The 55,689-nt window shown below is 72.1% G+C and carries 52 protein-coding genes, 1 tRNA gene and 1 pseudogene (1 of these 54 running past the window's edge); 26 read left to right on the top strand and 28 right to left on the bottom strand.

Translation table 11 applies throughout. The features are described 5' to 3' along the window. Positions 1 to 727 carry the 3' portion of an EamA family transporter gene (locus ACIRS4_RS20375; RefSeq protein ID WP_404197646.1) on the top strand. The gene continues 119 nt to the left of window position 1, outside the view, so 727 of the gene's 846 nt are visible here — the last part of the coding sequence; its start codon lies off the left edge, out of view; its stop codon occupies positions 725 to 727. Between the two features lie 13 nt (positions 728 to 740). Here ACIRS4_RS20375 and ACIRS4_RS20370 read toward each other — a convergent pair whose 3' ends face one another. After that, on the bottom strand, positions 741 to 1,139 hold the full coding sequence (locus ACIRS4_RS20370) for a VOC family protein (RefSeq protein ID WP_404197644.1): 399 nt from the start codon (positions 1,137 to 1,139) through the stop codon (positions 741 to 743). 230 nt (positions 1,140 to 1,369) lie between these two features. Here ACIRS4_RS20370 and ACIRS4_RS20365 point away from each other — a divergent pair, with 230 nt between their 5' ends. Further along, complete coding sequence (locus ACIRS4_RS20365) at positions 1,370 to 1,645, top strand: DUF1876 domain-containing protein (protein ID WP_404197641.1); 276 nt, start codon at positions 1,370 to 1,372, stop codon at positions 1,643 to 1,645. A 22-nt stretch (positions 1,646 to 1,667) separates the two neighbouring features. Here ACIRS4_RS20365 and ACIRS4_RS20360 read toward each other — a convergent pair whose 3' ends face one another. Next, a complete protein-coding gene (locus ACIRS4_RS20360) occupies positions 1,668 to 2,834 on the bottom strand; it encodes a serine hydrolase domain-containing protein (protein ID WP_404197638.1) in 1,167 nt (388 codons plus the stop codon). Between the two features lie 126 nt (positions 2,835 to 2,960). Here ACIRS4_RS20360 and ACIRS4_RS20355 point away from each other — a divergent pair. Next, positions 2,961 to 3,422, top strand: a pseudogene (locus ACIRS4_RS20355) (IS200/IS605 family accessory protein TnpB-related protein); the annotation flags it as partial. An 8-nt stretch (positions 3,423 to 3,430) separates the two neighbouring features. On the opposite strand, the gene ACIRS4_RS20350 reads toward ACIRS4_RS20355, so the two are convergent. The 5 genes from ACIRS4_RS20350 to ACIRS4_RS20330 all read right to left on the bottom strand — a co-directional run bounded on the left by ACIRS4_RS20350 (position 3,431) and on the right by ACIRS4_RS20330 (position 7,136). Further along, positions 3,431 to 3,835 carry an organic hydroperoxide resistance protein gene (locus tag ACIRS4_RS20350; protein ID WP_404198126.1) on the bottom strand — a complete coding sequence of 135 codons (405 nt, stop codon included), beginning with the start codon at positions 3,833 to 3,835 and terminating at the stop codon, positions 3,431 to 3,433. Positions 3,836 to 4,004: 169 nt separating this feature from the next. After that, complete coding sequence (locus ACIRS4_RS20345; RefSeq protein WP_404198124.1) at positions 4,005 to 4,439, bottom strand: MarR family winged helix-turn-helix transcriptional regulator; 435 nt, start codon at positions 4,437 to 4,439, stop codon at positions 4,005 to 4,007. 95 nt (positions 4,440 to 4,534) lie between these two features. Then, entirely contained in the window at positions 4,535 to 5,329 is a 795-nt protein-coding gene (locus ACIRS4_RS20340; RefSeq protein WP_404197635.1) for an energy-coupling factor ABC transporter ATP-binding protein, read from the bottom strand. Then, positions 5,317 to 6,078 (bottom strand): cobalt ECF transporter T component CbiQ, encoded by a 762-nt coding sequence (gene cbiQ, locus ACIRS4_RS20335; protein WP_404197632.1) that lies wholly within the window; start codon positions 6,076 to 6,078, stop codon positions 5,317 to 5,319. The genes ACIRS4_RS20340 and cbiQ overlap by 13 nt, the downstream gene beginning before the upstream one ends. A 2-nt stretch (positions 6,079 to 6,080) precedes the next feature. Next, positions 6,081 to 7,136, bottom strand: coding sequence for an energy-coupling factor ABC transporter permease (locus ACIRS4_RS20330; protein ID WP_404197629.1), 1,056 nt, complete (start codon positions 7,134 to 7,136; stop codon positions 6,081 to 6,083). 182 nt (positions 7,137 to 7,318) lie between these two features. Here ACIRS4_RS20330 and ACIRS4_RS20325 point away from each other — a divergent pair, with 182 nt between their 5' ends. Further along, entirely contained in the window at positions 7,319 to 7,675 is a 357-nt protein-coding gene (locus ACIRS4_RS20325) for an SsgA family sporulation/cell division regulator (RefSeq protein ID WP_404197626.1), read from the top strand. Positions 7,676 to 7,715: 40 nt separating this feature from the next. On the opposite strand, the gene ACIRS4_RS20320 is transcribed toward ACIRS4_RS20325, so the two are convergent. The 3 genes from ACIRS4_RS20320 to ACIRS4_RS20310 all read right to left on the bottom strand — a co-directional run bounded on the left by ACIRS4_RS20320 (position 7,716) and on the right by ACIRS4_RS20310 (position 13,201). After that, positions 7,716 to 9,386: a penicillin-binding transpeptidase domain-containing protein gene (locus ACIRS4_RS20320; protein WP_404197623.1), complete on the bottom strand. Its 1,671-nt coding sequence runs from the start codon at positions 9,384 to 9,386 to the stop codon at positions 7,716 to 7,718. 197 nt (positions 9,387 to 9,583) lie between these two features. After that, complete coding sequence (locus ACIRS4_RS20315) at positions 9,584 to 11,221, bottom strand: penicillin-binding transpeptidase domain-containing protein (protein ID WP_404197620.1); 1,638 nt, start codon at positions 11,219 to 11,221, stop codon at positions 9,584 to 9,586. A gap of 219 nt (positions 11,222 to 11,440) precedes the next feature. Beyond that, a complete protein-coding gene (locus ACIRS4_RS20310) occupies positions 11,441 to 13,201 on the bottom strand; it encodes a dolichyl-phosphate-mannose--protein mannosyltransferase (RefSeq protein ID WP_404197617.1) in 1,761 nt (586 codons plus the stop codon). Positions 13,202 to 13,274: 73 nt separating this feature from the next. Between ACIRS4_RS20310 and rsmI the strand changes: the two genes are divergently transcribed. The 6 genes from rsmI to ACIRS4_RS20280 all read left to right on the top strand — a co-directional run bounded on the left by rsmI (position 13,275) and on the right by ACIRS4_RS20280 (position 19,053). Further along, positions 13,275 to 14,138 (top strand): 16S rRNA (cytidine(1402)-2'-O)-methyltransferase, encoded by an 864-nt coding sequence (rsmI, locus tag ACIRS4_RS20305; protein ID WP_404197615.1) that lies wholly within the window; start codon positions 13,275 to 13,277, stop codon positions 14,136 to 14,138. A gap of 166 nt (positions 14,139 to 14,304) precedes the next feature. Continuing rightward, positions 14,305 to 14,697, top strand: a complete 393-nt coding sequence (locus tag ACIRS4_RS20300; protein WP_404197612.1) for a hypothetical protein — start codon at positions 14,305 to 14,307, stop codon at positions 14,695 to 14,697. Positions 14,698 to 14,737: 40 nt separating this feature from the next. Next, a complete protein-coding gene (locus ACIRS4_RS20295; RefSeq protein WP_404197609.1) occupies positions 14,738 to 15,625 on the top strand; it encodes a TatD family hydrolase in 888 nt (295 codons plus the stop codon). 142 nt (positions 15,626 to 15,767) lie between these two features. Further along, on the top strand, positions 15,768 to 17,219 hold the full coding sequence (locus tag ACIRS4_RS20290; RefSeq protein ID WP_404197606.1) for a ubiquitin-like domain-containing protein: 1,452 nt from the start codon (positions 15,768 to 15,770) through the stop codon (positions 17,217 to 17,219). 71 nt (positions 17,220 to 17,290) lie between these two features. After that, complete coding sequence (rsmA, locus tag ACIRS4_RS20285; protein WP_404197603.1) at positions 17,291 to 18,163, top strand: 16S rRNA (adenine(1518)-N(6)/adenine(1519)-N(6))-dimethyltransferase RsmA; 873 nt, start codon at positions 17,291 to 17,293, stop codon at positions 18,161 to 18,163. After that, positions 18,160 to 19,053 carry a 4-(cytidine 5'-diphospho)-2-C-methyl-D-erythritol kinase gene (locus ACIRS4_RS20280; protein WP_404197601.1) on the top strand — a complete coding sequence of 298 codons (894 nt, stop codon included), beginning with the start codon at positions 18,160 to 18,162 and terminating at the stop codon, positions 19,051 to 19,053. Before rsmA ends, ACIRS4_RS20280 begins: the two co-directional genes overlap by 4 nt. Positions 19,054 to 19,060: 7 nt before the next feature. Here ACIRS4_RS20280 and ACIRS4_RS20275 read toward each other — a convergent pair whose 3' ends face one another. Then, positions 19,061 to 19,651: a Uma2 family endonuclease gene (locus ACIRS4_RS20275; protein ID WP_404197598.1), complete on the bottom strand. Its 591-nt coding sequence runs from the start codon at positions 19,649 to 19,651 to the stop codon at positions 19,061 to 19,063. Positions 19,652 to 19,808: 157 nt separating this feature from the next. On the opposite strand from ACIRS4_RS20275, the gene ACIRS4_RS20270 reads away from it, so the two are divergent. The 5 genes from ACIRS4_RS20270 (at position 19,809) to ACIRS4_RS20250 (ending at position 27,865) form a co-directional block, all read left to right on the top strand. Further along, entirely contained in the window at positions 19,809 to 21,614 is a 1,806-nt protein-coding gene (locus ACIRS4_RS20270) for an ABC-F family ATP-binding cassette domain-containing protein (protein ID WP_404197595.1), read from the top strand. A 309-nt stretch (positions 21,615 to 21,923) separates the two neighbouring features. Continuing rightward, the gene (locus tag ACIRS4_RS20265; RefSeq protein WP_404197592.1) at positions 21,924 to 23,816 is read left to right on the top strand and encodes a PQQ-binding-like beta-propeller repeat protein; all 1,893 of its coding nucleotides are present in this window, start codon (positions 21,924 to 21,926) and stop codon (positions 23,814 to 23,816) included. A gap of 276 nt (positions 23,817 to 24,092) precedes the next feature. Then, positions 24,093 to 26,426, top strand: coding sequence for a PQQ-binding-like beta-propeller repeat protein (locus ACIRS4_RS20260; protein ID WP_404197590.1), 2,334 nt, complete (start codon positions 24,093 to 24,095; stop codon positions 26,424 to 26,426). A gap of 228 nt (positions 26,427 to 26,654) precedes the next feature. Further along, entirely contained in the window at positions 26,655 to 27,362 is a 708-nt protein-coding gene (locus ACIRS4_RS20255) for a LuxR C-terminal-related transcriptional regulator (RefSeq protein ID WP_404197587.1), read from the top strand. A 182-nt stretch (positions 27,363 to 27,544) separates the two neighbouring features. Beyond that, positions 27,545 to 27,865, top strand: a complete 321-nt coding sequence (locus ACIRS4_RS20250; protein ID WP_130442380.1) for a hypothetical protein — start codon at positions 27,545 to 27,547, stop codon at positions 27,863 to 27,865. Between the two features lie 78 nt (positions 27,866 to 27,943). On the opposite strand, the gene ACIRS4_RS20245 is transcribed toward ACIRS4_RS20250, so the two are convergent. Further along, on the bottom strand, positions 27,944 to 28,342 hold the full coding sequence (locus ACIRS4_RS20245) for a hypothetical protein (RefSeq protein ID WP_404197584.1): 399 nt from the start codon (positions 28,340 to 28,342) through the stop codon (positions 27,944 to 27,946). A gap of 36 nt (positions 28,343 to 28,378) precedes the next feature. Beyond that, positions 28,379 to 30,073: a sodium:solute symporter family protein gene (locus ACIRS4_RS20240; protein WP_404197581.1), complete on the bottom strand. Its 1,695-nt coding sequence runs from the start codon at positions 30,071 to 30,073 to the stop codon at positions 28,379 to 28,381. 119 nt (positions 30,074 to 30,192) lie between these two features. On the opposite strand from ACIRS4_RS20240, the gene galT reads away from it, so the two are divergent. Genes galT through galK form a run of 3 tightly spaced genes read left to right on the top strand, consistent with a single transcriptional unit; the run spans position 30,193 to position 33,382 of the window. Further along, positions 30,193 to 31,254, top strand: coding sequence for a galactose-1-phosphate uridylyltransferase (gene galT, locus ACIRS4_RS20235; protein WP_404197578.1), 1,062 nt, complete (start codon positions 30,193 to 30,195; stop codon positions 31,252 to 31,254). Continuing rightward, positions 31,251 to 32,228: a UDP-glucose 4-epimerase GalE gene (galE, locus tag ACIRS4_RS20230; protein ID WP_404197576.1), complete on the top strand. Its 978-nt coding sequence runs from the start codon at positions 31,251 to 31,253 to the stop codon at positions 32,226 to 32,228. The genes galT and galE overlap by 4 nt, the downstream gene beginning before the upstream one ends. Next, positions 32,228 to 33,382, top strand: coding sequence for a galactokinase (gene galK / locus ACIRS4_RS20225; protein WP_404197573.1), 1,155 nt, complete (start codon positions 32,228 to 32,230; stop codon positions 33,380 to 33,382). Before galE ends, galK begins: the two co-directional genes overlap by 1 nt. A gap of 66 nt (positions 33,383 to 33,448) precedes the next feature. On the opposite strand, the gene ACIRS4_RS20220 is transcribed toward galK, so the two are convergent. Then, positions 33,449 to 33,904 (bottom strand): GNAT family N-acetyltransferase, encoded by a 456-nt coding sequence (locus tag ACIRS4_RS20220; RefSeq protein ID WP_404198121.1) that lies wholly within the window; start codon positions 33,902 to 33,904, stop codon positions 33,449 to 33,451. A 261-nt stretch (positions 33,905 to 34,165) separates the two neighbouring features. Here ACIRS4_RS20220 and ACIRS4_RS20215 point away from each other — a divergent pair, with 261 nt between their 5' ends. After that, the gene (locus ACIRS4_RS20215) at positions 34,166 to 34,939 is read left to right on the top strand and encodes a LuxR C-terminal-related transcriptional regulator (protein ID WP_404197570.1); all 774 of its coding nucleotides are present in this window, start codon (positions 34,166 to 34,168) and stop codon (positions 34,937 to 34,939) included. Between the two features lie 54 nt (positions 34,940 to 34,993). Here ACIRS4_RS20215 and ACIRS4_RS20210 read toward each other — a convergent pair whose 3' ends face one another. After that, positions 34,994 to 35,491, bottom strand: a complete 498-nt coding sequence (locus tag ACIRS4_RS20210; RefSeq protein WP_130442390.1) for a MarR family winged helix-turn-helix transcriptional regulator — start codon at positions 35,489 to 35,491, stop codon at positions 34,994 to 34,996. Between the two features lie 89 nt (positions 35,492 to 35,580). Here ACIRS4_RS20210 and ACIRS4_RS20205 point away from each other — a divergent pair, with 89 nt between their 5' ends. Beyond that, the gene (locus ACIRS4_RS20205; protein ID WP_404197567.1) at positions 35,581 to 36,384 is read left to right on the top strand and encodes a trans-aconitate 2-methyltransferase; all 804 of its coding nucleotides are present in this window, start codon (positions 35,581 to 35,583) and stop codon (positions 36,382 to 36,384) included. A gap of 3 nt (positions 36,385 to 36,387) precedes the next feature. Here the strand turns inward: ACIRS4_RS20205 and ACIRS4_RS20200 are convergent, their stop codons facing one another. After that, positions 36,388 to 36,636, bottom strand: a complete 249-nt coding sequence (locus tag ACIRS4_RS20200; RefSeq protein ID WP_404197565.1) for a type II toxin-antitoxin system RelE/ParE family toxin — start codon at positions 36,634 to 36,636, stop codon at positions 36,388 to 36,390. Further along, positions 36,633 to 36,884 (bottom strand): type II toxin-antitoxin system Phd/YefM family antitoxin, encoded by a 252-nt coding sequence (locus ACIRS4_RS20195; protein WP_033531977.1) that lies wholly within the window; start codon positions 36,882 to 36,884, stop codon positions 36,633 to 36,635. The genes ACIRS4_RS20200 and ACIRS4_RS20195 overlap by 4 nt, the downstream gene beginning before the upstream one ends. A 109-nt stretch (positions 36,885 to 36,993) precedes the next feature. On the opposite strand from ACIRS4_RS20195, the gene ACIRS4_RS20190 reads away from it, so the two are divergent. Beyond that, positions 36,994 to 37,167, top strand: coding sequence for a CsbD family protein (locus tag ACIRS4_RS20190; RefSeq protein WP_130442398.1), 174 nt, complete (start codon positions 36,994 to 36,996; stop codon positions 37,165 to 37,167). 63 nt (positions 37,168 to 37,230) lie between these two features. On the opposite strand, the gene ACIRS4_RS20185 is transcribed toward ACIRS4_RS20190, so the two are convergent. Continuing rightward, a complete protein-coding gene (locus ACIRS4_RS20185) occupies positions 37,231 to 37,911 on the bottom strand; it encodes a TetR family transcriptional regulator (protein ID WP_404197561.1) in 681 nt (226 codons plus the stop codon). Then, a complete protein-coding gene (locus tag ACIRS4_RS20180) occupies positions 37,908 to 38,918 on the bottom strand; it encodes an acyl-CoA desaturase (RefSeq protein WP_404197558.1) in 1,011 nt (336 codons plus the stop codon). The genes ACIRS4_RS20185 and ACIRS4_RS20180 overlap by 4 nt, the downstream gene beginning before the upstream one ends. Positions 38,919 to 39,212: 294 nt before the next feature. Between ACIRS4_RS20180 and ppc the strand changes: the two genes are divergently transcribed. Beyond that, on the top strand, positions 39,213 to 41,942 hold the full coding sequence (ppc, locus tag ACIRS4_RS20175) for a phosphoenolpyruvate carboxylase (RefSeq protein ID WP_404197556.1): 2,730 nt from the start codon (positions 39,213 to 39,215) through the stop codon (positions 41,940 to 41,942). Positions 41,943 to 42,024: 82 nt separating this feature from the next. On the opposite strand, the gene ACIRS4_RS20170 is transcribed toward ppc, so the two are convergent. From ACIRS4_RS20170 to ACIRS4_RS20140, 7 genes are all read right to left on the bottom strand, one after another. Next, entirely contained in the window at positions 42,025 to 42,573 is a 549-nt protein-coding gene (locus tag ACIRS4_RS20170; protein ID WP_404197553.1) for a hypothetical protein, read from the bottom strand. Between the two features lie 65 nt (positions 42,574 to 42,638). Then, positions 42,639 to 43,235 carry an aminoacyl-tRNA hydrolase gene (gene pth / locus ACIRS4_RS20165; RefSeq protein WP_404197550.1) on the bottom strand — a complete coding sequence of 199 codons (597 nt, stop codon included), beginning with the start codon at positions 43,233 to 43,235 and terminating at the stop codon, positions 42,639 to 42,641. 87 nt (positions 43,236 to 43,322) lie between these two features. Then, positions 43,323 to 43,922 (bottom strand): 50S ribosomal protein L25/general stress protein Ctc, encoded by a 600-nt coding sequence (locus tag ACIRS4_RS20160; RefSeq protein ID WP_404197547.1) that lies wholly within the window; start codon positions 43,920 to 43,922, stop codon positions 43,323 to 43,325. 185 nt (positions 43,923 to 44,107) lie between these two features. After that, on the bottom strand, positions 44,108 to 45,082 hold the full coding sequence (locus ACIRS4_RS20155; protein ID WP_404197545.1) for a ribose-phosphate diphosphokinase: 975 nt from the start codon (positions 45,080 to 45,082) through the stop codon (positions 44,108 to 44,110). Positions 45,083 to 45,217: 135 nt separating this feature from the next. Next, complete coding sequence (glmU, locus tag ACIRS4_RS20150) at positions 45,218 to 46,666, bottom strand: bifunctional UDP-N-acetylglucosamine diphosphorylase/glucosamine-1-phosphate N-acetyltransferase GlmU (protein ID WP_404197542.1); 1,449 nt, start codon at positions 46,664 to 46,666, stop codon at positions 45,218 to 45,220. 111 nt (positions 46,667 to 46,777) lie between these two features. Then, positions 46,778 to 46,849, bottom strand: a tRNA-Gln gene (locus ACIRS4_RS20145). Next, on the bottom strand, positions 46,835 to 47,725 hold the full coding sequence (locus ACIRS4_RS20140; RefSeq protein ID WP_404197539.1) for a hypothetical protein: 891 nt from the start codon (positions 47,723 to 47,725) through the stop codon (positions 46,835 to 46,837). The genes ACIRS4_RS20145 and ACIRS4_RS20140 overlap by 15 nt, the downstream gene beginning before the upstream one ends. 166 nt (positions 47,726 to 47,891) lie before the next feature. Here ACIRS4_RS20140 and ACIRS4_RS20135 point away from each other — a divergent pair, with 166 nt between their 5' ends. Beyond that, a complete protein-coding gene (locus ACIRS4_RS20135; protein WP_404197536.1) occupies positions 47,892 to 49,178 on the top strand; it encodes a sensor histidine kinase in 1,287 nt (428 codons plus the stop codon). 15 nt (positions 49,179 to 49,193) lie between these two features. Here ACIRS4_RS20135 and ACIRS4_RS20130 read toward each other — a convergent pair whose 3' ends face one another. Next, complete coding sequence (locus tag ACIRS4_RS20130; protein WP_404197533.1) at positions 49,194 to 49,691, bottom strand: SUKH-3 domain-containing protein; 498 nt, start codon at positions 49,689 to 49,691, stop codon at positions 49,194 to 49,196. 83 nt (positions 49,692 to 49,774) lie between these two features. Continuing rightward, positions 49,775 to 50,290: a YwqJ-related putative deaminase gene (locus ACIRS4_RS20125; protein ID WP_404197530.1), complete on the bottom strand. Its 516-nt coding sequence runs from the start codon at positions 50,288 to 50,290 to the stop codon at positions 49,775 to 49,777. A 306-nt stretch (positions 50,291 to 50,596) separates the two neighbouring features. Here ACIRS4_RS20125 and ACIRS4_RS20120 point away from each other — a divergent pair, with 306 nt between their 5' ends. The 3 genes from ACIRS4_RS20120 (at position 50,597) to ACIRS4_RS20110 (ending at position 55,298) form a co-directional block, all read left to right on the top strand. Further along, a complete protein-coding gene (locus ACIRS4_RS20120; protein WP_404197527.1) occupies positions 50,597 to 51,610 on the top strand; it encodes an SMI1/KNR4 family protein in 1,014 nt (337 codons plus the stop codon). Between the two features lie 7 nt (positions 51,611 to 51,617). Next, positions 51,618 to 54,200: an SUKH-4 family immunity protein gene (locus ACIRS4_RS20115; RefSeq protein WP_404197524.1), complete on the top strand. Its 2,583-nt coding sequence runs from the start codon at positions 51,618 to 51,620 to the stop codon at positions 54,198 to 54,200. A gap of 204 nt (positions 54,201 to 54,404) precedes the next feature. Next, on the top strand, positions 54,405 to 55,298 hold the full coding sequence (locus tag ACIRS4_RS20110; RefSeq protein WP_404197522.1) for a cellulose-binding protein: 894 nt from the start codon (positions 54,405 to 54,407) through the stop codon (positions 55,296 to 55,298). The last annotated feature ends 391 nt before the right edge of the window (positions 55,299 to 55,689 follow it).

The raw sequence follows: 55,689 nt of genomic DNA, 5'->3' as shown, positions 1-55,689 counted from the left end.
CCTGCTCATCGGGCTCGCGCTGACGCCGTTCGCGGCGTTCCCGGCGGCGGGGGCCTGGCCGTACCTGCTCGCCTCGGCCGCCGTCCACATCGCCTACTACGCGCTGCTGATGCGGTCCTTCCGGCTCGGCGACTTCGGCCAGGCCTACCCCATCGCGCGCGGCTCCGCCCCGCTCGTGGTCACCGTCCTGGCCGCCGTGTTCGCGCACGAGGTGCCCGACGGCTGGGCGGCCGCCGGCGTCGCGGTGTCCTGCGCCGGCCTGACCGGGGTCGCCCTCTGGGGCCTGCGCGGGCGGCGGCCCGACTGGGCGGCGATCGGCGCGGCGCTCGCGACAGGGCTGACCATCGCCGCGTACACGGTCATCGACGGCCTCGGCGTCCGCGCCGCCGGCTCCCCGCTCGGGTACATCGCCTGGCTGATGGCGGTCCAGGGCACGGTCCTGCCGCTGTACGCCATCACCCGCTGGCGCGGCCGGACCCCGGAGGTGCTGCGCCCCCACGCCGTCCTCGGCCTGCTGGGCGCGGCGCTGTCCGTCGCCGCCTACGCCCTCGTCCTGTGGGCGCAGACCCGCGCCGCCCTGGCCCCGATCGCCGCGCTGCGCGAGTCGTCGATCATCGTCGGCGCGGCGATCGGGGCCGTGTTCTTCAAGGAGCGGTTCGGTGCGCCCCGCATCGCCGCCGCGGGACTGCTCGTCCTCGGCATCGGGCTGATGCTGCACGCCGGTTGAGGGCGGGCGTGGCTCAGGGCCTGGCGTAGGGGCGGGTCATGATCTCCATGTTGTGGCCGTCCGGGTCGGCGAAGTACGCGCCGCGGCCGCCGAACAGGCCGTTCACACGGCCCGGTTCGGTGTGGCGCGGGTCGGCGTAGTACGTGACCCCGACGGCCTCCAGGCGGGCGATCATCGCGTCGAACTGCTCGTCCGGCACGAGGAAGGCGTAGTGCTGGGACTGGATCGGCTCGTCGCGCATCTCGTAGTAGTCGAGGGTGACGCCGTTGCCGAGGTCGACCGGCAGGAACGGGCCGAAGGGCGCGCCGACCGGGACGCCCAGGACCGCGGCGAGGAACTCGGCCGAGAGCCGGCGGTCAGATGCGTAGACGGCGGTGTGGTTCAGCTGGGGCAGCGATGTGCTGGCGGACATGTGAGGTGGTTTCTCCGGGTCGTTGACGGCGTGAAGGGCTGTCGAAGGACACGGAGGACGGGCGGGTCTCTCGCCCGCCCCGGGCTCACGCCGAGGCCGGGCGCCTCACTCGTGTGTGGCCCATGGCCGACCCGGCAGTCACCCGGGTGACGCTAGCGCCTCCTTCCGGCCCGGTGCAATCCCCGGCCCGGAGGCGCACCCTGGAAGCAGAAGTTCCGGAGGTGATCGTCATGATACGTACCGCTGTGGGATGGCATGTCGAGATGGAGTTCAAGGAGGACGACCAGCACACGCGGGCGGTGGCGATGGTCCGCTTGCCCGACGGGACCGAGGTCCGGGCCCACGGGCACGCGAGCCGTCACCGCGTCGACGCCAACCAGCCCAGGGTCGGCGAGGAGATCGCGGGCGCCCGCGCGCTGAACGAGATCGCCATGCAGCTCCTCACCAAGGCCCACATGGAGATCGACGACGCGTCGGGGCGCACGTCGCACCCGATCAACGTCTGAGCGGCGCGGCCACGAAGAAGCCCTATGCGTCCGGTGCGCTCTCCTGCAGCGCCCGGACCAGCGCCTGCGCCCGCGGGTCCGCCGTCACGCTCTTGCGGAAGCCGTTGGTGACGTAGCCGAAGGCGAGGCCGGACTCGGGGTCGGCGAAGCCGAGGGCGCCGCCGCGGCCGGGGTGACCGAACGAGGCGGGGGACAGCAGCGGGGACGCGGTGCCGTGCAGCATGTAGCCGAGGCCGAACCGGGTGTTCACCACCAGCACGCGGTCCGGCCCCGCCGCACGCTCACCGCGCGCCGCCCGCGCCGTCTCCGGGCGGAACAGCCGCGTCCCGCCCTCCACTTCGCCGATGAGCGAGGCGTAGAAACGGGCGAGTCCCTCCGCGGTGGCGATGCCGTTGGAGGCGGGGAGAGCGGCGGCCCGGTAGGCCGGGTCGTTCTCGTCGGGCAGCGGGGTGATCGCGGCGAAGGCGCGGCGGGTGAGGGAGGCGGGGTCGGCGTACGCCTCGGAGACGGCCCGCTTGGGCCGGGTCCTGAGGCCGCCGGCGGGTACGGGCGCCTCGACCGGCCCGACGCGCCCCACGCGCGCGCTCTCCCCGGCCGGCAGTCCGAGCCACAGGTCGGCGCCGAGCGGCCCGGCGACCTCCTCGGCGATCCACGCGCCGATCGTGCGCCCGGTGACCCGGCGCACCAGCTCGCCGGTCAGCCAGCTGTAGGTCTGCGCGTGGTAGCCGTGGTCCGTGCCCGGCTCCCACGCCGGCTCCTGGGCGGCGACGGCCGCCGCGCCGAGGTCGGGGTCGGCGGCCTCGGCGGGCGTCAGCGGCCGGTCCAGCACGGGCACGCCCGCGCGGTGCGCGAGCAGGTCCCGTACGAGGGTCCGCTCCTTGCCGGCCGCCTTGTACTCGGGCCAGTACGCCCCGACGGGCGCCTCCAGGTCCAGCTCCCCGCGCTGGTGCAGCATCAGGAGGACGGCGGCGGCGACGCCCTTGGTCGCCGAGCGCACGATCTGGGCGGTGCCCCGCTCCCACGGCGCCTCGCCGTCCACGTCCCGGACGCCGCCCCACAGGTCGACGACCTTGCGCCCGTCCCGGTAGACGGCCACCGCCGCGCCCCGGTCCCCGCGCGCCGTGAAGTTCCGTGCGAACGCCTCCCTGACCGGCTCGAAGCCCTCGGCCACCGCACCGCTCACGTCCACACCCGCACACCCTTTCGACTGCCTGTCGGCCGACCTTCGACTCCCATGGAACACCGGGCCGCCGCCTGCGATTCCTGGGGGGTTGCGGCTGTTGCTGCTGGTGTGCGCTCAAAAGTGTTCTGGTGCAGGCTCCGGGCCCGGCTGACGTCGATGGCCGACGCCACGGGCATCGCGGTCATCGCCGTCGACCCCGCCTACACCAGCCGCTGGGGCGCCCAGCACTGGCAGAGACCCCTCACCAGCACCACCCGCAAACCCACTCGCCACGATGCTGCCGCCGTGGCGATCGGAAGGCGCGCCCAGGGACACCCGATCCGGCTGGGGGTACCTCCCAGGCCCATGAGGCACTGGGGGAGGACGGCACCGCCCCCACACGACCGGAGTGATCGTGCGGGGCATCGGACCGTCCAGGCCCGACCAGGTGTTCCCGGGCGTGAGGAAACCCGCCCCCGCATCCCCGGACCACGGACACGATCCCTGCGCGCCGGACGCGGAGCGAACGCGGGCAACCAGAACGCCCAACACCGTCCGGGGCGTTCGGCCGAGCATGAGTCCTGGCAACAGGACTCACTCCCGCTCAGCCCCTAGGAACGGTGTCAGCCCAGCAGGATCGTCACGTCGATGTTGCCGCGCGTGGCGTTGGAGTACGGGCACACCTCGTGCGCCGCGTCGACCAGCTTCGCGGCGAGGCCCGCGTCGAGGATGGGCAGTGAGACGCTCAGGGCGACCGCGAGGCCGTAGCCGCGGGTCCTGTTGGGGCCGATGCCGACCTTCGCGGCGACCGTGGAGCCGGTGAGGTCGTAGCCCGCCCGGTTGCCGACGAGGATCAGCGCGTTGTGGAAGCAGGAGCTGTAGCCGGCCGCGAAGAGCTGCTCGGGGTTGGTGCCGGCCCCGTCGCCGCCCATCGCCTGCGGCATCGCCACCTTCAGCTGGATATGGCCGTCCTGGCTGGTCACATACCCGTCCCGGCCCCCGTGCGCGGTGGCCTCGGCGACGTACATGATCTTCGTCGGACGGGTGTCGACTTCGGCGTCCTCGGTCACGGCGGTCCCTCCCCCGGACAGGTGTGCAATTACATCGTGCACAAGGTACCGGCCGGTATGAAACCGCTTGTCCATCAGGGGGTGGCAACCGCGGGTAACAGCAGGTGGGGGCGGGGGTGCCCAGGGGTCAGCGGGCGCGTTCCGCCGCTTCCTGCGCCCGTCGCGCGAGCTGCCACAGCTCCTCGCGCAACCGTGTCACCCCAGCCTCGTCGACCCCCGTGGCCGCGAGCAGCGCGCCGGGCACGCGCTCCGCGCGCCCCCGCAGTTCCTCGCCGCGCCCGGTGCACGCCACGAGCACCGAGCGCTCGTCGCGCGCCGAGCGCTCCCGGCGCACCAGCCCCGCCGACTCCAGCCGTTTCAGCAGCGGCGACACCGTGCCGTAGTCCAGCCGCAGGGCCTCGGCCAGCTCCTTCACGGTGATCTCACCGCGCTCCCACAGCACCAGCAGGACGAGGTACTGCGGATAGGTCAGCCCCAGCTCGTCCAGGAGCGGCCGGTAGGCGGCCGTCACCGCGCGCTGGGCGGCGTACAGCGCGAAGCACAGCTGCTGGTCCAGTTGCAGCGACGCCTCGGCGCCCGAAGGCGCACCCGCCTCCGAAGGCGCACCGGCCCGTGCGGGCTCTCCGGCCGCCCCGGTCTCGTCGGATCCCTGGTTCGTCACGCGCCCATTGTCACGGAGCGGGGGTCGAACCCGAACGGCAGCTCCAGGCGGTGGGCGCGCATCAGCTCCGCGTCGGACAACAGCCCGCCGGTCGGGCCGTCCGCCGCGATCACGCCCTCGCTCAGGATCAGCGAGCGCGGGCACAGTTCGAGCGCATACGGCAGATCGTGCGTGACCATCAGGACGGTGACGTCCAACGAGCGCAGGATGTCGGCGAGTTCACGGCGGGAGGCCGGGTCGAGGTTGGAGGACGGCTCGTCCAGGACGAGGATCTCCGGCTCCATCGCGAGGACCGTCGCCACGGCCACCCGGCGGCGCTGCCCGAAGGACAGATGGTGCGGCGGACGGTCCTTGAAGTCCGACATGCCGACCCGGGCGAGCGCGCGGTCCACGCGCTCCTCCAGCTCGGCTCCCTTCACCCCGGCCGCCGCGGGCCCGAACGCCACGTCCTCGCGGACCGTCGGCATGAACAACTGGTCGTCGGGGTCCTGGAAGACGATGCCGACCTTGCGCCGGATCTCGGCCATGTGCCGCTTGCCGACGGGCAGTCCCGCGACGCTCACCGCGCCCGCGCCGCCGGTGAGGATGCCGTTGAGGTGGAGGACGAGGGTGGTCTTGCCGGCGCCGTTCGGGCCGAGCAGCGCCACCCGCTCACCGCGCGCGATCGAGAAGTCCACGCCGAACAGCGCCTGATGCCCGTCGGGATAGGCGAAGGCGAGCCCGGCCACCTGGAGCGAGGGCGGGGCGGAAGCGGGGTCGGGCACGGGCGTCACAGCGGTCACAGGGTCCATCCCAACACGCAGACCGCCAGCGCGGCCAACGGCAGGGCGAACGCGTACGACCACTGCGCCCGGGAGGCGCTCACCTCGTCGATCACCGGCATCGAACCGGCGTACCCCCGGCTGACCATGGCCAGGTGCACACGCTCCCCGCGTTCGTAGGAGCGGATGAACAGCGCGCCCGCCGTCTTCGCGAGCACCCCCCAGTGCCGCACTCCGCGCGCCTCGAAGCCGCGCGACTCCCGCGCGATCCGCATGCGCCGCAGCTCGTCCGTGATGACGTCGCCGTAGCGGATCATGAAGGAGGCGATCTGCACCAGCAGCGGCGGGAGCCTGAGCCGTTGCAGGCCGAGGAGGATCTCCCGCAGTTCGGTGGTGGAGGCGAGGAGGACGGACGCGGCGACGCCGAGCGTGCCCTTGGCGAGCACGTTCCAGGCGCCCCACAGCCCCTCGACGCTGAGCGACAGGCCCCACATGTCCACCCGCTCGCCCTCCGCCACGAACGGCATCAGCACCGCGAACGCGACGAACGGCACCTCGATCAGCAGCCGCTTCAGCAGGAAGCCGGCCGGCACGCGCGCGCGGAACGCGACCACGCCGAGCAGAGCCGCGTACAGGCCGAACGCCCACATGGCCTCGCGCGGGGTCGACACCACGACCGCCACGAAGGCGAACGCCGCCGCCAGTTTGGTGTGCGGGGGCAGAGCGTGCACGGGGGAGCAGCCGGCCCGGTAGAGCCGGTGGGCATGCCCGGCGCCCACGACTAGACCCCCGCGTTCGCCGGGGAGGCGTCGTCCGTACGACGCCTGCGCACCGCCCAGAACACGGCGCTGCCCGCGACGACGGTCACCCCGACGCCGATGACTCCGGCGAGGCCGCCGGACAGACGGGCGTCGGCGACGTCCTTGACGCCGTAGTCGGCGAGCGGGGAGCCGGCGGCGGCGTGCTCCCGCGCCTTGGCGTCGATGCCCTTGTCGGCGGCGACCTTCTCCAGGCCGTCGGGACTGGCCGAGGCGTAGAAGCTGACGAACCCGGCGAGGACGAGGGAGGTGACGAGGCCGCTCACCCACAGCGTGCGGCGGGAGGCGCCCGCCGGGACGGGGGCCGTGCGCTCCTCCCCGGCGTCCGGCGCGTCGACGAGCTCGCCGTTCACCCGGAGCCGCAGCCTCTGCCGCAGTCCGCGCGCCCCATGGACGAGGTCCGGGCGGACGGCGAGGACCGCGCCGACGGTCAACGAGGTGATCACGGCCTCGCCGATGCCGATCAGCACATGGACGCCGACCATCGCGGTGGCGACCTTGCCGATCGGGACGTCGGTGGTGCCGCCGATCCAGTACACGAGGGTGAAGGCGAGGGCCGCGGCCGGCACCGACAGCAGCGCGGCGACGAAGGAGGCGACGGTGACGGAACGGCGGCTGTTCGGCAGCACCTTCACCAGGACGCGGAAGACGGTGTACGCGACGACCGTGGTCACCACGGCCATGACGGTGATGTTCACGCCGAGCGCGGTCAGACCGCCGTCGGCGAAGAGGACGCCCTGCATCAGCAGGACCACGGACACGCACAGCACCCCCGTGTAGGGGCCCACGAGTATCGCGGCCAGCGCGCCGCCCAGCAGATGGCCGCTGGTGCCCGCGGCCACGGGGAAGTTGAGCATCTGCACGGCGAAGATGAACGCCGCCACCAGGCCGGCCAGAGGGGCCGTGCGCTCGTCGAGTTCACGGCGCGCGCCGCGCAGGCTCACGGCGACCGCGCCGGCGGCTACGACTCCGGCGACAGCGGAGGCCGGGGCGTTGATGAATCCGTCAGGTACATGCACCAGGCGATTGTAGGGGGCAGCTGCGAACCATTCGCAAGAGCGAGTGTCTCGTTTCTTGCCGTCACCTATCGCACATATGAGATCGACCGGTCTCAGGGGGCGGCGTCCGGAAAATATGCGACATTGGAGGGGCGGCGGACGCACAGATTCCGCAGCGGTCACGCAACGTGAAGGGGCGGCCGATGTCTGTAGTCGAGCAGTACGCCCGAGCCCACATCGTCACGGACGCGGACCTGGTCGAGGAGGAATGGGCGGCCGTCCCGGTCGTGCTGCGCTACGACCCCGAGGACGACCCGCGCTCGGTCCGCGTCGGACTGCCCGGCGCCCACGAGCGGACCATCGCCCGCACGCTCCTCGAACAGGGCCTGCGCGCCCCGGCCGGAAGTGGCGAGGTACGGGTGTGGCCGTGCGGCCGGGTGCAGGCGGTGGTCGAGTTCCATTCCCGGCAGGGCGTCTCGGTGGTCCAGTTCGAATCCAAGACCCTGCTCCGCTTCCTGCGCCGCACCTACACGGCCACGGGCCGGCCGATCAGCCGCTGAGACCGGTCGCCGACACCACGGCCCTGGGGCTCGCCCGCGGTCAGCCGCCGGTCTTCAGCAGGGTGGCCACGATCGGGCCGGCCGTGTCGCCGCCGTGGCCGCCCGCCTGGACCACGCCGGCGGCCGCCAGGTCGCCGCGGTAGGCGGTGAACCAGCCGTTGGGCTGCTTCTGGCCGTCGACCTCGGCCGAGCCGGTCTTCGCGCCGTAGTCGGGGCCGAGGCCGGTCATCGCCTCGGCCGCCGTGCCGTAGGCGGCCGTGTAGTTCATCAGCTCGCGCAGCTGGGAGAGCGTGGACGGCGACATCTTGCGCGCGGCGGTGGCCAGCGTGCGGTCGTCCACCGACGGGGCCACCAGGTACGGCTGGTGGAAAGTCCCCGACTTGATGGTGGCCGAGACGGACGCCATGTTCAGGGGGTTCATCCGCACCCCGCCCTGGCCGATCAGCTCGGCCGCCATCTGGGCCGCCGACTGCACCGGGACCGCGCCGTCGAAGCTGGGCACGCCGACCGCCCAGTCGTCCCGGGACAGGCCGAAGACCTGCTGGGCCTGCTGGGTCAGGCTGTTCTCGTCGAGCTTGCCGGCCTGGCTGATGAAGGCCGTGTTGCAGGAGCGGGCGAAGCTCGCCTTGAACGTGCCGCTCTTGATCTCGAACTCGTCGTCGTTCTGGAACTTCCAGCCCCCGTACGTGAAGTACTTGGGGCACGGATGGGGCTTGTCCGCCGACGCCAGCCCCTTCTCGATCAGCAGCGAGGCGGTGACGACCTTCATGGTGGAGCCGGGTGCCAGGGAGCCCTGGAAGGCCGTGTTGAAGTTCGGGTTGCTGTTGGCGACGGCGAGGATCTCGCCGGTCGACGGGCGCACGACGACGACCGAGGAGCGCGCCCTGCTCGCCACCTGCTTCTCCGCCGTGGCCTGGAGGGCCGGGCTCAGCGTCGTCTTCACGGAGCCCGGCGTGCCCTTGCTCAGCTCCAGGAGCGTCTTGTCGGAGGACTTCTTCGCCTTGGAGTCCTTGCCGCGCACCACCCGCAGTTCGACGCCCGCCGTGCCGCCGGCCTTCTTCCCGTACTTCTCGCGCAGCCCGTCCAGCACCGTGCCCAGCGACGGGAACCTCTTCGCGGTCAGCTCGCCGCCGTCCCGGTCGAACGCCTTGACCGGCGGGTCGCCGGCCTCCCCGGTCACCAAGGTGTCCCCGTCGCCGAGGTCGGGGTGGACGACGGAGGCGTGCCAGTCGACCAGCGGCTTGCCGTCCGACGCCCGCCGTACGACCGTCAGCGCGCTGTCGTAGGCGAGCGGCTTCGCCGCCTTCTTGTACGTCACCGTGCCCTTGACGGAGAAGGCCAGCCTGTCGCCCGTGCGGGCGCCCGCGGTGAGGGCGGCGCCGGTGATGCGGGCGTCCTTGGTGTAGCCGGTGAGCAGCGCGGCCGCGGCCTTGGGGTCGTCGGTGGCGGCGGCGGCCTGGGCGACCTTGCCCTGCTGCCAGGCGGTCAGGAAGGTCTGCGCCGCGGAGGTCACCTCGGCGGCCGACAGCGGGCCCGTCTTCACCGCGGGCTTCCTCTCGGCCGCCCTGGACGAGCCGTCCTCGGCCGCCGCGCCGCTGCCGTACAGCGCGTACCCGGCGATGCCGGCGCCGCCGACGACTGCGGCGATCACACCGCCGACCACGACGGGCCGCTTGTTCCGTCGCTCGGCGACGCGCCTTCTGTTGCCCACAGCCCGAGATCCTCCAAGCTTTTCCGAGGCCGCCCTCGCCCCACTGCCCTCACCGATCCCAACGAGGGGAACCAGCCTAGAGTCCCCGGACGCTCGGGTGACATCACGTGTGACGTCGACCACGCCCCCGTTCGGCCGCTTCTCGTCAGCCGGCGTCCGGCTCGGCCGCCCCGCGCGGGCTCAGCGCCGCGCGCGGCTCAGCCGCCCGCGCGCAGTACCGTGGCGACGATCGGGCCGGCCGCGTCGATGCCGTGACCGCCGTCCTGGACCATCGCGGCGGCGGCGACGTCGTCGCGGTAGCCGGTGAACCAGCTGTCTGAGGTCGCGCTGCCGTCGGTCTCGGCGGAGCCGGTCTTCGCGCCGATGCGGCCGCTCAGGCCGGACATCACGCCGGCCGCCGTGCCGCTGGTGGCGGTGCGGTTCATCATCGAGCGCAGCTGGGTGACGGTCTTGTCGGGGAGCCCCTCCGCCTGGGCGAGCGTCCGCCCGTCGAGGCTCCTGGGGACGATCACCGGCTGGCGGAAGGCGCCCGTCGTCGCGGTGGCCGTCACGGAGGCCATGGTCAGCGGGTTCATCTGGACCTTGCCCTGGCCGATGAGGTTGGCCGCGGTGTCGGGTCCGCCGGCGGCGGGGACGGAGCCGTCGAAGGACGGGATTCCGGTCTTCCAGTCGAGTCCGACGCCGAAGCGCTGCTGAGCCTCCCTGGTGAGGGAGTCGACCCCGACCTCGTCGGCGAACTTCACGAACGCGGTGTTGCAGGAGTGGGCGAAGCTCTGCGCCAGGGTGGCGTCGTCGTCCGCGGGCAGGTCGGCGATGTTGTGGAAGGTCTGGCTCTGCCAGACGGCCTCTGCGGGACAGGGAGCCGGGCCGTTCGCCGTGGTCAGCCCGGAGTCGATGAGCGTGGCCGCGCTGACGATCTTCATGGTGGAGCCGGGCGCCCGCTCACCGAGGAAGGCCGCGTTGAAGCCGTCGTCGCGATGGTTGGCGACCGCGAGCACCTCGCCGGTGCTCGGCCGCACGGCCACCACCGAGGCGTTGTCGAACCTCCGCACCGCCTTCTCGGCCGCCGTCTGCGCCGTCGCGCTGATCGTCGTGGGCAGCCGGCCCGCCTTGCCCTCGGCGAGGGTGAGCAGCGGGGTGTCGGCGGTGTCGGGCGTGGCGTGCCGGATCGTCAGCTCGATGCCCGCGGTGCCGCCCGCCTTCTCGCCGTAGGTGGCGCGCAGCTGGTCGAGGACGGGCCCGAGCGAGGGGTACTTCTCCTTGGTGAGCACCTTGCCGTCGCGGTCGACGGCCTCGATGGGCGGGGCCGCAGACTCGCCGGTGACCAGGGTGTCGTCCATGTCCTTCAGGCCGGGGTGCACGAGCGAGGGCCGCCAGTCCACGAGTGCCTTGCCGCTGGTCAGCCCCCGGACCACCGTGAGGGAACTCTTGTAGACGAGCGGCTTGGACTTCCCCTCGTACGACACCGTGGCCGCCACGCCGAACGGCACGGTGGCGCCGCTCGCCTTGCCCGGCGTGATCCGCACGCCGGTGATGTGCGCGGCCCCGCCGTAGGCGGTGAGCAGAGGCTCCGCCTTCTCGGCGTTGTTGGTGAGCGCGGCGGCGGCCGCGGCCTGTCCCTTCTCCCAGGCGGCGAAGAACGCGGCCGTGGCGTCCGCGACCTCCGACGCGTCGGGCGGTCCGCTCTTCTTCACCGACACCGGCCCGCTCGCCCCCGTCGTGCCGCCGCCGTCCGAGTCCAGCGCGCTCAGGATGTTGAAGGCGCCGTATCCGGCCCCTCCCACCATCACGGCGAACACCGAACCGACGATCGCCGTCTTGGCCCCCTTGTGCATGGCCGCACCCCTCCCCGTTTTTTTCCCCGTGGGTTCCGTGCGCCTCTCCGCACGCGACTGAACGTGTTCAGAAAGGCGGTCTCGGTCGCACTGTAAGCGCAACCCGGGGCCACGGGGAAAGGAGTTGACCGAAGTTGGCCGAACAGAGATCGACCCATGGGGAGAATCGGGCAACCCGAACACCGGTCAAGGATCTGAACGCAGCCCCGGAGGACCGCCTCACACCCAGGTGTCGAGCCACATACGTGAACGCCAGGAGTCGATGGGGATCGCCTGCCCCGTGTACAGCGGATAGAAGTAGATGAAGTTCCACGCGATCAGCAGCACCAGCACCCCCGCCGCCGTGGCGCCCGCCACCCGCCGGGTGTCGCCGCCTCCCGGACGGCCGACGAGCGCCCCGATCATCATCGCCACCGCCAGGCACAGGAACGGCAGGAAGACCACGGCGTAGAACAGGAAGATCGTGCGCTCCTGGTACAGGAACCACGGCAGATACCCGGCGGCGATGCCGCAGGCGATCGCGCCCGCCCGCCAGTCACGGCGGAAGAACCAGCGCCACAGCACGAACAGGATCGCGAAACAGGCCGCCCACCACAGCAGCGGCGTGCCGAGCGCCAGCACCTCCCGCGCGCACTTCTCGCCCGCGTCCGCCGGACAGCCGTCCTTGCCGGGCGCCGGGGACTCGTAGAAGTACGACACCGGGCGGCCCAGGACGATCCAGCTCCACGGGTTCGACTGGTACGGGTGCGGCGAGGTCAGGTGGGTGTGGAACTCGTACACCTGCGTCTCGTAGTGCCACAGGCTGCGCCACCAGTCCGGGAACAGCCACGTCCAGCTGCCGCCCTTGCCGTCGCCCTCCGCCCAGTCGCGGTAGTAGCCGCCCGAGCCGTCGCGGGCGGACAGGATCCAGCCCGTCCACGACGCCACGTACGTCACCAGCGCGACCGGCACCGTCGCCAGGAACGCCAGGCCGGTGTCCCGCCGCAGCACCGCGAGGTAGGGCCGGCGCGCACCGGCCACCCGGCGCGCGGCGACGTCCCACAGGACCGCCATCAGGCAGAACGCCACCATCACGTACAGCGCGTTCCACTTGGTGCCGATCGCCAGACCCAGCATCAGACCGGCCGCCCAGCGCCACGGCCGAAGGCCGAGCCGTGTCGTCTCGGCGACGTGCGCGTCCGCACGGCGCGGGCCGCCCCCCTGCTCGTCGTAGGCCGGCAGCGCCGCCGCGAGCCGCTCGCGCGCCTTGTCCCGGTCGATCAGCAGACAGCCGAACGTCGCCAGCACGAAGAACATCAGCACCCCGTCGAGCAGCGCGGCCCGGCTCATCACGAAGTGCAGCCCGTCGAGGGCCATCAGCGCGCCCGCCAGGCAGCCCAGGAGCGTGGAGCGCAGCAGCCGACGGCCGATCCGGCACAGCATCAGCACGGACAGCGTCCCCAGCAGCGCCGTCATGAACCGCCAGCCGAACGGATCGAATCCGAACATCAGCTCGCCCAGCCCGATGACGAACTTGCCGACCGGCGGATGCACCACGTACGCCGCGTCCGCCGGGACCGTGACATGGCCGCCGGAGGAAAGGATCAGATCGTTGGCGTTCTTCTCCCAGTTGACCTCGAAACCCCGGTGGACGAGCGCCCAGGCGTCCTTCGCGTAGTACGTCTCGTCGAATATCACCGCCTTCGGGCTGCCCAGGTTCCAGAACCGCAGCACGCCCGCCATCAGCGTCACCAGCAGCGGCCCGCCCCAGCCCGACCAGCGCGTGATCCGCCGCGCCCACACGGGCCCGATCCCCAGCACCGCCCACAGCCGCGGACCGGGCTCGGCGAACGGCGGCGACAACCGCTCACGGACGTCGCCGCCCGGCTCCGCCGAGTATCCGAAACGGCGCAGCCGCTGCCGCCACGCCGGCCGCTGATCCTGCGGCGCCTGGTCCTGCCGGTAGTCCGTGGAGTCCATGGAGGACGCGGTACTGGTCACCGCGCCATCGTAGGGAACCCGTCTGTGGGAGTCCCGTGCACCGGGGTTCTCACGGTCTTGGGAGACTGGAAAGGTGACAGACGCACCCGGAACCCTGGTCCTCGCCGGCACGCCCATCGGGGACGTCGCCGACGCACCGCCCCGACTCGCCGAGGAACTGGCCGGCGCCGACGTCGTCGCCGCCGAGGACACCCGCCGGCTGCGCCGGCTCACGCAGGCGCTGGGGGTGACGACCACGGGCCGGATCGTCTCCTACTTCGAGGGCAACGAGTCCGCCCGCACGCCCGAACTCGTCGAGGCGCTCCTCGGCGGCGCGCGCGTGCTGCTGGTGACCGACGCCGGGATGCCGTCGGTGTCCGACCCCGGCTACCGGCTTGTCGCCGCCGCCGTCGAACACGACGTGCGGGTCACCGCCGTGCCCGGACCGTCCGCCGTCCTGACCGCCCTCGCGCTGTCCGGCCTGCCCGTCGACCGGTTCTGCTTCGAGGGGTTCCTGCCGCGCAAGGCGGGCGAGCGGCTGTCCCGGCTGCGGGAGGTCGCCGAGGAACGGCGCACGCTCGTCTACTTCGAGGCCCCGCACCGGCTCGACGACACCCTCGCCGCGATGAGCGAGGTGTTCGGCGGGGAGCGCCGGGCGGCCGTCTGCCGCGAGCTGACCAAGACGTACGAGGAGATCAAGCGCGGGCCGCTGGCCGAGCTGGCGCAATGGGCGGCCGAGGGCGTGCGCGGCGAGATCACCGTCGTCGTCTCCGGGGCGCCCGAGCGCGGGCCCGAGGAACTCGACGCGGAGGAACTGGTGCGGCGGGTGCGGGTGCGGGAGGAGGCCGGCGAACGGCGCAAGGAGGCGATCGCCGCGGTGGCGGTGGAGGCGGGGGTGGCCAAGCGGGTGGTGTTCGACGCGGTCGTCGCCGCGAAGCGCTCCGCCACCGGCGGGTAAAGAAGTGCTGGGGAGTGCAAAGCCCACAGCTCGCCCCGTGTCCCACATGGGCAAGGCCCGCCCAAAACGGGGCCAACACTCGACAGATCGGCTGCTTCCGGACGCGTCGAGCAGTCCACTGGGCTGAGGGCACATCGTCCTCGACCAGTGGATCAAAGGAGCCGGGATGGGTGAGATCACAGGGCAGTCCGGCCTGCGCGCCGCGGGGATTCCCGTCGTGCACGAGTCCTATTCCTTCGCCTGCATGCGCTGCGGGCACGGCTGGGAACAGTCGTACGAGATCGAGCACCACACGGACGCCGACGGCCACGAGTTCGTCCAGTACGTCACGGACGGACGCGTCGTGCCGTCGCCGTTGAGCCGTCCCGTGTGCCAGAACTGCGACGCGCACATCGTGCGCATCATGCGGGCGGGACAGGTGTCCTCGGTGCTCGGCGCGGCACGGCGGCAGCCGCCGGAGGCGGAGCCGGCGGACGAGGCCGCGGGCGCGGCCCGCGAGCAGCGCCACCACTGGCAGCTGTCCGACCTCCTCCACCCCTTCCATCGCCGGGCCAGCTGACCCGGACGGCGCGGCCCCGGCCCTTTCGTAGGATCGGGGCATGCCTTCGAACGCCGACAAGGCCGACAAGAACGCCGCGCCGCCGCTCCCGGCGCCCCTCGCGGTGCCCGTCGCCGACTCCCACACCCACCTCGACATGCAGTCCGGCACGGTGGAGGAGGGCCTCGCGAAAGCCGCGTCGGTCGGGGTGACGACGGTCGTGCAGGTCGGCTGCGACGTGCGCGGCTCCCGGTGGGCTGCCGAGACGGCGGCCGCGCACGAGTGCGTCCACGCGGCCGTCGCCCTCCACCCCAACGAGGCGCCGCGCATCGTCCACGGCGACCCGGACGGCTGGTCGCGGCAGGGCGCACGGCAGCCGGGCGGCGCGACGGCGCTCGACGAGGCGCTCGCCGAGATCGACCGCCTGGCCGCGCTCGCGCACGTCAAGGGCGTCGGCGAGACCGGGCTGGACCACTTCCGCACCGGCCCCGAGGGCAAGGAGGCGCAGGAGCGCTCCTTCCGCGCCCACATCGAGATGGCCAAGCGACACGGCAAGGCCCTCGTCATCCACGACCGCGACGCCCACGCCGACGTCCTGCGGATCCTGAAGGAGGAGGGCGCCCCCGAGCGGACCGTCTTCCACTGCTACTCGGGCGACGCCGAGATGGCGGAGGTGTGCGCCCGCGCCGGGTACTTCATGTCCTTCGCCGGCAACGTCACCTTCAAGAACGCCCAGAACCTGCGCGACGCCCTCGCCGTCGCCCCGCTGGAACTGGTCCTGGTGGAGACCGACGCGCCCTTCCTCACCCCGGCCCCGTACCGGGGGAGGCCGAACGCCCCGTACCTCGTCCCGGTCACGGTCCGCGCGATGGCCGCCGTGCGCGGCGTCGACGAGGACGTCATGGCGGCGGCCCTCGCCGCCAACACCGCTCGCGCGTTCGACTACTGAAGCACCGTTGAACCACTGCTGAGCAACTCGAACACGACGCTGAGTAGCCGAGCCGCTTTGGAGAGTGACGGCCGCTCCGCTAGGTTCTGGGGGCCCGATCCGGGCCCCTTTAGGACCCCCAGGCCCCCTGGAGCGTGTCGGCGTGAGCATCTCGCACCATCCGTGGTACGCACCGCACCCCGCGTACCCCGAGCAGCCCGGCGTCGATCTGCACAGCGCGCAGACGCTGGCGTACGGCGTGTACGTGCCCCCCGGCCGGCAGGGCACGCCCGGCCTCCATGGGACGCCCGATGCGTACGACGTCCCCTGGGACGTCCCGTACACCGACACCTACCGGCCCGGCTACGAGACGGCGGGCGAGTCGCCCACGCTCGTCGACTGGTCGGCGGCCGCCACGGCCGAGGCGCCCACGGTGACCCTCACCGGGCTGGACGCCGGACGGCGGGCCGGGCGGCGGCGCAGGGCGCGGGCTCCAGAGCGGCACGAGCGCCCGGAGCGTCCCGAGTCGGCGGTGCGCCGGCTGCTCCCGCAGGCGCTCGTCGTCGCGTTCCTCGCCGGCGGGACCGCCGCGTTCGTCGCCAAGGACAAGTCGGTCGAGCTGACCGTCGACGGCACACCGCGCACCCTGCACACCTTCGCCGACGACGTCACCGAGCTGCTGGGCGACCAGGGTGTGCCGGTGGGCGCGCACGACGTCGTCACGCCCGCCCCGGGCACCCCACTCGCCAGCGGCGACGAGATCGAGGTGCGCTACGGACGCCCCCTGCGGCTCACCCTGGACGGTGAGCGGCGCGAGGTGTGGACGACGGCGGACACGGTGGAGGGCGCGCTCCGGGAGATCGGGGTGCGCGCGGAGGGCGCGTTCCTCTCCGTCGCGCGCGCCCAGCGCATCGGGCGCGGGGGACTCGCTCTGGACGTCCGCACCGAACGCGCCGTGACGATCCTCGCGGACGGCCGCGCCCGTACCGTCCGCACCAACGCGGCGACCGTCGGCGAGGCGGTCGAACAGGCCGGGATCACCCTGCGCGGCCAGGACGCCACCTCCGTCCCCTCCGGCAGCTTTCCCAGGGACGGGCAGACCGTCACCGTGCTGCGGATCACCGGCGCCGAGGAGGTGCGCGAGGAGGCGGTCCCGTTCGCCGTACGCCGAGTCGATGACCCCTCTCTGTTCCGGGGCACGCAGGTCGTGGAGCAGCCCGGTCAGCCGGGGCTGCGGCGGATCACCTACGCCCTGCGCACCGTCAACGGCGTGCGGCAGAAGCCCAGGCGGATCAGGAGCGAGATCGTGCGCGAGCCCCGGGCACGGCTGGTGAAGGTGGGCACGAAACCGCTGCCGGCGTCCGTGCGGGGCGCCGACGGCCTGAACTGGCGGGGCCTCGCGGCGTGCGAGTCCGGCGGCCGCGCCGACGCCGTGGATGCGTCCGGCACGTACGGCGGCCTCTACCAGTTCGACACTCATACTTGGCGCAGCCTCGGCGGCGCAGGCCGCCCCCAGGACGCCCCCGCGGCGGAGCAGACCTTCCGTGCGAAGAAGCTCTACGTCAGGCGGGGCGCGGCCCCGTGGCCCCACTGCGGAACCAGGCTGGAGGGCTGAACCGGCGTCGCCGTGGGAGTCCGGGGCGGCTCCCGGACGGCCGCGCCCGGCCGCCCCCGTACCCTTGTCCCGTGACCAGCCCCACCCCCGACGCCCTCCTGGGCCCCGCCGACATCCGCGAACTGGCGGCAGCCCTCGGCGTACGCCCCACCAAGCAGCGCGGCCAGAACTTCGTTATCGACGCGAACACGGTCCGCCGTATCGTGCGCACCGCGGGCGTCCGCCCGGACGACGTGGTCGTGGAGGTGGGGCCGGGCCTGGGCTCGCTCACCCTCGCGCTGCTGGAGGCCGCCGACCACGTCACCGCCGTCGAGATCGACGACGTGCTGGCGAGCGCGCTGCCCGCGACGATCGCCGCGCGCATGCCCGAGCGCGCAGGGCGCTTCGCGCTCGTCCACTCCGACGCCATGCAGGTCGCCGAGCTTCCCGGCCCCGCCCCGACCGCGCTGGTCGCCAACCTGCCGTACAACGTGGCCGTTCCGGTGCTGCTGCACATGCTCGACACCTTCCCGAGCATCGAACGCACCCTCGTCATGGTCCAGTCGGAGGTCGCCGACCGCCTCGCCGCCGCCCCCGGCTCCAAGGTGTACGGCGTGCCGTCCGTGAAGGCCGCCTGGCACGCCGAGGTCAAGCGGGCCGGCGCCATCGGCCGCAATGTGTTCTGGCCCGCGCCGAACGTCGACAGCGGGCTGGTCTCCCTGGTCCGGCGCAGCGAACCGGTGAAGACCACGGCGTCCAAGCGCGAGGTCTTCGCCGTCGTCGACGCGGCCTTCGCCCAGCGCCGCAAGACGCTGCGGGCGGCGCTCGCCGGCTGGGCCGGTTCGGCCGCGTCCGCCGAGGCGGCGCTGGTCGCCGCCGGGGTGTCGCCGCAGGCCCGCGGGGAGTCGCTCACCGTGGAGGAGTTCGCCCGGATCGCGGAGAACAAGCGGGAGGACGCGGCGTGAGCGTCACCGTGCGTGTGCCCGCCAAGGTCAACGTCCAGCTCGCGGTGGGCGCCGCCCGCGCGGACGGCTTCCACGAGCTGGCGAACGTCTTCCTCGCGGTCGGCCTGTACGACGAGGTCACCGTCACCCCGGCCGACGAGCTCCGCGTCACCTGCGAGGGCCCGGACGCAGCCCAGGTCCCCCTGGACCGCACCAACCTGGCCGCGCGCGCGGCCCTCGCCCTCGCGGAGCGGTACGGCCGCGTCGCCGACGTGCACCTCCACATCGCCAAGGACATCCCCGTCGCCGGCGGCATGGCGGGCGGCAGCGCGGACGGCGCGGGCGCCCTGCTCGCCTGTGACGCGCTGTGGGGCACGGGCGCGAGCCATGACGAACTCCTCGACATCTGCGCCGAGTTGGGCAGTGACGTGCCTTTCAGTCTGGTCGGCGGGGCGGCTCTGGGCACCGGGCGCGGCGAGAAGCTGACGCCGCTCGAGGTGGGCGGCACGTTCCACTGGGTGTTCGCGATGGCCGAGCGGGGGCTGTCGACACCGGCGGTGTTCCGCGAGTTCGACCGGCTGGCGGAGGGCCGCGACGTCCCCGAGCCGGCGGCCTCCCCGGACGTCCTGACCGCCCTCGCCAAGGGGGACCCCGACGCGCTCGCGGCGGCCGTCACCAACGATCTCCAGCCCGCCGCCCTCTCCCTCTTCCCCGAACTGGCCGGCACCCTCGCCGCGGGCCGAGCGGCGGGCGCCCTCGCGACCCTGGTCTCCGGCTCGGGCCCGACGACGGCCTTCCTGGCACGCGACCCGGGTTCGGCGGCAGCGGTGGCCGAGGCCCTGCGGACCTCCGGCGCCTGCCGCACCGTGCGCGTGGCTGCGTCACCGGCGGCGGGGGCGACGGTGCTCTGAGCCACGCTCAGAGGTTGTCGATCTCCGTCAGGTCGATGTCGATGGGGTAGGGCTGGTCGACCTTGATGCGATCGCCGTAGGAGCCCGTCTGCCGATACGAGCCCGTGTCGTCTGACAGCTCGAAGGCCTCGATGGCCGGATGCCTGTTGGATCCGGTCATCTCGACCAGCCAGTAGTACCGGATGCCGGCCGCGGCGTACTTGTGCGTCTTGGTCAGCCGGTCGCGGGCTTCGGACTCGAGCGAGATCACCTCGACGGCGAGGATGACGTCCTCTGCCTCGAAGTACGTCTGGTCCGGGCCCTTCCTGGCGGCGGCCTTGATCACGGAGATGTCAGGCTCGGGCCCGTTACGCCGATCCAGCACCACCGTCATCTCGCGTGCGACCTTCAAGTCGGGCGGAAGGGTGCGGCGCAGGCCGGTCACCAGCAGGTCGATGGCGGTGAAGTGGAACCAGCGCTGCGGGCTCACGAGGACCAGGCTCCCGTCGATCAACTCGGTGTGTGGCGGGAGATCCGGCAGTGTGAGCAGGTCGTCGACTGTGTAGCCGTCCAACGGGGGCATCCGCCATCCGGACTGCTCAGCGGGCTGGGCTGTCATGGTTCCTCCCATGGACAAGATCCTGGCGCCTTCCCTTCACGGTAGCGGCCGGATCCCGGTCACGTCATCACAAAGAGTGGCCAACACCTCGCGCTCCGTCACTCGCCTCGCAGGCCCTAGGCTAGAAGGCTGACCGACCCACACGCGCAGGAGTGAAATGGCCGTCAATCTCGTCAATGTCGAGAACGTCAGCAAGGTGTACGGCACCCGTGCCCTGCTCGACGGCGTCTCCCTCGGCGTCTCCGAAGGGGACCGCATCGGCGTGGTGGGCCGCAACGGCGACGGCAAGACCACCCTGATCCGGATGCTGGCCAAGCTGGAGGACGCCGACACCGGGCGCGTCACCCACTCGGGGGGCCTGCGGCTCGGGGTGCTGACGCAGCACGACTCTCTCGATCCCACGGCCACCGTCCGGCACGAGGTCATCAGGGACCTGGCCGACCACGAGTGGGCGGGCAACGCCAAGATCAGGGACGTCCTCACCGGCCTCTTCGGCGGGCTCGACCTCCCCGGCTTCCCGCAGGGCCTCGACACCGTCATCGGCCCGCTCTCCGGCGGTGAGCGCCGCCGTATCGCACTCGCCAAGCTGCTCATCGAGGAGCAGGACCTGATCGTCCTCGACGAGCCCACCAACCACCTCGACGTCGAGGGCATCTCCTGGCTCGCCCGCCACCTGCGCGAGCGCCGCTCCGGGCTCGTCTGCGTCACCCACGACCGCTGGTTCCTCGACCAGGTCTGCACCCGCATGTGGGACGTCCAGCGCGGCGACGTCTACGAGTACGAGGGCGGCTACTCCGACTACGTCTTCGCGCGCGCCGAGCGCGAGCGGATCGCGGCGACGGAGGAGACCAAGCGGCAGAACCTGGTCCGCAAGGAGCTCGCCTGGCTGCGCCGCGGCGCCCCCGCCCGCACCTCGAAGCCCCGCTTCCGGGTCGAGGCGGCCAACGAGCTGATCAAGGACGTGCCGCCGCCGCGCGACAGCAGCGAGCTGATGAAGTTCGCGTCCTCACGGCTCGGCAAGACCGTGTTCGACCTGGAGGACGTGACCGTCCAGGCCGGACCCAAGCTGCTGCTCAAGCACGTCACCTGGCAGCTCGGCCCCGGCGACCGCATCGGCCTGGTCGGCGTCAACGGCGCCGGGAAGACGTCCCTGCTGCGGGCCATGGCCGAGGCCGCCCGCACCGAGGGCGAGACGCAGCCCGCCGGCGGGCGGGTCGCCGTCGGAAAGACCGTCAGGCTCGCCTACCTCTCCCAGGAGGTCGGCGAACTCGACCCGAACCTGCGGGTGCTGGAGGCCGTCCAGCGGGTCCGTGAGCGCGTCGACCTCGGCAAGGGACGCGAGATGACCGCCGGGCAGCTGTGCGAGACGTTCGGCTTCAGCAAGGAGAAGCAGTGGACGCCGGTGGGCGACCTCTCCGGCGGTGAGCGCCGGCGGCTGCAGCTCCTGCGGCTCCTGATGGACGAGCCCAACGTCCTCTTCCTCGACGAGCCCACCAACGACCTCGACATCGAGACGCTGACCCAGCTCGAGGACGTCCTCGACGGCTGGCCCGGCTCGATGATCGTCATCTCCCACGACCGCTTCTTCCTGGAGCGCACGACGGACCGGGTGTACGCCCTCCTCGGCGACGCCACCCTGCGGATGCTCCCGCGCGGCATCGACGAGTACCTGGAGCGCCGGCAGCGCATGGAGGAGGCCGTGGCCGCCACGGCGGCGCCCGTCGCCGCGAAGGCCGCCCCCGAGCGGAGCGCCGCCGACCAGCGCGCCGCCAAGAAGGAACTCCAGAAGATCGAGCGGCAGTTGGACAAGATCTCCGAGAAGGAGACCAAGCTGCACGCCCAGATCGCCGACAACGCCACCGACTTCGGGAAGGTCGCCGAACTCGACGCGCGACTGCGGGAGCTGGGTGGCGAGCGGGAGGAACTGGAACTCAAGTGGCTTGAGTTGGCCGAGGACGCGTAGAGGAGTTCGCGGGGGCTCGCCCCGGCTCCGGCCCCGGCGGCTCGCGGCCCCGGCGTGAAACATCCGCTCACCGAGCCCGTCACGCCCGGCGCGCGAGGACGGCGCGTGCGTCGCGTGAAGGGGGCGTGAAGGCGCGTAACGACGACATCACGGCCCGGTCCTCCCTTGGGAACAGGGGTGGACACGGGCCCGTTCGCTGTCGGCGCCGGGTGATAGAAAGAGCCGTCTGAGAACTTTCTGAGTACGACTCTGGGTCCGTCACAAGCCTCAGGGCGTGGCTAAAAATCAGTGACGAGGGGGAGCACGCTGATGACTCAGCCGCCCAACCAACCGCCGCCGCAGGGCGGTTTCGGAGCACCGCAGGATCAGCCGCAGCCGCCGCACCCGCCACAGGCAGGGCGGCCCGCCGAGGCGGGGGAGGCGCAACCGCCCGCCCAGGGCGGGGGATTCGGCGCTCCGCAGGGCGGCGGGTTCGGGGCCCCGCAGGGTGGCGGATCGGGTGCACCGCAGATGCCGGCCCAGCCGCCGCAGACCCCGCCCGGCCCTCCGCAGCCGCAACCCGGTTACGGCTACCCGCAGCAGCAACAGCCTGGCCCCTACGGTCAGCCCGGCCCCTACGGGACCCCGCCCGGGCCGTACGGCCAGCCGGGCGCCGCCCCTTACGGGCAGCCGGGTCCCGGCCCCTACGGTCAGCAGCCCGGCTACGGCGGCTACCCGCCCCCGCCGCAGTTCCCCGGCGCTCCGGGAGCGCCCGGCATCCCGCCGTCCGGTTCGCGCGGCCCCTTCCGCAAGCCCGCCGTGGTCGTCGGCGCTGCGGTGGCGGCGCTGGCGGTGATCGGCGGCACGGTGTTCGTGGTGACGAACGGGGACGACGCCAAGCAGGACAAGAAGCCGGTCGCCGGACAGAGCAAGAGCGCCGGGCCGGCCGTGAGCGACAAGCCCGTCAACCCCGGCGACGGCAGCGGCGACGGCGGTGAGGAAGCCGACTTCAACGCGGACCGCAAGTCGGGCGAGGCGAAGGTGCTCTGGTACAAGGAGGCGCCCGACGCCCCCGCGTCCGGCGCCGAGGCCCCCGGCATGTGGATCACGTCCTCGACGGCGGTGAAGGCGGCCTACAAGGAGGTCGTCGGCTACAACGTCACCGACGGCAAGCCGACTTGGCCGACCGTCGCGTTCCCGCAGAAGATCTGCGCGGTCACCCCGCAGAAGACGGCCGACGACAAGGTCGTCGTCGCGTACATGAGCGGCACCAGCGACCGCGCCAAGTGCAACCAGCTCCAGCAGCTCGACCTGAAGACCGGCGCCAAGGGCTGGACCGGCGTGGTCGCCGACGGCGCGCTGTTCGACAGCGCGATCACGATCGAGCTGTCGGTCACGGGCAACACCCTGATGGTGGGCCGCTCGCAGTCGGGCACGGCGTACGACGTGCGCACCGGCAAGAAGATGTGGGACAAGACGAAGTACGGCGACGCCTGCTTCCCGACCGCCTTCGCGGGCGGCGGCAAGCTGATCTCCGTGGCGTCCTGCGACGCGACCGGCGCGAACGAGCACGACGAACTCCAGGAACTCGACCCGGCCACCGGCAGGGTCAAGTGGACGCAGAAGTTCGACAAGGGCTGGACGGTCGGGCGGACGTACTCCGTGGACCCGCTGGTCGTCTACAGCACGAACAAGGACAAGAACGCCTGGAACATCGCGTCGTTCAAGCCGGCCGGCGGCTTCCGTTCGCAGGTCGCCTTCGACGAGGACTTCGCGCCCGAGTGCGGCTGGGCCCTCCTCCAACGCGATCTCAGCGGCTGCGAGGGCACGGCCGCCGACGCCGGCACCCTCTACCTGCCGACCAAGGCGACCACCGGCCCGAACGAGATCGTCGCGATCGACCTCGCCACCGGCAAGGAGAAGTGGCGGGTGAAGTCGCCCACCGACGAGTCGATGCTGCCGCTGAAGGTGGAGGGCGGCAACCTCGTCGCCTACGTCGAGCCGTCCTACGACGCGGCGGGCAAGGTCGTGTCGATCCCGACGGCCGGCGCCGCCCACACGCCGACCACGCTGCTTCAACTGCCCGAGAGCACCGTCGACCTGGAGGACAGCTTCTTCTCCCGTGACGTCGACTGGACCGACGGCCGGTTCTACATCTCCTCCACGCGGCTGTCGGGCAAGGACGACGCGAAGGAGAAGCTGATGCTCGCGTACGGCAAGTGAGCCGAACGGCCGCGTCGCGCGGCGGGGGTGTCCCCACCTGGGGACGGCTCCCGCTGCGGGGCGGGCGGGCCCGTGGGAGCCGACGCCGTGGGCGGCCACCGCGCCGGTACGCCGATCGGCTCGCGGCGGCTGCCCCGACGGCCGCTGCCGCCACCGCCCGGACCGGGCCGTTTCCGTAGTCCCGCCTGCCCGTCGCCCGTCGACCCGGCCGCGTCCCCGGCCCCCTCTCCCGTCCCTGTCCCCGTCTTCACGACTGCTTTCCGAGGTGCCCACGCCATGACTCAGCCGCCGAACCAGCCACCGCACGGGGGAGCTTCCGACGCCCCCGAGGACCGGCCGCCACAGCAGGGCGGTTCCGGCGAGCCGCGGGACGCCTCCGGCGCGACCCCGGAACCGCAGGACGCGCGCCCCGAGAGCGACGTCCCCTCCCCTCAGGACGCGACCCCCCAGGACGCCCCGCCGAAGGGTGCGTTCGGTGCGCCCGAGCCGCCGCAGGCCGCGCAGCCCGCGTCCGCGCAGCCCGCGTCCGGGCAGTCGCCGAGCCCGCAGGATGCCCCGCCGCAAGGTGCGTTCGGCGCGCCCCAGCCCCCGCAGACGCCGCCGGCCGGGCCCCCGCAGACGCCGCCGGCCGCGCCCCCGCAGGGCGCCTTCGGCGCACCCCAGCCGCCCGCCGCGCCCCCCGCTGCCGCGCCCGGGAGCCCGCAGCTCAGTAAGGACCCGCAGCCGGGGCACGACCACCCCGCGCCTCCCGCCGGCCAGCCGCCTCAGAGCCCCCCGGCCGCTCCCGGCCAGCCGCCTCAGAGTCCCCCGGCCGCTCCCGGTCAGCCGCCTCAGGCCCCCTCGCCCGCGTTTCCGGCGGCGGCCGCGGCCGTTCCCGTGCCCCAGCCGCCGCAGCCCCCGCCCGGTTACGGCTACCCGCAGGCTCCCCCGGGGCCCGGGTACGGCTATCCGGGGCAGCAGCCTCAGCCCCCCACGGGGCCCGGGTACGGCTACCCGGCGCAGCCGGGGCAGCCCAACCCCTACGGGCAACAGACCGCGTACGGGCAGCAGCCGGGGTACGGCTATCCGGGGCAGCCGGGCGGGCAGCCCGGTTTCCCCGCCCAGGGGTACCCGGGGCAGCCCACCGTGCCCATGTACCCCGCGCCGGCCGGAGGGGGCCGTAAGCCCAACGCGCAGCTGGCGATCATCGTCGCCGCGGTCGTCGCGATCGCGCTGATCGTCGGCGGCGGCGTCTGGTACGCGAACTCCGGTGACGGCGCCAAGAAGAACGAGACCGCGAGCACCGGCGGAGCCGACGGCAAGGGCGGCGGCGAGAAGGGCGGCGGCACCGGCGGCACGTCCTCCGGCGGGTCCGAGAAGGCGCCCTCCGACCCGGCGTCGAAGCTGCTCTTCCAGATCCCCTCGCCCAAGGTCGCCAAGGACGACAGCGTCATCGTCTCGGGCTCGTGGCTGACGGAGAAGGCGTACGTGAAGTCCGGCGTCGCCGAGATCGTCGGCTACGACCCGGTCAAGGGCTCCAAGCTGTGGACGATCAAGCTCCCCGGCCCGGTGTGCACGGCGAGCGAGCACGCCACCGACGACGGTAAGACGGCCGTCGTCTTCCAGCCGAAGATGCCCCCCAAGGACTCCTCCGCCGGCTGCAGCCAGGTCGCGGCGATCGACCTCGCCGCGGGCAAGCAGCTGTGGACGAAGACGGTCTCCTCCGGCGACTACCCGGTCACCTTCGACAACGTCACCGTCAGCGGACGCACGGTCGCCCTGGGGGCCACCGAGGGCGGGTCGGCCTTCGACATCGACAGCGGAAAGGCCCTGTGGGCCCCGAAGACGTCCGACACCTGCTACGACGCGGGCTACGGCGGCGGCGCGAAGCTGGTCGCGGTGCGCAAGTGCGGCACCTACGACGCCCGTGAGCTCCAGATCCAGACCATCGACCCGGCCTCCGGGAAGGTGATCTCGGAATACAAGCTCGCGAAGGGCATCGAGTACGCCAGCGTCGTGTCGACGGAACCGCTGGTCGTCGCCGCCGACGTCGGCGACAGCGCCCAGGACGGCAGCGGCATCTCGGACTTCTTCTCCATCGACAACAAGACGGGCAAGCTGAAGACGCGGATCTCCGCGCCCGGCGAGCAGTTCGCGGCCCGCTGCGACGGCATCACCAGGGTCGAGCACTGCTCGGGCCTGGCCGTCGGCGCCGACCGCCTGTACCTCCCGACGGAGGAGCACGACGGCACCGGCGAGTACAGCCGCACCAACGAGATCGTCGCCTTCGACCTGAACACCGGCAAGCAGACCGGCCAGCGCGCCGACGCCGGCGACGGCTACGAGCTCACGCCGCTGCGCACGGACGGCGGCAACGTGATCGCGTACAAGAGCGCGCCGTACGACGAGGGCGGGCAGGTCGTCAGCATCGACGGCGGCTCGTTCAAGCAGACGACGCTGCTGCGCAACCCGGCGACGGAGAGCGTGCGGGACGCGGAGTCCAGCATGTCCCCGGAGTACTCCGAACTCATCTACTCCCAGGGCCGCCTGTACATGTCCGCGGTGTACGCCGACGACGGCGGCTCCGGCGACGAGGAGTACCTGGCGCTGGCGTTCGGCGCCGCGGGCTGACCGCCGTCGGCTGACCTCCGCACCCCGTTCGTCAACGGCCCCGTCCCCCTTCACTCGGAAGGGGGACGGGGCCGTTCGCGTACCGCTCATCACCGCCGCAGGAGGGGAATTCCAGCGATCCGGGGCAGTTCTCACGGTAGGGGGAGCGCGACGTCGAACAAGCGTGTAGCTTCCGGGAGGCATGAGGGGACGAGGTGCCGGGGGGCACCTTCTTTGGGGGGTTGCCCAATGGGAGTGCGGCTGATGGTGGTCGACGACCACCGACTGCTCGCCGAGGCGTTGGCCTCGGCGTTGAAACTGCGCGGGCACCGGGTGCTCGCCGCGGCGGCGCCGGCCGCGGGCGCGGCGGAACTGGTGATCACGCGGGCGCCGGAGGTGTGCCTGCTGGGCACGGCGGCGCCGGCCGAGCCGGGCGTCTTCGACCCGGTGGTGCGGATCAAGCGGGAGCGGCCGCAGGTGGCCGTCCTGGTCCTCGGCCCGGTGCCGAGTCCGCGCGGCATCGCGGCGGCCTTCGCTGCGGGCGCCTCGGGGTACGTGCGGCACGACGAGCGCATCGAGGGCGTGGAGCGGGCCATCATGAAGGCCCGGGCCGGCGAGGCGGCGGTCGCCCCCCAGCTTCTCCAGGGCGCCTTCGGTGAACTCCTCAATCCGGCGGCCCAGCCCGACGACGAGGGGCAGCGCCTGCTCCAGATGCTGACGCCCCGCGAGGTGGAGGTCCTGGTCCGGGTCGCCGAGGGCGAGGACACCCGGGTCATCGCGGCCGGCATGGGCATCGCGCCCTCCACGGCCCGTACCCACGTCCAGCGGGTTCTGATGAAGCTGGGCGTCGGCTCCCGCCTGGAGGCGGCGGCGCTCGCCGCCCGCACCGGTCTTCTGGACCGGGCGGGCCCCCTGCCGCACACCCGCGCCCGTAGCGAGAGGACCCCGGGGGCCTAGGAGACTCCCGGTGCGGTGAACTCCTCCGGTCGACGCATTGGGTCCCCCGGGTGGCACGGCCTCGGTTGCCGGTGGGGGCTCCGCGTGTTGGGGTGCAAAAGGTGTGATCGTAGCATACGGTCAGCAATCGTGACGCTGCGTCACCCCACCCAGCATGCCACTCTCGGACGAAAAGGGATGTAATGCGCAACCTTCGGAAGGCCGCTCTGGTGGCCGCCATGATCGGCACCCTCGGCTTCGTCGGTGCGGGCACCGCCTCCGCCGGTGACGGACGCCACGGCGACGACGCCAAGCAGTGCGTCCAGGGCGCCGAGCAGGGCGACCCGAACTTCCAGATCGGGCTCATCAACCTCAACCAGGTGCCCCTCCTCGGCGCGCTGTCGAAGCAGAACACGCTCCAGCAGACCTGCGTCGACGACGGCCTGGCCTTCACCGGCTCGAGGGAGGACTCGATCCAGGCGGGCAACGGCACCCTCAGCCTCCTGCCCGTTCTCGGGGGCTGACACTGAAACCCCCGCAGCGCCGGGATCCGCCTCCGCGGACCCGGCGCTGCGCTGTGCCCGACGCCCCCTCCCGCCCCGCTACGCGCCCCGGGGGGCGCCTCCCTCCTCGTCCCCGAGTGCCTCCGGCGGCAGGGTCGGCGTCGGATGGGACGCCGGCCGCAGCCAGAGCCAGGCCAGGAAGAAGAGGCCGAGGAGCAGCATGCCCAGGCCGGTCCAGAGGTTGATGTTGACCCCCTGGGCCTTGTCGATGTCCGCGTCCGTGGCGGTCAGGCCGGTGACCATGAGGATCACGCCGTAGAGGACGAACAGGCCGCCGATGATGCGGCGCAGGTCGAAGATGCGGGCCGCGGTCGCCGACTTCTCCTCCAGCTCGGTGACCTCCCGCTGGACGTCGGCCTCGGAGAAGCCCGCCCGGCGCAGCCGCTCGGCTGCCGCGGCGTGCTCGTCGGGTTCAAAGTGCTCGGGTCGCTCGGACATGGTCTTTCCATCCTCCCGCGATCGGGGTCGGCAGGCTCAGAACGAGAACGGGATGTAGCAGGCGGCGGCCAGGACGATCGCGCCCCAGCCCAGCAGCGCCGGCCTGCGGTACCAGGCGTCGTCGCCCTCGGCCGGCGGCTCGGCCATGCCGGGGGAGCGGGTGCCGTAGACCAGGCCCTGGAGCTCCTCATCCGGCTTGGGCGCGGTGAACAGCGACACGACGAGCATGACCACCGCGCCGGCCACGAAGCCCGCGATCGCGGAGACGAAGTTGGCGCCCTGGTCGGAGGGGATGGAGACGACGTCCTGCTTGTAGAGGACGAAATAGTTGACCATCGCGGCCGTCGTGCCGGCCAGCAGCCCCCAGAAGCCCGATTTCTTCGACGCCCGCTTCCAGAACATGCCGACGATGAAGACGACGAACATCGGCACGTTGAAGAAGGAGAACAGCGTCTGGAGGTAGCTCATGATGTTGGAGAAGGACGAGGCCAGGAACGCCGTCCCGATCGACGCGAGCACGCCGATCGCGGTGATCAGCCGGCCGAAGCGGACGTAGTACGCGTCCTCCCGGCCCCGCACCACGTACTTCGCCCAGATGTCGGTGGTGAACACCGTGTTGAAGGACGACACGTTCGCCGCCATGCCCGCCATGAACGCGGCCAGCAGACCCGTCACCGCGATGCCCAGCACGCCGTTGGGCAGCAGCTGCTCCATCAGGTAAGGGATGGCGTCGTTGTACTGGAGGTCGGAGTCGGCCGTGCCGATCCGCGGCACCAGGACCGCCGCCACCAGGCCCGGGATCATCACGAGGAAGACGATGAAGATCTTCGGGTAGGCGGCGATCAGCGGTGTGCGCTGCGCCGCGGAGAGGTTGCGCGCGGACAGGGCACGCTGCACCTCCGCGAAGTTCGTCGTCCAGTAGCCGAACGACAGCACGAAGCCGAGGCCCAGCACGATCGTCAGCCAGTTCGCGCCCAACGGGTTGTCGCTGCCGATGCCGGTGCCGCCCCACGCGGTCACGAAGTCGCCCCCGCGGCTTGCCGTCAGCTTGTCCGTCAGGCCGCCCCAGCCGCCCACCTTCCGCAGGCCCAGCACTGTCAGCGGGATCAGCGCGGCCAGGATCACGAAGAACTGGAGCACCTCGTTGTAGATCGCCGAGGACAGACCGCCCAGCGTGATGTACGCCAGCACGAAGAAGCCCGCGACCACGATGGCCACCCACTGCGGCCAGCCCAGCAGCGCCTCGACGACGATCGCCAGCGCGTACAGGTTCACGCCCGAGATCAGGATCGCGGCGAAGGCGAACAGCGCCGAGCTCAGCACATGCGCCGACCGGTCGAAGCGCAGCAGCAGGAACTCGGGGACCGAGCGCACCTTGGAGCCGTAGTAGAACGGCATCATCACCAGGCCGAGGAACACCATGGCCGGGATGGCCCCGATCCAGTACCAGTGGACGGTGTACGCGCCGTACTGGGCGCTGTTGGCCGCCATGCCGAGGATCTCCGTGGCCGCCAGGTTGGCCGAGACGAAGGCGAGGCCGGTGATCCAGGCGGGCAGGGAGCGGCCGGAGAGGAAGAAGTCGAGACTGGTCTTCACGGAGCGGCGGGCCGCGAAGCCGATGCCGAGGACGACGACGAAGTAGATGCCGAGGATCGTGTAGTCGAGCCAGTTGGTGGGGAGCCGCAGCTCGGCCGCCAGCGGCCCGGCCGCCGGATGGGTGGGGGTTCGCATGCACTGCTCGCTTCGGTCGGGGTGCTCTGTGCGGTGACGGTGGTGACGCGCATGGGGGATTGTGGTTTGATGTGTTCGGTTCTGTTTGAAGCTTTGTTCGGTAGGGATGGAGAGTCGCGGTGAAGAAGACCTCGACCCGCTTGGCCGACGGTCGTGAGCTCATCTACTACGACCTGCGGGACGATGCGGTGCGCGACGCGGTGGACCGCCGCCCCCTGGAGCGCACGGTCACCACTTCGGAGGTACGCCGGGACCCGCTCCTCGGCGACGCGGTCGCCGTCGCCTCCCACCGGCAGGGGCGCACCTACCATCCGCCGGCCGACGAATGCCCCCTGTGCCCCTCTCAGGGCGAACGGCTGAGCGAGATCCCCGACGCGTCGTACGACGCCGTCGTGTTCGAGAACCGCTTCCCCTCGCTGGCCGGCGACTCCGGGCGCTGCGAGGTGGTCTGCTTCACCTCCGACCACGAGGCGTCCTTCGCCGACCTCACCGAGGAGCAGGCGCGGCTGGTGCTCGACGCGTGGACGGACCGGACGTCCGAACTGTCCCATCTGCCCTCGGTGGAGCAGGTGTTCTGCTTCGAGAACCGGGGTGCCGAGATCGGCGTCACGCTCGGTCACCCGCACGGGCAGATCTACGCCTACCCCTTCACCACTCCCCGGACCGCCCTGATGCTGCGCCAGGTGGCCGCCCACAAGGACGCCACCGGCGGGGAGAACCTCTTCGACGCCGTGCTGGAGCGGGAACTCGCCGAGGAGCGGGTGGTCCTGGCCGGTGAACACTGGATCGCGTTCGTGCCCTACGCGGCGCACTGGCCGTACGAGGTGCACCTCTACCCCCGCCGCCGCGTCCCCGACCTGCTCGGTCTCGACGAGGCGGCCCGCACGGAGTTCCCCAAGGTGTATCTGGAACTCTTGAGGCGCTTCGACCGGATCTTCGGCGAGGGTGAGCCTCCGACGCCGTACATCGCCGCCTGGCACCAGGCGCCGTTCGGCCAGCTGGAGGAGTTCGACGGGGTCAGCCGCGACGACTTCGCGCTGCACCTGGAGCTTTTCACCATCCGCCGTACGTCCGGCAAACTGAAGTTCCTCGCGGGCTCCGAGTCCGGCATGGGCGTGTTCATCAACGACGTGCCCCCGGAGCGCGCGGCCGAGCGACTGCGAGAGGTAGCGAGTTCATGAGCGGCAAGTATCTGGTCACGGGCGGCGCGGGATACGTGGGCAGCGTCGTCGCCCAGCACCTGCTGGAGGCGGGGCACGAGGTCGTCGTCCTCGACAACCTCTCCACCGGTTTCCGCGAGGGTGTCCCGGCCGGGGCCGACTTCGTCGAGGGCGACATCCGCGACGCCGCCAAGTGGCTCGACGCATCGTTCGACGCGGTCCTGCACTTCGCCGCGTTCTCGCAGGTCGGCGAGTCGGTCGCCAAGCCCGAGAAGTACTGGGACAACAACGTCGGCGGGACCATGGCCCTGCTCGGCGCGATGCGCGAGGCCGGCGTGCGCAAGCTGGTCTTCTCCTCGACCGCGGCGACCTACGGCGAGCCCGAGCAGGTCCCGATCGTCGAGACCGCGCCCACCAGGCCCACCAACCCCTACGGCGCGTCCAAGCTCGCCGTCGACCACATGATCAGCGGCGAGGCGGCCGCCCACGGCCTCGGCGCGGTCTCCCTGCGCTACTTCAACGTGGCCGGCGCGTACGGCGCCCAGGGCGAGCGGCACCAGCCCGAGTCGCACCTCATCCCCCTCGTCCTCCAGGTAGCCCAGGGCAAGCGGGACGCGATCTCGGTCTACGGCGACGACTACCCGACCCCCGACGGCACCTGCGTCCGCGACTACATCCACGTCGCGGACCTCGCCGAGGCCCACCTCCTCGCGCTGAAGGCCGCCGAGGCCGGCGAGCACCTCGTCTGCAACCTCGGCAACGGCAACGGCTTCTCCGTCCGCGAGGTCGTCGAGACCGTCCGCAAGGTCACCGGCCACCCGATCCCCGAGATCGTGGCTCCCCGCCGCGGCGGCGACCCCGCCGTCCTGGTGGCCTCCGCGGACGCCGCCCGCGAGAGGCTCGGCTGGACCCCGTCCCGCGCGGACCTCGCGGGGATCGTCGCGGACGCGTGGACGTTCGCCCAGCACATCGCAGCCAGCGCGAAGGAGCAGTAGTGGGGGCACAGCAGGTCCGGGACGGTTTCGCCGAGCTGTACGGCGCCGAGCCCGACGGCGTCTGGGCGGCGCCCGGCCGCGTCAACCTCATCGGTGAGCACACCGACTACAACGACGGCTTCGTGATGCCCTTCGCGCTGCCGCACACCGCGCTCGCCGCGGTCTCCCGCCGCGAGGACGGCAGGCTGCGGCTGCACTCCGCGGACGTCGAGGGCGGCGTCGTGGAACTGAGCCTGGACGAGCTGGCCCCGCAGTCGGACACACGGTGGACGGCCTACCCGGCCGGCGTGGTCTGGGCCCTGCGCGAGGCCGGTCACGCCGTCACCGGCGCCGACGTCCATCTGACCTCGACCGTCCCCTCGGGCGCGGGCCTGTCGTCCTCGGCGGCCCTGGAGGTCGTCGTCGCCCTCGCCCTGAACGACCTGTACGACCTCGGGCTCCAGCGCTGGCAGCTCGCCCGGCTGTGCCAGCGCGCCGAGAACGTCTACGTCGGCGCCCCCACCGGGATCATGGACCAGACCGCGTCCGCCTGCTGCGAGGCCGGCCACGCCCTGTTCCTCGACACCCGGGACCTCTCCCAGCGGCAGATCCCCTTCGACCTCGCCGCCGAGGGCATGCGCCTGCTCGTCGTCGACACGCAGGTCAAGCACGCCCACAGCGACGGCGAGTACGGCAAGCGCCGGGCCGGCTGTGAGAAGGGCGCGGCCCTGCTGGGCGTCGACGCCCTGCGGGACGTCCCCTACGGCGAGCTCGACGCGGCGCTGGACCGGCTGGGCGACGAGGAGGAGGTCCGCCGCCTGGTGCGGCACGTCGTCACCGAGGACCAGCGGGTGGAGCGGGTCGTCTCGCTGCTCCGGTCGGGCGACACCCGGGCGATCGGCCCGGTGCTGACCGAGGGGCACGCCTCGCTGCGGGACGACTTCCGCATCTCGTGCCCCGAGCTGGACCTGGTCGTCGACACCGCGCTCGCCTCGGGTGCGCTCGGCGCGCGGATGACCGGCGGCGGCTTCGGCGGCTCGGCGATCGTGCTGGCCGAGGCGGCCGACGTGGAGACGATCACCAAGGCGGTCGGCGAGGCGTTCGCCGCGGCGGACTTCACCGCGCCGCGCGTGTTCGAGGCGGTGCCGGCGGCGGGGGCGACGCGGCTCGCCTGAACCACGCCCGTCCGTGAGTGAGGGGCCGGGAACCCCAGGGTTCCCGGCCCCTCGCATGTCCCGGTCTCATGCCAGCCGCTTGGTCAGCGTGTACTCCGTGACGCCCGGTGGGTAGTCCTCGATCACGCACACCACCTCGTACCCGCGCCGCCGGTAGAACCCCGGTGCCTGGAAGTCCCAGGTCTCCAGCCGCGCCCGGCGGCAGCCGCGCTCCTCGCGGGCGACGCGCTCCGCCTCCCCCAGCAGGGCGGTCCCGAGGCCGGAGCCGCGGTGCCGGGCGTCCACCCAGAGGTGGGCGATGTGCAGCCAGGTCGTCCAGGTGTGGCCGACGGCGCCGCCCGCCAGCGCGCCGCCGCCGTCCAGAGCCCAGACGTGCAGCGGCGCCTCACGCTCGTTCGGGGTGCCACGCAGTGCCCGCAGGACGGGGGAGGCCTCCGTGTCCGTCTCGCGGAGCCGGGAACGGAGCAGATCACGGCGCGTCCTGTCGACTTCTGTCTCAAGGCGGAACATGCGGCACACCATAAACGCGGCGGCCAACCAGTTCTGTCATTTGTCTTCCGCTCCACGCCCGCGGCCCTACCCTGTGAGACAGCGCCGGTGGGGGCCGGCGCCGATCAGGGGGCGAGACAGTCGGGTACGACGCTCGCGGTGGGGGTATCGATGTCGGCACGGCGGCGGCCGTGCGGACGCGCACCACCTCGCGGGCGCCGTGCCCGCGCCGGTCGTCGTTCTCCGGACCTGGGGTATCCCCTGCTCCGCGAGGAGTGTGGGGAAGGGGGTTTCGTGGTTCGCATCCGAGTCCTGGTCGTCGACGACCACCGTATCTTCGCCGAGTCGCTCGCCGCCGCCCTGGCCGCCGAGCCCGACGTCGACGTCTCGGCGGCCGGCAGCGGCCCGGCGGCGCTGCGCTGCATGGAGCGCGCGGCCGCCGAGGGCCGCCGGTACGACGTGCTGCTCGTCGACGCCGACCTGGGCGGCCATCTGCCGGGCATGCGGCCGGCGGCGCCGGTGCAGGAGGGCGACGAGGACGGGCTCGTCGACGGGATCTCCCTCGTCGCCGGGGTCCGCTCCGCACAGCCGGCCGTACGGATCGTCGTCCTCGCCGAGAAGGACGACCCGCGGCGCGCGGCCCTCGCCCTGCAGGCCGGTGCGTCGGGATGGGTGGCCAAGGACTGCTCGCTGTCGCGGCTGCTCAGCGTGATCCGCGGGGTGCTGCGCGAGGAGACGCATCTGCCGCCGGCGCTGCTGACCGGGGTGCTGCGGGAGCTGACGGCGGCGCGCAGGCACCGCACGGAGAGCGAGCGACTGGTGGAGTCCCTCACGCCGAGAGAGCGGGAGGTGCTGCGCTGCATGGTCGCGGGCCTGGGCCGCAAGGCCGTCGCCGAGCGGCTGTTCCTCTCCCCGCACACGGTCCGCACCCATATGCAGAACGTCCTCGGCAAACTGGGCGTCCACTCCACCCTGGCCGCCGTCGCCCTGGCCCGGCGGGCGGGAGTGGGGCCCGCCGATCTGGGGCCTGTCGGCCGGATCATGCCGGAGGAGAGCAGCAGCGCCTGAATCACCCGCGCGTGTCGGCCCCCGCGTCGCCGGCAGGACCCGGCCGGCAGGACCTCAGCCGGGGATGTTGTCGAACGGGGCGGTCAACTGGCGTAGGAGACCGGCGAGTTCGCCGCGCTGGGCGTGGGACAGCTCGGCGAGGATCGCCCGCTCCTGGGCGAGCAGGCCGGCCAGTGCCTGGTCGGCGCGGTCCTTGCCGTCGTCGGTGAGGCGGACCAGGACGCCGCGCCGGTCGCTCGGGTCGGGCAGCCGCTCCACCAGGCCCTTCTTGGCGAGCCGGTCGATCCGGTTCGTCATCGTGCCCGAGGTGACCAGCGTCTGCGTCAGCAGCTGACCGGGTGAGAGCTGGTACGGGGCGCCCGCGCGCCTGAGCGCGGTCAGCACGTCGAACTCCCAGGGCTCCAGCTGGTGCTCGGAGAACGCCAGACGGCGCGCCCGGTCCAGGTGCCGGGCCAGCCTGCTCACCCGGCTGAGCACCTCGAGCGGCTCCACGTCGAGGTCCGGGCGCTCCCGGCGCCACGCTGAGACCAGTCGATCGACCTCGTCCTCCATGACGATCAGTGTAGTGGTTGTGTCGACATGAAGTCTCTTGATGTCGAGTCTCTTGACGTCGAGATAGTTCTCGGTGGAGAGTGGACCTCATGACCGACACCGCCTGGGACCCGGCCCAGTACCTGCGCCACGCCGACCACCGCGCCCGCCCCTTCGGCGACCTCCTGGCCCGCGTCCCGGATCCGCCCGTGCACCCGGCACGGCCGCTCCGCGTCGCCGACCTGGGCTGCGGCCCCGGCAACGTCACCGCCCTCCTCACCGGCCGCTGGCCCGACGCCCATGTCACCGGCTACGACAACTCCGAGCAGATGCTCGCCGAAGCCCAGGCGCACGCCGGCGCGCGCCTCGACTTCGCGTACGCCGATCTGACCGCCTGGACGCCCGCCGAGACCTACGACGTGATCGTCTCCAACGCCGCCCTGCACTGGGTCCCCGGCCACCTCGACGCCTTCCCCGCCTGGCTCGACGGCCTCGCCCCCGGCGGCGTCCTCGCCTTCCAGGTCCCCCACAACATCGACGCGCCCCTGCACGCCCTCATGCGCGAACTGGGGAACACGCCCCGCTGGAAGGACCGCCTCGCCCACGTCCTGCGCCACGAGGACTCCGTCCACGCCCCCGGCGTCTACCTCGACCGCCTCGCGCGCCTGGGCTGCGACACCGACGTCTGGACGACGACGTACCACCACGTCCTCAAGGGCCCCGACCCCGTCCTCGACTGGGTCAAGGGCACCGGCCTGCGCCCCGTCCTCACCGCCCTGGCCGACGACCCCGAGGCCCGCGACGCCTTCCTCACCGAATACCGCGACCTCCTCCGTGAGGCCTACCCGCCCCACCCCTACGGCACGGTCCTCCCCTTCCGTCGCCTGTTCGCGGTGGCCCGCAAGGGGGCGTGAGGGTCAGGGCGTGCGTCCCAGGTGGGTGACGAGGATGCGGATCACGTCGTCGTCGATGACGTACAGGACGCGGTAGTCGCCGACGCGGAGGCGGCGCATCTCCGGACCGTATGCGAAGGAGTTGGAGGGGCGGGGCGCCTTCGCGAGCGCGTCGACGGCTTCATAGACGGCGGCGAGCCCAGGCGGGTCTTCCTTGAGGAAGCGTGAGGCCTGATCGGTGGCAGCCGGCTCCCAGATGATGCGGTAGGTCACGGTCGCAGCCCCAGCATGCGTCCGACTTCCTCGTGGGGGATGCCCTCGCCGAGCGTCCCCTCCGCCTTGCGTCGCTGGTAGTCCGCGACTGCGAGGGCGTCCTCGAGATCCTCTATCACCTGCGGAGAGACGAGCAGTGCGGCCACGTGACCGTGGTCGGTGAGGGCAATGGTCTCCCGGCCGTGGGCCGCGCGACGGACCAGGTCGCCGAGCTGGGAACGGGCTGCGCTGATCGCGATCTCAGTCATGTGCACATGGTGACACAACATGCATCTTGTGGAGCCCTGTTTGAACCGGGCGAGACGGGTCACCCGTTGTCACAAGACAGACCGCAGACCTGACTGGGAGTGATCGGTAGTGGCAGGCGAGCAGAAGTCCAAGGCGAAGATGGAGCAGGCCAAGGGGAAGGCCAAGGAGACGGTCGGCCGTGCCGTGGGCAACGAGCGGATGGAGGCCGAGGGCCGCGCCGAGCAGGCTACGGGCGACGCCCGTCAGTCCAAGGAGAAGGCGAAGGACGTCTTCAAGCGCTGAGAGGCGCACACCCAGCGCATTGTGGGAGGGCCCCCGCCTCGCGAGGCGGGGGCCCTCCCCGTGTCAGTTCTTGCGGCGCCCTATCAGGTGCGGCTTGGCCTCCAGGCCGTCCAGGCCGTGCCACGCGAGGTTCACCAGATGCGCCGCCACCTCCGCCTTCTTCGGCCGGCGCACGTCCAGCCACCACTGCCCGGTCAGCGCCACCATCCCCACCAGAGCCTGCGCGTACAGCGGCGCCAGCTTGGGATCGAAGCCTCGGCTCTTGAACTCGCGGCCGAGGATGTCCTCCACCTGGGTGGCGATGTCGGAGATGAGCGAGGCGAAGGTGCCCGTGGACTGCGGGATGGGGGAGTCCCGGACCAGGATGCGGAAGCCGTCCGTGTACTCCTCGATGTAGTCGAGGAGCGCGAAGGCCGCCTGCTCGCACAGCTCACGCGGATGACCGGCGGTCAGGGAACTCGTCACCATGTCGAGGAGCCGGCGCATCTCGCGGTCGACGACCACCGCGTACAGCCCCTCCTTGCCGCCGAAGTGCTCGTACACCACCGGCTTGGACACCCCGGCCTTGGCCGCGATCTCCTCCACCGACGTGCCCTCGAAGCCTCTCGCCGCGAACAGCGTCCGGCCGATCTCCAGCAACTGCTGGCGTCGCTGGGCGCCGGTCATCCGGGTGCGGCGCGTGCGCCTCGGCTTGTCCTCGTTGCTCGGGGTGCTGCTGGAGTCGGTCGCCACGGCGTCCATCATGCCGCTTCGGCGGTGGCCTTCCGGCGTCGGGAGCCGTCCTCCCCCGTGTTCCGGCGCGAATCGATACGCGAGCGTGACGGCCAGCGCACGTCGTACGCCCATCCGAACGTCTCGAAGATCCGGATGAAGCGGGCGGAGGAGTCCACCTGCCCGCGCTCCACCCCGTGCCGCGCCGACGTCGGGTCGGCATGGTGCAGGTTGTGCCAGGACTCGCCGCACGACAGCACGGCCAGCCACCACACGTTGCCCGAGCGGTCCCGCGACTTGAACGGCCGCTTGCCCACCGCGTGGCAGATCGAGTTGATCGACCACGTCACATGGTGCAGCAGCGCCACCCGGACCAGCGAGCCCCAGAAGAACCCGGTGAACGCGCCCCACCAGGACATCGTCACCAGCCCGCCGATCAGCGCCGGCAGCGCCAGGGACAGCGCCGTCCACAGCACGAACTGCCGTGAGATCGCCCGGATCGCCGGGTCCTTGACCAGATCCGGCGCGTACTTCTCCTGCGGCGTCTGCTCCTCGTCGAACATCCAGGCGATGTGCGCCCACCACAGGCCCTTCATCAGCGCCGGGACCGTCTCCCCGAACCGCCACGGCGAATGCGGGTCGCCCTCGGCGTCGGAGAACTTGTGGTGCTTGCGGTGGTCGGCCACCCAGCGCACCAGCGGACCCTCCACCGCCATCGAACCCATGATCGCCAGCGCGATCCGCAGCGGCTGCTTCGCCTTGAAGGAACCGTGCGTGAAGTAGCGGTGGAAGCCGATCGTGATGCCGTGGCACCCGAGGAAGTAGAAGAAGACCATCAGACCGAGGTCCAGCCAGCTCACCCCCCAGCCCCACGCCAGCGGCACCGCGGCGAGCAGCGCCAGGAACGGCACGGTGATGAAGAGCAGCAGGGTGATCTGCTCGATCGAGCGCTTCTGTTCGCCACCCAGGGTGGCCAAGAGCGCGGTGGAGTCGCCGGGCGCTTTCGAAGGGTCTTCGATCACGTCGGATGGTGTGGTCATGCGCGTCCCCTGTGGGGTCGTGGACTGACGGCAGAGCCGGAGGCCGGGGACCGAGGGCTGTTCCCTACGGTTCCGTAACCTACGGCATCGTAAGTATGGCAGCGCCCAGCCCGGCGGCAAGAGCCCGCCAGTCTGCGCGTCTGCGGCGACACCTATCCTTGGAGGCGGTCGGACAGCGCGGTCCGCTCTGTGTTCCACCCCGATGCCCGGCCCGTGAGCGGCGCCAGCCGCCGTGGGGCCGGCCCGACGGGTTCCCCTCCCGGAAGAGCCTCAACACTGCAAGGAGCCGCACCTGTGAGCAGTGCCGACGACCAGACGACCACCAGCACCGAGCTGCGCGCCGACATCCGCCGACTGGGCGACCTCCTCGGCGAGACCCTCGTCCGGCAGGAGGGCCCCGAGCTCCTCGACCTCGTCGAGAAGGTCCGCCGTCTCACCAGAGAGGACGGCGAGGCAGCCGCCGAACTGCTGCGCGGCACCGAACTGCAGACCGCGGCCAAGCTGGTCCGCGCCTTCTCCACCTACTTCCACCTCGCCAACGTCACCGAGCAGGTGCACCGCGGCCGGGAACTGCGCGCCCGGCGCGCCGCCGAGGGCGGCCTCCTCGCCCGCACCGCCGACCGCCTCAAGGACGCCGACCCCGACCACGTCCGCGAGAGCGTCCGCAACCTCAACGTCCGGCCCGTCTTCACCGCCCACCCCACCGAGGCCGCGCGCCGGTCCGTCCTCAACAAGCTGCGGCGCATCGCCGCGCTGCTGGAGACCCCGGTCATCGAGTCGGACCGCCGCCGCTACGACACCCGTCTGGCCGAGAACATCGACCTGGTCTGGCAGACGGACGAGCTGCGCGTCGTACGCCCCGAGCCCGCCGACGAGGCCCGCAACGCCATCTACTACCTCGACGAACTCCACGCGAACGCCGTCGGGGACGTCCTCGAGGACCTCACCGCAGAACTCGAACGCGTGGGCGTCACCCTCCCGGACGACACCCGTCCGCTGACCTTCGGCACCTGGATCGGCGGCGACCGCGACGGCAACCCCAACGTCACCCCCCAGGTCACCTGGGACGTCCTCATCCTCCAGCACGAGCACGGCATCAACGACGCCCTGGAGATGATCGACGAGCTGCGCGGCTTCCTGTCGAACTCGATCAGGTACACCGGGGCCACCGAGGAGCTCCTGGAGTCCCTGCGCACCGACCTCGAGCGCCTGCCCGAGATCAGCCCCCGCTACAAGCGCCTCAACGCCGAGGAGCCCTACCGGCTCAAGGCCACATGCATCCGGCAGAAGCTGGAGAACACCAAGCAGCGCCTGGCCCGGAACATCCCGCACGAGCCCGGCCGCGACTACCTCGGCACCAGCGAGCTCCTGAGCGACCTCGTCCTCATCCAGACCTCCCTGCGCGAGCACCGCGGAGCCCTCTTCGCCGACGGCCGGATGAACCGCACCATCCGCACCCTCGCCGCCTTCGGCCTCCAGCTCGCCACCATGGACGTCCGCGAACACGCCGACGCCCACCACCACGCCCTCGGCCAGCTCTTCGACCGCCTCGGCGAGGAGTCCTGGCGCTACACCGACATGCCCCGCGAGTACCGCACCAAGCTCCTCGCCAAGGAGCTCAGGTCCAGGAGGCCGCTCGCCCCCACCCCGGCCCCCGTCGACGCGGCCGGCGAGAAGACCCTCGGCGTCTTCCTCACCGTCAGGCGCGCCCTGGAGGTCTTCGGACCCGAGGTCGTCGAGTCGTACATCATCTCCATGTGCCAGGGCGCCGACGACGTCTTCGCCGCCGCCGTCCTCGCCCGCGAGGCCGGCCTGATCGATCTGCACGCCGGCTGGGCCAAGATCGGCATCGTGCCCCTGCTGGAGACCACCGACGAGCTCAAGGCCGCCGACACGATCCTGGAGGACATGCTCTCCGACCCCTCCTACCGCAGGCTCGTCGCCCTGCGCGGAGACGTCCAGGAGGTCATGCTCGGCTACTCCGACTCCTCCAAGTTCGGCGGCATCACCACCAGTCAGTGGGAGATCCACCGCGCCCAGCGCCGGCTGCGCGACGTCGCCCACCGCTACGGCGTACGGCTGCGCCTCTTCCACGGTCGCGGCGGCACCGTCGGCCGCGGCGGCGGCCCCTCCCACGACGCCATCCTCGCCCAGCCCTGGGGCACCCTGGAGGGCGAGATCAAGGTCACCGAACAGGGCGAGGTCATCTCCGACAAGTACCTCATCCCCTCCCTCGCCAGGGAGAACCTGGAACTGACCGTGGCGGCCACCCTCCAGGCCTCCGCCCTGCACACCGCGCCCCGCCAGTCCGACGAGGCCCTCGCCCGCTGGGACGCCGCCATGGACGTCGTCTCCGACGCGGCCCACGCCGCCTACCGCGCACTCGTCGAGGACCCCGACCTGCCGACGTACTTCCTCGCCTCCACGCCGGTCGACCAGCTCGCCGACCTGCACCTGGGCTCGCGGCCCTCGCGCCGCCCCGGCTCGGGCGTCTCGCTCGACGGTCTGCGCGCCATCCCGTGGGTCTTCGGCTGGACGCAGTCCCGCCAGATCGTCCCCGGCTGGTTCGGTGTCGGCTCCGGTCTGAAGGCCCTGCGCGAGGCCGGTCTCGACACCGTCCTGGACGAGATGCACGAGCAGTGGCACTTCTTCCGCAACTTCGTCTCCAACGTCGAGATGACCCTCGCCAAGACCGACCTGCGGATCGCCCAGCACTACGTCGACACGCTCGTCCCCGACGAGCTCAGGCACGTCTTCGACCGCATCAAGGCCGAACACGCCCTCACCGTCGCCGAAGTCCTCAAGATCACCGGCGAGCGTGAGCTGCTGGACGCCAACCCCGCCCTCAAGCAGACCTTCGGCATCCGCGACGCCTACCTGGACCCCATCTCCTACCTCCAGGTCACGCTCCTCAAGCGCCAGCGCGACGCCGCTGCCGCCGGCCAGGAACCCGACCCCCTCCTCGCCCGCGCCCTGCTCCTCACCGTCAACGGCGTGGCAGCCGGCCTGCGCAACACCGGCTGACCCGCACGCACACGACGAAGGGCGCCTTTCGCGGTCGTACGACCCGAAAGGCGCCCTTCGTCGTCTGTCAGCGCGGCTCGCCCTAGACGGCCAGGAACGCCGCCGTCAGCAGCGCCACCCCCGCGCCCCCCAGCACCCAGCCGGCCCTGACCCGCCGAAGTCCGCCCGCGACCACCACCGACGCCAGCAGCAGCGCGCCGCCCATCGGCACCCACGAGTACAGCACCCCCGCCGGACCCGAGCGCACCACCTCGTCGCTGGCCGGCTTGATCACCACCGTGTACGTCTGCCCCGTCCGCACCGCCACCGTCTTCTCGATCACCACACGCGGGCGCGGCGTCGATCCCGGCGACAACGGCGTGTACGGGCCCGTGCACGACTCCTCACCGCACCGCGTCACCTCGACCGTGCCCTGCTCCCGCCCCTTCGTCAGCATCACGTGCTGCGCGGTGCCCCAGGAACCCCACACCCCCGCCACGAGGATCAGCGCCGACACCACCGCCATCGCCGCCGATCTGCCGAACCGCAGCGCGGCGGCCGAGGCGTTGCGGGAGGCGGCGGCCCGGCGGGAGGAGGCCCGGTGACCCCGGTGCGTGGGACGCCTACGGGAGGAGACGGCAGTGGCAGGCATGGCCGGGATACTTGGCCATGCCGCCACGAACAGTCAACTCACCAGGGACTTCACGGACGGACAAATCAGGAGTTGTACGTACTCTGCGCCCGCTCCAGACCGTCGATCACCAGACACTCCACCGCGTCCGCCGCACGGTCCACGAAGTAGTCCAGCTCCTTGCGCTCCGCCGAGGCGAAGTCCTTCAGCACGAAATCCGCCACCTGCATCCGTCCCGGCGGCCGCCCGATCCCGAAGCGCACCCGGTGGTAGTCCGCGCCCATCGCCTTCGTCATCGACTTCAGACCGTTGTGCCCGTTGTCCCCGCCGCCCAGCTTCGAACGCAGCACACCGAAGTCGATGTCCAACTCGTCGTGGACCGCCACGACGTTCGCCAACGGCACCTTGTAGAAGTCCCGCAGCGCGTTCACCGGACCGCCCGACAGGTTCATGTACGACATCGGCTTCGCCAGCACCACCCGCCGGCTCCCGGGCCCCGGCGGCCCGATCCGCCCCTCCACGACCTGCGCCTGCGCCTTGCCCGCCCGCTTGAACCTCCCCCCGATCCGCTCGGCCAGCAGATCGGCCACCATGAACCCCACGTTGTGCCGGTTCATCGCGTACTCCGGGCCCGGATTGCCCAACCCCACGATCAGCCACGGGGCGCTCGGGTCGCTCGTCACGTCACTCTCTCCCTACGCGAACAGCCGCCGCTCTCCGAGGAGAGCGGCGGCTGGAGCCAATACCGCCGTCGGCGGCCGGACGGCTGATCAGGCCTCGGCGGCCTCTTCGCCGGCCTCGGACTCCTCGCCCTCGGCGGTCTCCTCGGCCTGCGCGGCCAGGACCTGGAGGACCACCGCGTCCTCGTCGACGGCCAGCGTCACACCGCTCGGCAGCTTGATGTCCTTGGCGTGGACGGAGGCGCCGGCCTCCAGGCCCTCGACGGACACCGTGACGGACTCGGGGATGTGCGTGGCCTCGGCCTCGACCGGAAGCGCGTTCAGGACGTGCTCCAGCAGGTTGCCGCCGGCAGCCAGCTCGCCCTCGGCGTGCACCGGGATCTCGACCGTGACCTTCTCGCCACGCTTGACCAGCAGCAGGTCGACGTGCTCCAGGAAGCCCTTCAGCGGGTCGCGCTGCACGGCCTTCGGGATCGCCAGCTCGTTGGTCTTGCCGTCGATGTCCAGCGAGATCAGGACGTTCGGCGTACGCAGCGCCAGCAGCAGCTCGTGACCCGGCAGCGTCAGGTGCAGCGGGTCGGCGCCGTGGCCGTACAGGACACCGGGAACCTTGTCGGCACGACGGATACGGCGGGCGGCGCCCTTGCCGAACTCGGTGCGCGACTCGGCGGCGATCTTCACCTCGGACATAACGATCACTCCTCGCAGTAAGCGGAACGGACGGGGTCACCCGGCCACGAACGGCCTGCTACGAAGAGCGCGTCGATAACGGACAACCGCACAGCAGTGCGGCCTCCCTCGCCGAGCAACTATGGAAGTCTACTCGGCGGAAGAGGCCGCACAGAAATCGATCACCGCCAAACGCGGTCCGACGCCTACTGCTCGTCGAACAGGCTCGTCACCGAGCCGTCCTCGAACACCTCACGCACCGCGCTCGCGATCGTCGGCGCGATCGACAGCACCGTGATCTTGTCCAGCTCCAGCTCGCCCGGCGTCGGCAGCGTGTTCGTGAACACGAACTCGCTCACCTTCGAGTTCTTCAGCCGGTCCGCCGCCGGACCCGACAGCACACCGTGCGTCGCCGTCACTATGACGTCCTCCGCACCGTGCGCGAACAGCGCGTCCGCCGCCGCGCAGATCGTGCCGCCCGTGTCGATCATGTCGTCGACCAGGACGCACACCCGGCCCTTGACCTCACCCACGACCTCGTGGACCGTGACCTGGTTCGCCACGTCCTTGTCGCGCCGCTTGTGCACGATCGCCAGCGGCGCCCCCAGCCGGTCGCACCAGCGGTCCGCGACCCGCACCCGGCCCGCGTCCGGCGAGACCACCGTCAGCTTGGTGCTGTCCACCTTGCTGCCCACGTAGTCCGCCAGCAGCGGCAGCGCGAACAGGTGGTCCACCGGACCGTCGAAGAAGCCCTGGATCTGGTCGGTGTGCAGATCCACCGTGAGGATCCGGTCCGCGCCCGCCGTCTTCATCAGATCCGCGATCAGACGCGCCGAGATCGGCTCACGCCCACGGTGCTTCTTGTCCTGCCGCGCATAACCGTAGAACGGCACGATCACGGTGATCGAACGCGCCGACGCGCGCTTCAACGCGTCGATCATGATCAGCTGCTCCATGATCCACTTGTTGATCGGAGCCGTGTGGCTCTGGATCAGGAAGCAGTCCGCACCACGCGCCGACTCCTGGTAACGGACGTAGATCTCGCCGTTGGCGAAGTCGAAGGCCTTCGTCGGGACGACCCCGACACCCAGCTGGTGGGCGACCTCCTCGGCAAGCTCGGGGTGGGCGCGGCCGGAGAAGAACATCAACTTCTTCTCGCCGGTCGTCTTGATCCCGGTCACAGCACTGTCTCCTCAGAGGTGTCTCAGCTGGATGCCGACAGACCGCGCCGCTGGGCGCGACGGGGCCGTCTCAGCTGGTGGGGGTGCGGGTGTGCACTTATCACGGTACGCCGTGTTCGACGCACTCGTTTCCGGTCAGTCCTGGCCCTCGCCCTGCCGGGAAGCCGCCTCCGCCGCCTTCGCCGCTGCGCTGCCCGGACGCTTGCGAGCCACCCAGCCCTCGATATTGCGCTGCTGACCACGGGCCACGGCCAGCGAACCGGGCGGCACATCCTTGGTGATCACCGAGCCGGCGGCGGTGTACGCGCCGTCCCCGACAGTGACAGGTGCCACAAACATGTTGTCCGAACCCGTACGGCAGTGCGACCCGACGGTGGTGTGATGCTTGTCCTGCCCGTCATAGTTCACGAACACGCTCGCAGCGCCGATGTTCGAATACTCGCCGATCGTCGCGTCACCCACGTACGACAGATGCGGCACCTTCGTGCCCTCGCCGATCGACGCGTTCTTCGTCTCCACGTACGTGCCGATCTTGCCCTTCGCGCCCAGACGCGTACCGGGCCGCAGATAGGCGAACGGACCCACCGACGCGTCCGCGCCGATGTGCGCGCCGTCCGCCACCGTGTTGTCCACCCGCGCCCCCGCCCCCACCGACGTGTTCCTCAGCCGGCAGTTCGGCCCCACCTCGGCGCCCTCATCCACACGGGTGGACCCCTGAAGCTGCGTACCGGGGTGCACCACGGCGTCCTGCCCGAACGCGACGGTCACATCGACCCACGTCGTCGCCGGGTCGATCACGGTCACACCGCCGAGCATCGCCCGCTCCAGCAGACGGTCGTTCAGGATCCGACGCGCCTGCGACAGCTGCACCCGGTTGTTGATCCCCGCGATCTCACGGTGATCCCCCGCCACCGACGCCCCCACCCGGTGCCCCGCCTCCCGCAGAATCCCGAGCACATCCGTCAGGTACTCCTCGCCCTGACTGTTGTCCGTACGCACCTGCTTCAACGCCTGAGCCAACAGCGCCCCGTCGAACGCGAACACCCCCGAGTTGATCTCCCGGACCGCCCGCTGCTCCTCCGTCGCGTCCTTGTGCTCCACGATCGCCGTCACCGCGCCCGTGGACGCGTCCCGCACGATCCGGCCGTACCCGGTCGCGTCCGGCACCTCCGCCGTCAGCACGGTCACCGCGTTGCCGTCCGCGTCGTGCGTGGCCGCGAGCCGCGCGAGCGTCTCCCCCGTCAGCAGCGGGGTGTCCCCGCACACCACGACCACCGTGCCGTCCACCGTCCCGCCGAGCTGCTCCAGGCCCATCCGCACGGCGTGCCCGGTGCCGTTCTGCTCCTCCTGGACCGCGGTGCGCACGTCCGGGTCGATCTCCCCCAGGTGAGCGGTGACCTTCTCGCGCGCGTGCCCGACGACGACGACCAGGTTCTCGGGGTCCAGCTCCCGCGAGGCGGCCAGCACATGCCCGACGAGGCTGCGACCGCAGATCTCGTGCAGGACCTTGGGAGTTGCCGACTTCATACGGGTGCCCTCACCCGCTGCGAGAACGACGACGGCTGCCGGGCGAGTGGCGCTCACGGAGTTGCCCTTCGGCTGTGGAGAGGTGGGACATCCGAAGGATACCGGGGCGGTTTCCCCGGGACATGAGAACGGGTCCTGACCTATGCGGCCAGGACCCGAACTTTGCAGCTCCGCCGGCTGGATTCGAACCAGCGTCTCAAGGCTCCAAAGGCCTGCGGGATGCCGCTACCCCACGGCGGATCGCTGCGTCAGACCATACCCGAGACGTGCTGGGGCCTGAGCCACCATTCCCTTCCACCAGCCTTCGATCTGGCGGTAGAGTTCGGCCGCCTGTGATACCCGGATCACCAGGCAACCTCGGTAGTTCTCACCGATGTTCTTGCGCACGGTCACGGGATTGTGCTTCTTGATCGTGGTCTTCTGAAGAGCGGAAACCTCGATGCCCACGAGATCCGCCCAGAAGCGCTTGGCTTCCTCTACGTCGGCCGTCATGTGGATCATCACGCGGTATGCAAGACGCTCGGGCTCTACGCCCAGGAGGTTGAGCCACGCCGAGTATAGCTGGATCACGCCCGGGTCGCTGTTGACGAAAGTGACGTTCTCCCGGCGGGCGTACGGCTTGTCCTTACTGCCTTCGGCCCAGTAGAGGGCGACGCCCGCTATGAACAAGTCGCGGTCGGACAGCTCGCCGATCTGCTCCGCTGCGGCGGCCTTGGTCCTTTGCCGCTGCTCGTCTCGGATCGCCAGCTCGTGCTCCCACCTCTTTCGACCGGCCAGTCTCGCCTGCTCCGCCGGGTCGCGGCGCTCCGGCCTCGGCAGGTCCCGTACCCACAGTGAGATCGAGCTCTTGGAGCATCCGAGTTCCACCTGGATCTGGTCGTACGTCCAGCCCTGCAGCCGCAGCTCCCTCGCCCTGTCCCTCAGGTCGTCCTTCGCGTTCGGTCGCTTCGTCCAGTCGGGAGGGGCCTCGCCTTCCAGGAGTCGGTTGAGGATGTCGTTGTTGTGGACGTGCAGCCGGTCGCGGATCTGGCGTCGGCTGAGCCCCGCCCGCCGCAGGGCGATCGCCTGCTCGCGCAGGCCCTCGAAGTCGGCGTACGTGCCATGGGAATGTGCCATGCGCATACCGTCCGGCTGGAATGTCGGGTTCCGGAGTCGAACGGGCATGGTTCAGCAGTTCGAGGGATGTCGGCGGGTTTTGTAGGTGTTCGGTTACCTGCCGTGCTGTAGGGCGGGCGTGGAAATGGGGCGGGAAAAGCGGGGGTTGCGCCCGTAGGGTGGAGGCATGACCACGACGGGGGAAGAGACCGCCACGGCTCGGGGAGGGCCTTGGTGGTGGGGCAGGCGCCGTAGTGCGGTGTTCGACTGGTGTCTCGCGGTGGCGTCCGCGCTGGAGTGCGCGGCGGAGGGGGTTCCGTTCGCGCGGGAGGCGGGGATCCCGGTCGGCGTGGGGGTGGTGTTCGGGTTTCTCGCCGGTTCGGTGCTCCTGGTGCGCCGCAGGTACCCGATCGCCGTGGTGCTGGTGGGGATCGCGATCACGCCGGCCGAGATGGGCTTCCTGATGGGGACCGTCGGCCTCTACACGCTGGCGGCGTCGGAGCTGCCGCGGCGGATCATCGGTTCGCTCGCCGGGATGCAGCTGGTGGGGACGTTGATCGTGACGTTCGTCCGGGTGCGGCAGGACATCGCGCGGGGCGATCTGACGTTGGGTGACTGGTTCGTGCCGTTCGCCTCGATCGCGATCTCGCTGGGGCTGACCGCGCCGCCGTTGCTGCTCGGCCTGTACGTGGGGGCGCGGCGGCGGTTGATGGAGAGTCTGCGGGAGCGGGCGGACGACCTGGAGCGGGAGCTGCAGTTGCTCGCGGAGCGGGCGGAGGAGCGGGCGGAGTGGGCGCGCAACGAGGAGCGGACGCGGATCGCGCGGGAGATGCATGACGTCGTCGCGCATCGGGTGAGTCTGATGGTGGTGCACGCGGCGGCGTTGCAGGCGGTGGCGCGGAAGGATCCGGAGAAGGCGGTGAAGAACGCCGCGCTGGTGGGGGACATGGGGCGGCAGGCGTTGATGGAGCTGCGGGAGATGCTCGGCGTGCTGCGCAGCGGTGGTGAGGGGGAGCGGCGTCCGGCGGTGGAGGCGGTCGCGGCGGTGGCGGTGGCGCGGGTCGTGGAGGAGGGGGAGGGGCCGTGTCTGGAGGAGTTGGAGGAGTTGGTGGGGCAGTCCGCGGCGGCGGGGATGGTGGTGGAGCTGTCGGTGGAGGGCGAGGTGCGGGGGTATGCGCCGGAGATCGAGCAGACGGCCTACCGGGTGGTGCAGGAGGCGCTGACGAACGTGCACAAGCACGCGGCGGGCGCCAAGGCGCGGGTGCGGTTGGCGCACCGGGTGGCGGAGATCGCGATGCAGGTGGAGAACGAGCCGCCGCCGGAGGCGGGTTCGGCGTCGTCGGCGCGGCTGCCGTCGGGGGGCAACGGTCTGGTGGGGATGAGGGAGCGGGTGGTGGGGCTGGGCGGGGTGTTCGTGTCGGGGCCGACGGAGGCGGGCGGCTTCCGGGTGTCGGCGGTGATTCCGGCGGGGTGAGCTGCCGCGTGCCGGTCAGCCCGCGGTGAGGCGGGCGGGTTCGATGCCGGAGACGAGGGCGCTGAGGGCTTGGTCGATGTCGGGGCCGAGGTACCAGTCGCCGGTGTGGTCGAGGGCGTAGACGCGGCCTTCGGCGTCGATGGCGATGAGTCCGTTGTGGTCGGTTTCGGCGCCGAGGGGGCTGACGTCGGTGTCGAGGGCGCGGCCGAGGTCGGCGAGGGTGCGGGCCATGTGGAGGCCGTGCAGGGGGTTGAGGTCGACGGTGGCGGGGGCGACCTGGCGGCCGGGGCCGGTGGGGGCGACGCGCAGGCCGCCGAACTCGGCCCAGGCCTCGACGGCGGCGGGGAAGACGGCGTGGCGGTGGCCGGCGGGTGAGGTGTGGTCGCGCAGGCGGTCGGCCCAGAGTTCGGCTTGCTTGATGTCCCAGCGTCCGGGGCGCCAGCCGGCGGCGCGCAGGGCGGCGTCGACGGGGACGGGGAAGCGGGTGGTGGGGGTGCGGTGATCGGGGTGCATCTGCCCTTCGTCCGTCGAGATCGTGCGGTTGTGCGGTGGTGCTTCGCTGTGCGTTTCGAATGACGCGGTGTGTGTGGAGGGGGTCAGCCGTCGCTGCCCGCCGGGTCGACGATGTAGACGCCGAAGTGGTCGCTGAGGGCGGTGCAGGCGCGGCAGGGCGTGGCGAAGCTGCCGTGGAGGGGGTCGCCGTCCTCGCGAATACGCCGGGCGGTGAGTTTGGCCTGCTTGAGGGCTTTGCGGGCTTCGCCGTTGGTCATCGGTTTGCGGGCGGCGCGTCTGCTGCGGGTGGCGTCGACGGCGGCGATGTGGCGGGAGATGAGGAGGGCTTCGGCGCAGCGGCCGGTGAAGCGGTTGCGCTGGGCGGTGGGGAGGGTGTCGAGGAAGTCCTGGACGAGGGGGTGCAGCGCGGGTGGCTGGTCTCCGCGGGCGGCGGTGCAGGTGAGGGTTTCGCCGCGGACGGAGAGGGCGGCGGCGATGGTGGGGAGTATGCCGTCGCGGCGGTGCAGCAGGGCGGGGACGTGGGGGGTGTCGGCGTGGCTCCAGCCGATGCGGGGGTCGCCGGAGTGGCCGGCGTGCGGTCCCGTTTGCGTGCCGTTCATGGTGGTCTTCCCCTCCCGTGCGTCCCCCGGAGGTCACAGGGTGCCAAATGGCGAGGCTGCTGGGAAAGCTGGGGCGTTGCGACACGCCCGGTTGGGGGTGTGCCGTCACGGTGGGGTGACGGCTGGTCACGGAAGCGGAGGCCCGGTGACCGGTGTCGTCGTACCGCATAGGCTGTCGGCACCGCTTGGCGTGCGGTTGACGCGCGTCGGAGACCGTTGGAGACAGTCGAATACGGGCGTGGTGGTCGGTGCCGGAAGCGGGCCGGTCGCTTCGGTTCGTACAGAGTGCCGCAGGGGGCAACCGCCATGACGACAGGTCGGCTCGGGCAGCAAGCCGCGCCGCCGAACGCGGCCTACGCCGGGCAGGTCGTGCACTTCCCGGATCCGGTCCGGGCGGCGCGCCATCCGAGGGGGGTGCGGGTGGACGAGCGCGGTTATCCCGACTTCTCGCCCTATGCGCGTGCGGCGGCGGAGATCGCGGATCCGCCGGAGGGTTTCGGGGTCGATGAGCTGCGGCTGACGGACTACGTGTCGGCGAACGCCGCGTTGGCGGCGTCGGGCCATGAGCTGTGGGACACGGTCGAGAGCGTGGCGACGCCGCACGGCTGGACGTGGCATCACGTGGTGGGCTCGCGGCGGCTGGAGCTGGTGCCGGTCGAGGTGAAGGCGCTGCTGCGGCATCACGGCGGGGTGGCGACGGCGGCGGTGGACCACGCGAAGCGGGGGACGCGGCCGTTGCAGGAGACGCGTCCGGCGCACTTCGGTCTGCCGAAGTCGGGTGTGGCGGTGACGGAGTCGCAGGTGCAGGGGGTCGAGGAGGACCTCGGCTACCGGCTGCCGGGCGCGTACCGGTCGTTCCTGAAGGCGGCGGGCGGCTGCGCGCCGGTGGGGGCCGCGTTGGACGCGGAGTTGGGGCTGCTGGTGGACCAGCCGTTCTTCACGGTGCGCGACGAGGCGGCGGTCAACGATCTCGTGTACGTCAACAAGTGTCTGCGGGACCATCTGACGAAGGACTTCCTGGGCGTCGGGTTCGTGCAGGGCGGTCTGCTGGCGGTGAAGGTGAAGGGCGCGGGGATCGGTTCGGTGTGGTTCTGCGCGTACGACGACGCGCGGGACGTGGATCCGGCGTGGCCGCCGGCGGAGCGGGTGGAGCGGTTGTTGCTGCCGTGCGGTGAGGACTTCGACGTGTTCGTGTCCCGGCTGGCGGGCAGGCCGCCGGAGTTGGAGACGGTGGCGAATCTGATGGTGGACGGCGGTTTCGCGCGTGCTGTTCCGGCGGCCGCGGGTTCGTCCGTGTCGTCCGTCGGCGTGGGGGAGTGATCCGGCGATGGTGACGTTCGCTCAGGCGCAGGAGCGCGGCGAGGAGTGGATCAACGGGGACGTCCCGGCGTACCAGCATCGTGAGGTGCGGGTGCGGGAGTTCGGCCTGGGGTTCGTGGTGTGGGCCGAGGACCGCGCGGAGGGGCCGCGTTCGGACGGGGGCGGTCAGCGGCTGGTGCTGGCCCGGGACGGCGGGGAGGTCACCTTGTGGCCGTCGCTGCCGGTGGGCGAGGTGATCCGGCGGTACGAGGAGGAGTACGGGCGTCCGCAGGGCGAGCCGGAGCCGGAGCCGGCGGTCGCGGCGCGGGTGGATCTGAATCAGACGTCGTTCTTGTTGTCGCCGCCGGAGTGGTTGCAGGAGGCGGCGGACCGGATGGGGATGCCGGGGCGGCGGGGAGAGGGTGATGAGGCGGGGACCGGTTCCGGTTCCGGGCCTGGGACGGGCTCGGCCTCTACGGGTTCTGCCGGTGCGGCATCCGCCGGTGGCGGGGCCGTGACGCCGGACGCCTCGCTGCCGCAGACGCAGGCCGGGGTGCCCGCGGGCGGGGGTGCGGGGCCGGGTGCGCCGTCCGCGCCGGCGGGGGCGACGCCCTGGGCGGGCACGGACACCAATGCCGACGGCGGCGACGACCGTTCCGTCCCGCTGCCCGCGACGGTGTTCGCGCCGCCGCTGAGCGGCTCGGACGACGATGCGCCGGCGCCGCCCTCCTCCGCGCCGGACGCCAAGACGGCGCTGATCGCCGGTGGCAGTCAGCTTCCGCCGACGGCCCTCTCGCCGGCGCTCGGCGATCCGCCTGCGCAGGGCGCGCCGCAGCCGCCGGCGGCGTCGCAGGGCTCGGGTGTGCCGCAGCCGCCCAGTGCTCCGGCGGCTCCGGCGCGGCCGCTCGCGCCGAACGCCGGGGACATCGCAGACGCCGCGACCAGCAAGGCGGCCCCGCCGCCGCGTCGTCCGCGCGGCGGGTCGACGCCGCCGCCTCCGCCGGGTGCGCCGGGCGTTCCCGGCGCCCGGCCGGGCGCTGCTCCGCCGCCGCCCCCGCCCGGTCCGGGTGCGCCCGGCGCGCCGGCGGGCGGGTATGTGCCCACGCAGCTCGTGTCCGCGCTGGGGCCCGAGGGGCCGGGCGCGCCGCAGTCGCCCGGTGCGCCTGCTGCTCCTGGCACGCCTGGGGGAGGCACGCCCGGCGGTACGCCTCCGGGCGGGGTGCACCACGCGGCCACGATGCTCGCCGACCCCGGCCGGCAGGGCCCCGGCGGCGGTGTGCCGCAGCCCCCGCAGGCTCCCGGTGCTCCCGGTGCTCCCGGGGCCCCGTTGCCCCCGGCCAACTCGCCCGGCGCCCACGGTCCGGCGGGTGGTGCGCAGGGTGCCGTCCACCATGCGGCGACGGTGCTCTCGGGTCCTCCCGCAGGTCCTCCGGCGGGTCCTCCGGCGGGTCCTCCGGCGGGTCCTCCGGCGGGTCCTCCGGCCGGCCCCCCGCCCGGTCCTCCCGGCACGCCTCCGCCGTCCTTCGCCCCGGGCGGCCCGCAGCCGATGCCGCCGGGCGGAATGCCGCCCGGTGCGATGCCGCCGCCGGCCGGGCCCGCGCCGGGGCAGCCGTCGGCGTACGGGTATCCGCAGGGGCAGCCGACGGTCGGCCCCGGCTATCAGGCCGTGCTGCGCTATCGCGCGCAGGACGGTTCGGAGCGGCAGCTGATCCGCCGGTCCGCGCCGGGCACCCCGCACCCGGAGTGGCAGATCTTCCACGAGCTGCGCGCGATGAACGTGCCGCCGGACCAGGTGCTGGAGCTGCACACGGAGCTGGAGTCGTGTGAGCTGCCGGGTGCGTACTGCGCGCGGATGATCCGGGAGCAGTGGCCGCAGGCGCGGATCACGAGCATCGCCTCGTACGGCACGGATCACGCGAGCCGTCAGCAGGGGATGCGGCAACTGCTGGCTCACCAGGGTGAGTTGCACCAGGTCGCCGACGGTCCCGCGCGTCCTGCGCCGGTGCGTGCGCCGTTGCCGCAGGTGCAGCCGGCGCCGCCGGTCCCCCCGGAGGCGGTCGCGCAGGAGCTGGCGGCGGCGTTCGGGCCGGGGGTGTTCCGGTTCGAGCAGGCGGCGGTGGCCCGGCAGGGGGTGCCGCCGGTCGTGGCGCACACGCTGGTGACGGCGGGTCTGCCGGTGGACATGGGCCCGTTCTTCTGGGCGCAGCCCCAGCCGGGGCGGCCGGTGCCGACGCTGGCGGAGCTGGCGGCCGAGCGGGGGGTGCAGCCGTCGTCGGACGCGGGGTCGTACCTCGTGATGGGCAGCGACTTCGGCAAGGCGGTCTGTGTGCAGTACGGGACGGCGAACATCGTCGCCGTGCCGGTGGAGGCGGGGCCGGGCGGTGCGCCGGTGCCGCCGCAGTTCGTGAACACCGGGCTGCCGGAGTTCGTGCGCTGCCTCGCGCTGCTCGGGCGGATGTGGCGGCTGCGGTTCGGGCTGAACCAGGAGCAGGCGGGCCGCTGGACCGTCGACTTCCAGGCCCAGCTGGCCTCGCTCGACCCGGCGGCGCTCGGGTCGGCGGACAGCTGGTGGTCGGTGCTGCTGGAGCAGATGTGGGACGGGCTGTTGTGAGGCGTGCGCGCCGCTGACGCGGTGGGCGCCGAGGGCCGGACCGGTCGTACGACCGGTCCGGCCCTTCTGCGTTCGCGTTCCGGATCGTTCGGTGTCGACCGCCACCTGTGCCCGGAGTGTCGCGTTATGAACACTTAAGGCCGATACATCAAGATATGCGCGAAATCATTTTTTCGAAGTCCGTCTGGTGGAGAGGGGCTACAAATGAGCAGCGCGCACAGCGCACAGGTGTCGCCGCCGGGGTTCGTGACCGTTCGCGGGCGCGGCTACCGGCCCAAAGAGGTCGACGCGTTCACCGCCGCGCTCTCCGCCGAACGCGACGCCGCCTGGGGGCGGGTCACGCGGCTCACCGGGCTCGCGCAGGAGATGCTGGCGGAGTCCGAGCGGCTGCGGGAGGCCGTGAAGGGGCTCGCGCCGCAGGCGTACGACGCGCTCGGGGAGCGTGCGCGACGCGTCTTCCAGCTCGTGCAGGAGGAGGCGGCCCAGGTGCGCGAGCAGGCGCGGCAGGAGGCGCAGGAGGAGGTCGCGGAGGCCGAGGCCCGCGCCCTCGCCGTGCGCCGGACCGCGCAGGAGCAGGCGGAGGCGATCCGCGCGGAGGCCAAGGAGCACGTCCGCCGTCGGCTGCTGGCCGCCCGCGCGGAGGCGCACGGGATCCGGGCCGGCGCGCGGCGCAAGGTCAAGGAGTTCCGCGGCGAGGCGCTGACGGGGATGCGGGACGTGCGTCAGCGCACCGCGGGGCTGCTCGTCGAGCCGAAGCGGGAGTACGCGGAGCGGCTGGCGGCGGCGGAGCGGGAGGACGCCGAGCGGGTCAGCGCCTTCGACGCCAACCACGCCCGGGCGATGGCCCGTGCGGAGGAGGCCCTCGCCGAGGCGCAGCGGGAGCTGGCCGAGGCCGAGGAGTCCTCCCGCCGCCGCCAGGACGAGGCACGCGCGCGTGCCGCCCAGATCGTGGCCGAGGCCCACCTCCGGGAGGACCGCATCGCACGGGAGACAGAACGCGTCCTGCGCCAGCACGGTGAACGCCGGGACGAGATCCAGACCCACATGGACCAGATGCGAGACACCCTGAAAGTCCTGACAGGCCAACCGGTCGAGTAACCCCGCCGCCCCCCGGCGGGGCGGCCTCTCCGCCCCCCGGCGCGCGCCCCCTGTCCCCGGCTCCCGCCACTCGCCCCACGGCGGGACGCCTCACCTCCCCGGCCTGCGGCCCTGGCTTCCGCCAAGTGCCCGACGGCGGGAGGTCCGCCGTTCCGGCCTCCCTGCCTCGACCCCCGCCACTTGCCTCAGGGCAGGTGGCTCGTCGGCTTCTCCGCACCCCTGCGCGCCGCCCGGCCCCGGCTCCCGCCACTCGCCCCACGGCGGGCCCCCCCACCTTCCGGGCTGCGGCCCCGTGCCCGACGGCGGGAGGTCCGCCGTTCCGGCCTCCCTGCCTCGACCCCCGCCACTTGCCTCAGGGCAGGTGGCTCGTCGGCTTCTCCGCACCCCTGCG

The organism is Streptomyces sp. NPDC101166 (assembly GCF_044768125.1).
In the GTDB taxonomy this organism is placed as follows: Bacteria; Actinomycetota; Actinomycetes; order Streptomycetales; family Streptomycetaceae; genus Streptomyces.
This window is presented reverse-complemented; position numbering and strand designations above follow the sequence as displayed.

Excerpts from the sequence above, each read along its gene's own strand:
- ACIRS4_RS20370 (WP_404197644.1), bottom strand. The coding sequence starts at position 1,139 with ATGTCCGCCAGCACATCGCTGCCCCAGCTGAACCACACCGCCGTCTAC.
- ACIRS4_RS20365 (WP_404197641.1), top strand. The coding sequence starts at position 1,370 with ATGATACGTACCGCTGTGGGATGGCATGTCGAGATGGAGTTCAAGGAG.
- ACIRS4_RS20350 (WP_404198126.1), bottom strand. The coding sequence starts at position 3,835 with ATGTACGTCGCCGAGGCCACCGCGCACGGGGGCCGGGACGGGTATGTG.
- ACIRS4_RS20340 (WP_404197635.1), bottom strand. The coding sequence starts at position 5,329 with ATGGACCCTGTGACCGCTGTGACGCCCGTGCCCGACCCCGCTTCCGCC.
- ACIRS4_RS20325 (WP_404197626.1), top strand. The coding sequence starts at position 7,319 with ATGTCTGTAGTCGAGCAGTACGCCCGAGCCCACATCGTCACGGACGCG.
- ACIRS4_RS20315 (WP_404197620.1), bottom strand. The coding sequence starts at position 11,221 with ATGCACAAGGGGGCCAAGACGGCGATCGTCGGTTCGGTGTTCGCCGTG.
- ACIRS4_RS20300 (WP_404197612.1), top strand. The coding sequence starts at position 14,305 with ATGGGTGAGATCACAGGGCAGTCCGGCCTGCGCGCCGCGGGGATTCCC.
- ACIRS4_RS20295 (WP_404197609.1), top strand. The coding sequence starts at position 14,738 with ATGCCTTCGAACGCCGACAAGGCCGACAAGAACGCCGCGCCGCCGCTC.
- ACIRS4_RS20275 (WP_404197598.1), bottom strand. The coding sequence starts at position 19,651 with ATGACAGCCCAGCCCGCTGAGCAGTCCGGATGGCGGATGCCCCCGTTG.
- ACIRS4_RS20270 (WP_404197595.1), top strand. The coding sequence starts at position 19,809 with ATGGCCGTCAATCTCGTCAATGTCGAGAACGTCAGCAAGGTGTACGGC.
- ACIRS4_RS20265 (WP_404197592.1), top strand. The coding sequence starts at position 21,924 with ATGACTCAGCCGCCCAACCAACCGCCGCCGCAGGGCGGTTTCGGAGCA.
- ACIRS4_RS20260 (WP_404197590.1), top strand. The coding sequence starts at position 24,093 with ATGACTCAGCCGCCGAACCAGCCACCGCACGGGGGAGCTTCCGACGCC.
- ACIRS4_RS20255 (WP_404197587.1), top strand. The coding sequence starts at position 26,655 with ATGGGAGTGCGGCTGATGGTGGTCGACGACCACCGACTGCTCGCCGAG.
- ACIRS4_RS20250 (WP_130442380.1), top strand. The coding sequence starts at position 27,545 with ATGCGCAACCTTCGGAAGGCCGCTCTGGTGGCCGCCATGATCGGCACC.
- ACIRS4_RS20245 (WP_404197584.1), bottom strand. The coding sequence starts at position 28,342 with ATGTCCGAGCGACCCGAGCACTTTGAACCCGACGAGCACGCCGCGGCA.
- ACIRS4_RS20240 (WP_404197581.1), bottom strand. The coding sequence starts at position 30,073 with ATGCGAACCCCCACCCATCCGGCGGCCGGGCCGCTGGCGGCCGAGCTG.
- galE (WP_404197576.1), top strand. The coding sequence starts at position 31,251 with ATGAGCGGCAAGTATCTGGTCACGGGCGGCGCGGGATACGTGGGCAGC.
- ACIRS4_RS20220 (WP_404198121.1), bottom strand. The coding sequence starts at position 33,904 with ATGGTGTGCCGCATGTTCCGCCTTGAGACAGAAGTCGACAGGACGCGC.
- ACIRS4_RS20210 (WP_130442390.1), bottom strand. The coding sequence starts at position 35,491 with ATGGAGGACGAGGTCGATCGACTGGTCTCAGCGTGGCGCCGGGAGCGC.
- ACIRS4_RS20205 (WP_404197567.1), top strand. The coding sequence starts at position 35,581 with ATGACCGACACCGCCTGGGACCCGGCCCAGTACCTGCGCCACGCCGAC.
- ACIRS4_RS20195 (WP_033531977.1), bottom strand. The coding sequence starts at position 36,884 with ATGACTGAGATCGCGATCAGCGCAGCCCGTTCCCAGCTCGGCGACCTG.
- ACIRS4_RS20185 (WP_404197561.1), bottom strand. The coding sequence starts at position 37,911 with ATGATGGACGCCGTGGCGACCGACTCCAGCAGCACCCCGAGCAACGAG.
- ACIRS4_RS20180 (WP_404197558.1), bottom strand. The coding sequence starts at position 38,918 with ATGACCACACCATCCGACGTGATCGAAGACCCTTCGAAAGCGCCCGGC.
- ACIRS4_RS20170 (WP_404197553.1), bottom strand. The coding sequence starts at position 42,573 with ATGCCTGCCACTGCCGTCTCCTCCCGTAGGCGTCCCACGCACCGGGGT.
- ACIRS4_RS20160 (WP_404197547.1), bottom strand. The coding sequence starts at position 43,922 with ATGTCCGAGGTGAAGATCGCCGCCGAGTCGCGCACCGAGTTCGGCAAG.
- ACIRS4_RS20140 (WP_404197539.1), bottom strand. The coding sequence starts at position 47,725 with ATGGCACATTCCCATGGCACGTACGCCGACTTCGAGGGCCTGCGCGAG.
- ACIRS4_RS20135 (WP_404197536.1), top strand. The coding sequence starts at position 47,892 with ATGACCACGACGGGGGAAGAGACCGCCACGGCTCGGGGAGGGCCTTGG.
- ACIRS4_RS20130 (WP_404197533.1), bottom strand. The coding sequence starts at position 49,691 with ATGCACCCCGATCACCGCACCCCCACCACCCGCTTCCCCGTCCCCGTC.
- ACIRS4_RS20125 (WP_404197530.1), bottom strand. The coding sequence starts at position 50,290 with ATGAACGGCACGCAAACGGGACCGCACGCCGGCCACTCCGGCGACCCC.
- ACIRS4_RS20120 (WP_404197527.1), top strand. The coding sequence starts at position 50,597 with ATGACGACAGGTCGGCTCGGGCAGCAAGCCGCGCCGCCGAACGCGGCC.
- ACIRS4_RS20115 (WP_404197524.1), top strand. The coding sequence starts at position 51,618 with ATGGTGACGTTCGCTCAGGCGCAGGAGCGCGGCGAGGAGTGGATCAAC.
- ACIRS4_RS20110 (WP_404197522.1), top strand. The coding sequence starts at position 54,405 with ATGAGCAGCGCGCACAGCGCACAGGTGTCGCCGCCGGGGTTCGTGACC.